This window comes from Pseudomonas sp. R11F (genome assembly GCF_050312575.1).
GTDB lineage: Bacteria > Pseudomonadota > Gammaproteobacteria > Pseudomonadales > Pseudomonadaceae > Aquipseudomonas > Aquipseudomonas palleroniana.
Window position 1 is genome coordinate 1 of record NZ_JBNPJU010000009.1, and the last position, 54,345, is coordinate 54,345.

General features: G+C 60.5%; 60 protein-coding genes, 2 tRNA genes and 2 pseudogenes (1 of these 64 only partly in view). 33 read left to right on the forward strand and 31 right to left on the reverse strand.

What is annotated here, in order from left to right:
* Nucleotides 1-91 precede the first annotated feature (91 nt).
* On the reverse strand, nt 92-970 hold the full coding sequence (locus ACQRBV_RS01755; protein WP_411984486.1) for a LysR substrate-binding domain-containing protein: 879 nt from the start codon (nt 968-970) through the stop codon (nt 92-94).
* A 110-nt stretch (nt 971-1,080) separates the two neighbouring features.
* Between ACQRBV_RS01755 and ACQRBV_RS01760 the strand changes: the two genes are divergently transcribed.
* Both ACQRBV_RS01760 and ACQRBV_RS01765 read left to right on the forward strand, forming a co-directional pair.
* Entirely contained in the window at nt 1,081-2,718 is a 1,638-nt protein-coding gene (locus tag ACQRBV_RS01760) for a 5-guanidino-2-oxopentanoate decarboxylase (RefSeq protein ID WP_411984485.1), read from the forward strand.
* A 174-nt stretch (nt 2,719-2,892) separates the two neighbouring features.
* A pseudogene (locus tag ACQRBV_RS01765) lies at nt 2,893-3,198 on the forward strand (LysR family transcriptional regulator); the annotation flags it as partial.
* Between the two features lie 27 nt (nt 3,199-3,225).
* On the opposite strand, the gene ACQRBV_RS01770 reads toward ACQRBV_RS01765, so the two are convergent.
* Nucleotides 3,226-3,588, reverse strand: coding sequence for a 5-carboxymethyl-2-hydroxymuconate Delta-isomerase (locus tag ACQRBV_RS01770; RefSeq protein WP_090366203.1), 363 nt, complete (start codon nt 3,586-3,588; stop codon nt 3,226-3,228).
* Nucleotides 3,589-3,681: 93 nt separating this feature from the next.
* Nucleotides 3,682-4,617, reverse strand: coding sequence for a LysR substrate-binding domain-containing protein (locus tag ACQRBV_RS01775; RefSeq protein WP_060753693.1), 936 nt, complete (start codon nt 4,615-4,617; stop codon nt 3,682-3,684).
* A 129-nt stretch (nt 4,618-4,746) separates the two neighbouring features.
* Between ACQRBV_RS01775 and ACQRBV_RS01780 the strand changes: the two genes are divergently transcribed.
* The gene (locus tag ACQRBV_RS01780) at nt 4,747-4,923 is read left to right on the forward strand and encodes a hypothetical protein (RefSeq protein WP_162843513.1); all 177 of its coding nucleotides are present in this window, start codon (nt 4,747-4,749) and stop codon (nt 4,921-4,923) included.
* A 43-nt stretch (nt 4,924-4,966) separates the two neighbouring features.
* Nucleotides 4,967-5,356, forward strand: a complete 390-nt coding sequence (locus tag ACQRBV_RS01785; protein ID WP_244384050.1) for a VOC family protein — start codon at nt 4,967-4,969, stop codon at nt 5,354-5,356.
* Between the two features lie 15 nt (nt 5,357-5,371).
* Here the strand turns inward: ACQRBV_RS01785 and ACQRBV_RS01790 are convergent, their stop codons facing one another.
* Nucleotides 5,372-5,521 carry a hypothetical protein gene (locus ACQRBV_RS01790; RefSeq protein WP_178126898.1) on the reverse strand — a complete coding sequence of 50 codons (150 nt, stop codon included), beginning with the start codon at nt 5,519-5,521 and terminating at the stop codon, nt 5,372-5,374.
* Between the two features lie 191 nt (nt 5,522-5,712).
* Between ACQRBV_RS01790 and ACQRBV_RS01795 the strand changes: the two genes are divergently transcribed.
* Both ACQRBV_RS01795 and ACQRBV_RS01800 read left to right on the forward strand, forming a co-directional pair.
* Entirely contained in the window at nt 5,713-7,017 is a 1,305-nt protein-coding gene (locus tag ACQRBV_RS01795; protein ID WP_060753695.1) for an MFS transporter, read from the forward strand.
* A complete protein-coding gene (locus tag ACQRBV_RS01800; RefSeq protein WP_060753696.1) occupies nt 7,017-7,775 on the forward strand; it encodes a substrate-binding domain-containing protein in 759 nt (252 codons plus the stop codon). The genes ACQRBV_RS01795 and ACQRBV_RS01800 overlap by 1 nt, the downstream gene beginning before the upstream one ends.
* On the opposite strand, the gene ACQRBV_RS01805 is transcribed toward ACQRBV_RS01800, so the two are convergent.
* Nucleotides 7,767-8,669, reverse strand: coding sequence for a LysR family transcriptional regulator (locus ACQRBV_RS01805; protein WP_060753829.1), 903 nt, complete (start codon nt 8,667-8,669; stop codon nt 7,767-7,769). The genes ACQRBV_RS01800 and ACQRBV_RS01805 overlap by 9 nt on opposite strands.
* A gap of 196 nt (nt 8,670-8,865) precedes the next feature.
* On the opposite strand from ACQRBV_RS01805, the gene ACQRBV_RS01810 reads away from it, so the two are divergent.
* On the forward strand, nt 8,866-9,744 hold the full coding sequence (locus ACQRBV_RS01810; protein ID WP_411984484.1) for a hypothetical protein: 879 nt from the start codon (nt 8,866-8,868) through the stop codon (nt 9,742-9,744).
* Between the two features lie 68 nt (nt 9,745-9,812).
* On the opposite strand, the gene ACQRBV_RS01815 is transcribed toward ACQRBV_RS01810, so the two are convergent.
* Nucleotides 9,813-10,352, reverse strand: a complete 540-nt coding sequence (locus ACQRBV_RS01815) for a tetratricopeptide repeat protein (protein WP_411984483.1) — start codon at nt 10,350-10,352, stop codon at nt 9,813-9,815.
* On the opposite strand from ACQRBV_RS01815, the gene ACQRBV_RS01820 reads away from it, so the two are divergent.
* From ACQRBV_RS01820 to ACQRBV_RS01830, 3 genes are all read left to right on the forward strand, one after another.
* Nucleotides 10,351-10,641 carry a hypothetical protein gene (locus ACQRBV_RS01820; RefSeq protein WP_411984482.1) on the forward strand — a complete coding sequence of 97 codons (291 nt, stop codon included), beginning with the start codon at nt 10,351-10,353 and terminating at the stop codon, nt 10,639-10,641. The genes ACQRBV_RS01815 and ACQRBV_RS01820 overlap by 2 nt on opposite strands.
* On the forward strand, nt 10,598-11,824 hold the full coding sequence (locus ACQRBV_RS01825; protein WP_060753699.1) for an MFS transporter: 1,227 nt from the start codon (nt 10,598-10,600) through the stop codon (nt 11,822-11,824). The genes ACQRBV_RS01820 and ACQRBV_RS01825 overlap by 44 nt, the downstream gene beginning before the upstream one ends.
* 424 nt (nt 11,825-12,248) lie before the next feature.
* Nucleotides 12,249-12,488 (forward strand): type II toxin-antitoxin system RelB/DinJ family antitoxin, encoded by a 240-nt coding sequence (locus tag ACQRBV_RS01830; protein WP_060753830.1) that lies wholly within the window; start codon nt 12,249-12,251, stop codon nt 12,486-12,488.
* A gap of 114 nt (nt 12,489-12,602) precedes the next feature.
* Here the strand turns inward: ACQRBV_RS01830 and ACQRBV_RS01835 are convergent.
* The 5 genes from ACQRBV_RS01835 to dapA all read right to left on the reverse strand — a co-directional run bounded on the left by ACQRBV_RS01835 (nt 12,603) and on the right by dapA (nt 16,291).
* Nucleotides 12,603-12,692 (reverse strand) — tRNA-Ser (locus tag ACQRBV_RS01835).
* An 83-nt stretch (nt 12,693-12,775) separates the two neighbouring features.
* Nucleotides 12,776-13,489, reverse strand: coding sequence for a phosphoribosylaminoimidazolesuccinocarboxamide synthase (gene purC / locus ACQRBV_RS01840; RefSeq protein ID WP_010212191.1), 714 nt, complete (start codon nt 13,487-13,489; stop codon nt 12,776-12,778).
* Between the two features lie 27 nt (nt 13,490-13,516).
* Nucleotides 13,517-14,275: an MBL fold metallo-hydrolase gene (locus tag ACQRBV_RS01845; RefSeq protein ID WP_104995791.1), complete on the reverse strand. Its 759-nt coding sequence runs from the start codon at nt 14,273-14,275 to the stop codon at nt 13,517-13,519.
* 4 nt (nt 14,276-14,279) lie between these two features.
* Nucleotides 14,280-15,395: an outer membrane protein assembly factor BamC gene (gene bamC, locus ACQRBV_RS01850; RefSeq protein WP_060753703.1), complete on the reverse strand. Its 1,116-nt coding sequence runs from the start codon at nt 15,393-15,395 to the stop codon at nt 14,280-14,282.
* 17 nt (nt 15,396-15,412) lie between these two features.
* Complete coding sequence (gene dapA, locus ACQRBV_RS01855; protein ID WP_090366213.1) at nt 15,413-16,291, reverse strand: 4-hydroxy-tetrahydrodipicolinate synthase; 879 nt, start codon at nt 16,289-16,291, stop codon at nt 15,413-15,415.
* Nucleotides 16,292-16,564: 273 nt separating this feature from the next.
* Here dapA and ACQRBV_RS01860 point away from each other — a divergent pair, with 273 nt between their 5' ends.
* Together ACQRBV_RS01860 and ACQRBV_RS01865 are read left to right on the forward strand one after the other, a co-directional pair.
* The gene (locus tag ACQRBV_RS01860; protein WP_003172487.1) at nt 16,565-17,125 is read left to right on the forward strand and encodes a glycine cleavage system protein R; all 561 of its coding nucleotides are present in this window, start codon (nt 16,565-16,567) and stop codon (nt 17,123-17,125) included.
* A gap of 10 nt (nt 17,126-17,135) precedes the next feature.
* On the forward strand, nt 17,136-17,609 hold the full coding sequence (locus ACQRBV_RS01865; protein ID WP_104995789.1) for a peroxiredoxin: 474 nt from the start codon (nt 17,136-17,138) through the stop codon (nt 17,607-17,609).
* Between the two features lie 130 nt (nt 17,610-17,739).
* Here the strand turns inward: ACQRBV_RS01865 and ACQRBV_RS01870 are convergent, their stop codons facing one another.
* Together ACQRBV_RS01870 and ACQRBV_RS01875 are read right to left on the reverse strand one after the other, a co-directional pair.
* On the reverse strand, nt 17,740-18,810 hold the full coding sequence (locus ACQRBV_RS01870) for an AI-2E family transporter (protein WP_060753706.1): 1,071 nt from the start codon (nt 18,808-18,810) through the stop codon (nt 17,740-17,742).
* A gap of 30 nt (nt 18,811-18,840) precedes the next feature.
* A complete protein-coding gene (locus tag ACQRBV_RS01875; protein WP_010212198.1) occupies nt 18,841-19,080 on the reverse strand; it encodes a sulfurtransferase TusA family protein in 240 nt (79 codons plus the stop codon).
* A 94-nt stretch (nt 19,081-19,174) separates the two neighbouring features.
* Between ACQRBV_RS01875 and ACQRBV_RS01880 the strand changes: the two genes are divergently transcribed.
* Nucleotides 19,175-20,608, forward strand: coding sequence for a M48 family metalloprotease (locus ACQRBV_RS01880; protein WP_060753708.1), 1,434 nt, complete (start codon nt 19,175-19,177; stop codon nt 20,606-20,608).
* A gap of 67 nt (nt 20,609-20,675) precedes the next feature.
* Here the strand turns inward: ACQRBV_RS01880 and ACQRBV_RS01885 are convergent, their stop codons facing one another.
* From ACQRBV_RS01885 to rpoE, 4 genes are all read right to left on the reverse strand, one after another.
* The gene (locus ACQRBV_RS01885) at nt 20,676-22,115 is read right to left on the reverse strand and encodes a DegQ family serine endoprotease (RefSeq protein ID WP_244384056.1); all 1,440 of its coding nucleotides are present in this window, start codon (nt 22,113-22,115) and stop codon (nt 20,676-20,678) included.
* A gap of 234 nt (nt 22,116-22,349) precedes the next feature.
* The gene (locus tag ACQRBV_RS01890) at nt 22,350-23,312 is read right to left on the reverse strand and encodes a MucB/RseB C-terminal domain-containing protein (protein WP_060753710.1); all 963 of its coding nucleotides are present in this window, start codon (nt 23,310-23,312) and stop codon (nt 22,350-22,352) included.
* Nucleotides 23,313-23,328: 16 nt separating this feature from the next.
* Entirely contained in the window at nt 23,329-23,916 is a 588-nt protein-coding gene (locus ACQRBV_RS01895; protein WP_060753711.1) for a sigma-E factor negative regulatory protein, read from the reverse strand.
* A 32-nt stretch (nt 23,917-23,948) separates the two neighbouring features.
* Nucleotides 23,949-24,530 (reverse strand): RNA polymerase sigma factor RpoE, encoded by a 582-nt coding sequence (gene rpoE / locus ACQRBV_RS01900; protein ID WP_060753712.1) that lies wholly within the window; start codon nt 24,528-24,530, stop codon nt 23,949-23,951.
* Between the two features lie 464 nt (nt 24,531-24,994).
* Between rpoE and nadB the strand changes: the two genes are divergently transcribed.
* Entirely contained in the window at nt 24,995-26,611 is a 1,617-nt protein-coding gene (gene nadB, locus ACQRBV_RS01905) for an L-aspartate oxidase (protein ID WP_411984481.1), read from the forward strand.
* Here the strand turns inward: nadB and ACQRBV_RS01910 are convergent.
* Together ACQRBV_RS01910 and ACQRBV_RS01915 are read right to left on the reverse strand one after the other, a co-directional pair.
* Nucleotides 26,580-27,026: a protein YgfX gene (locus ACQRBV_RS01910; protein WP_411984480.1), complete on the reverse strand. Its 447-nt coding sequence runs from the start codon at nt 27,024-27,026 to the stop codon at nt 26,580-26,582. The two genes, nadB and ACQRBV_RS01910, sit on opposite strands and share 32 nt — an antisense overlap.
* Entirely contained in the window at nt 27,010-27,264 is a 255-nt protein-coding gene (locus tag ACQRBV_RS01915) for a succinate dehydrogenase assembly factor 2 (protein WP_017255216.1), read from the reverse strand. The genes ACQRBV_RS01910 and ACQRBV_RS01915 overlap by 17 nt, the downstream gene beginning before the upstream one ends.
* 140 nt (nt 27,265-27,404) lie before the next feature.
* Here ACQRBV_RS01915 and ACQRBV_RS01920 point away from each other — a divergent pair, with 140 nt between their 5' ends.
* Together ACQRBV_RS01920 and ACQRBV_RS01925 are read left to right on the forward strand one after the other, a co-directional pair.
* Entirely contained in the window at nt 27,405-28,346 is a 942-nt protein-coding gene (locus ACQRBV_RS01920) for a YgfZ/GcvT domain-containing protein (RefSeq protein ID WP_411984479.1), read from the forward strand.
* A 36-nt stretch (nt 28,347-28,382) separates the two neighbouring features.
* Nucleotides 28,383-29,204 carry an HDOD domain-containing protein gene (locus ACQRBV_RS01925; RefSeq protein ID WP_090366225.1) on the forward strand — a complete coding sequence of 274 codons (822 nt, stop codon included), beginning with the start codon at nt 28,383-28,385 and terminating at the stop codon, nt 29,202-29,204.
* On the opposite strand, the gene ACQRBV_RS01930 is transcribed toward ACQRBV_RS01925, so the two are convergent.
* Nucleotides 29,205-30,590, reverse strand: a complete 1,386-nt coding sequence (locus tag ACQRBV_RS01930) for a sensor histidine kinase (protein WP_411984478.1) — start codon at nt 30,588-30,590, stop codon at nt 29,205-29,207.
* A complete protein-coding gene (locus ACQRBV_RS01935; RefSeq protein WP_104995785.1) occupies nt 30,583-31,254 on the reverse strand; it encodes a response regulator in 672 nt (223 codons plus the stop codon). The genes ACQRBV_RS01930 and ACQRBV_RS01935 overlap by 8 nt, the downstream gene beginning before the upstream one ends.
* Nucleotides 31,255-31,488: 234 nt before the next feature.
* On the opposite strand from ACQRBV_RS01935, the gene ACQRBV_RS01940 reads away from it, so the two are divergent.
* The 6 genes from ACQRBV_RS01940 to ACQRBV_RS01965 all read left to right on the forward strand — a co-directional run bounded on the left by ACQRBV_RS01940 (nt 31,489) and on the right by ACQRBV_RS01965 (nt 37,979).
* Complete coding sequence (locus ACQRBV_RS01940) at nt 31,489-32,778, forward strand: OprD family porin (protein WP_244384060.1); 1,290 nt, start codon at nt 31,489-31,491, stop codon at nt 32,776-32,778.
* Between the two features lie 36 nt (nt 32,779-32,814).
* Entirely contained in the window at nt 32,815-33,795 is a 981-nt protein-coding gene (locus tag ACQRBV_RS01945; protein ID WP_104995783.1) for a Bug family tripartite tricarboxylate transporter substrate binding protein, read from the forward strand.
* A gap of 146 nt (nt 33,796-33,941) precedes the next feature.
* Entirely contained in the window at nt 33,942-34,400 is a 459-nt protein-coding gene (locus ACQRBV_RS01950; protein WP_060753721.1) for a tripartite tricarboxylate transporter TctB family protein, read from the forward strand.
* Between the two features lies 1 nt (nt 34,401).
* Nucleotides 34,402-35,916: a tripartite tricarboxylate transporter permease gene (locus ACQRBV_RS01955; RefSeq protein WP_060753722.1), complete on the forward strand. Its 1,515-nt coding sequence runs from the start codon at nt 34,402-34,404 to the stop codon at nt 35,914-35,916.
* The gene (locus ACQRBV_RS01960) at nt 35,909-36,937 is read left to right on the forward strand and encodes an AbrB family transcriptional regulator (protein WP_411984477.1); all 1,029 of its coding nucleotides are present in this window, start codon (nt 35,909-35,911) and stop codon (nt 36,935-36,937) included. The genes ACQRBV_RS01955 and ACQRBV_RS01960 overlap by 8 nt, the downstream gene beginning before the upstream one ends.
* A 103-nt stretch (nt 36,938-37,040) precedes the next feature.
* Nucleotides 37,041-37,979, forward strand: coding sequence for a YncE family protein (locus ACQRBV_RS01965; RefSeq protein WP_244697843.1), 939 nt, complete (start codon nt 37,041-37,043; stop codon nt 37,977-37,979).
* An 18-nt stretch (nt 37,980-37,997) separates the two neighbouring features.
* On the opposite strand, the gene ung is transcribed toward ACQRBV_RS01965, so the two are convergent.
* The gene (ung, locus tag ACQRBV_RS01970; RefSeq protein ID WP_060753725.1) at nt 37,998-38,690 is read right to left on the reverse strand and encodes a uracil-DNA glycosylase; all 693 of its coding nucleotides are present in this window, start codon (nt 38,688-38,690) and stop codon (nt 37,998-38,000) included.
* 135 nt (nt 38,691-38,825) lie between these two features.
* On the opposite strand from ung, the gene ACQRBV_RS01975 reads away from it, so the two are divergent.
* On the forward strand, nt 38,826-39,938 hold the full coding sequence (locus tag ACQRBV_RS01975; RefSeq protein WP_411984476.1) for an enoyl-CoA hydratase/isomerase family protein: 1,113 nt from the start codon (nt 38,826-38,828) through the stop codon (nt 39,936-39,938).
* 10 nt (nt 39,939-39,948) lie between these two features.
* Here the strand turns inward: ACQRBV_RS01975 and ACQRBV_RS01980 are convergent, their stop codons facing one another.
* A complete protein-coding gene (locus ACQRBV_RS01980) occupies nt 39,949-40,389 on the reverse strand; it encodes a DUF3757 domain-containing protein (protein WP_060753727.1) in 441 nt (146 codons plus the stop codon).
* 145 nt (nt 40,390-40,534) lie between these two features.
* Complete coding sequence (locus ACQRBV_RS01985) at nt 40,535-40,888, reverse strand: hypothetical protein (protein ID WP_411984475.1); 354 nt, start codon at nt 40,886-40,888, stop codon at nt 40,535-40,537.
* A 261-nt stretch (nt 40,889-41,149) separates the two neighbouring features.
* Here ACQRBV_RS01985 and ACQRBV_RS01990 point away from each other — a divergent pair, with 261 nt between their 5' ends.
* From ACQRBV_RS01990 to ACQRBV_RS02015, 6 genes and pseudogenes are all read left to right on the forward strand, one after another.
* A complete protein-coding gene (locus ACQRBV_RS01990; protein WP_205344815.1) occupies nt 41,150-42,772 on the forward strand; it encodes a methyl-accepting chemotaxis protein in 1,623 nt (540 codons plus the stop codon).
* 85 nt (nt 42,773-42,857) lie between these two features.
* The gene (locus ACQRBV_RS01995; protein ID WP_090366243.1) at nt 42,858-43,070 is read left to right on the forward strand and encodes a cysteine-rich CWC family protein; all 213 of its coding nucleotides are present in this window, start codon (nt 42,858-42,860) and stop codon (nt 43,068-43,070) included.
* Entirely contained in the window at nt 43,070-43,762 is a 693-nt protein-coding gene (locus ACQRBV_RS02000; protein WP_411984474.1) for a pseudouridine synthase, read from the forward strand. Before ACQRBV_RS01995 ends, ACQRBV_RS02000 begins: the two co-directional genes overlap by 1 nt.
* 303 nt (nt 43,763-44,065) lie before the next feature.
* The gene (locus ACQRBV_RS02005; protein ID WP_411984473.1) at nt 44,066-44,950 is read left to right on the forward strand and encodes an alpha/beta fold hydrolase; all 885 of its coding nucleotides are present in this window, start codon (nt 44,066-44,068) and stop codon (nt 44,948-44,950) included.
* 221 nt (nt 44,951-45,171) lie between these two features.
* A tRNA-Gly gene (locus ACQRBV_RS02010) sits at nt 45,172-45,245 on the forward strand.
* An 87-nt stretch (nt 45,246-45,332) separates the two neighbouring features.
* Nucleotides 45,333-45,556 (forward strand): annotated as a pseudogene (locus ACQRBV_RS02015) (DNA-binding protein); the annotation flags it as partial.
* Here ACQRBV_RS02015 and ACQRBV_RS02020 read toward each other — a convergent pair.
* Together ACQRBV_RS02020 and ACQRBV_RS02025 are read right to left on the reverse strand one after the other, a co-directional pair.
* Entirely contained in the window at nt 45,541-46,737 is a 1,197-nt protein-coding gene (locus tag ACQRBV_RS02020; protein WP_411984472.1) for an MFS transporter, read from the reverse strand. The pseudogene ACQRBV_RS02015 and the gene ACQRBV_RS02020 sit on opposite strands and share 16 nt — an antisense overlap.
* Nucleotides 46,734-47,897 (reverse strand): MFS transporter, encoded by a 1,164-nt coding sequence (locus tag ACQRBV_RS02025; RefSeq protein ID WP_411984471.1) that lies wholly within the window; start codon nt 47,895-47,897, stop codon nt 46,734-46,736. The genes ACQRBV_RS02020 and ACQRBV_RS02025 overlap by 4 nt, the downstream gene beginning before the upstream one ends.
* Nucleotides 47,898-47,992: 95 nt before the next feature.
* On the opposite strand from ACQRBV_RS02025, the gene ACQRBV_RS02030 reads away from it, so the two are divergent.
* The 4 genes from ACQRBV_RS02030 to ACQRBV_RS02045 all read left to right on the forward strand — a co-directional run bounded on the left by ACQRBV_RS02030 (nt 47,993) and on the right by ACQRBV_RS02045 (nt 50,485).
* Entirely contained in the window at nt 47,993-48,904 is a 912-nt protein-coding gene (locus ACQRBV_RS02030; protein WP_161549715.1) for a LysR family transcriptional regulator, read from the forward strand.
* Nucleotides 48,905-49,021: 117 nt separating this feature from the next.
* Nucleotides 49,022-49,354 (forward strand): hypothetical protein, encoded by a 333-nt coding sequence (locus ACQRBV_RS02035; RefSeq protein ID WP_411984470.1) that lies wholly within the window; start codon nt 49,022-49,024, stop codon nt 49,352-49,354.
* 93 nt (nt 49,355-49,447) lie between these two features.
* On the forward strand, nt 49,448-49,948 hold the full coding sequence (locus ACQRBV_RS02040; protein WP_161549716.1) for a methylated-DNA--[protein]-cysteine S-methyltransferase: 501 nt from the start codon (nt 49,448-49,450) through the stop codon (nt 49,946-49,948).
* A 111-nt stretch (nt 49,949-50,059) separates the two neighbouring features.
* Entirely contained in the window at nt 50,060-50,485 is a 426-nt protein-coding gene (locus ACQRBV_RS02045; protein ID WP_060753737.1) for a low affinity iron permease family protein, read from the forward strand.
* A 56-nt stretch (nt 50,486-50,541) separates the two neighbouring features.
* Here ACQRBV_RS02045 and ACQRBV_RS02050 read toward each other — a convergent pair whose 3' ends face one another.
* The 5 genes from ACQRBV_RS02050 to ACQRBV_RS02070 form a co-directional block, all read right to left on the reverse strand.
* Nucleotides 50,542-51,069 carry a DUF4142 domain-containing protein gene (locus tag ACQRBV_RS02050; RefSeq protein WP_090366255.1) on the reverse strand — a complete coding sequence of 176 codons (528 nt, stop codon included), beginning with the start codon at nt 51,067-51,069 and terminating at the stop codon, nt 50,542-50,544.
* A 120-nt stretch (nt 51,070-51,189) separates the two neighbouring features.
* Nucleotides 51,190-51,831 (reverse strand): LysE family translocator, encoded by a 642-nt coding sequence (locus tag ACQRBV_RS02055; protein ID WP_090366257.1) that lies wholly within the window; start codon nt 51,829-51,831, stop codon nt 51,190-51,192.
* Nucleotides 51,832-51,883: 52 nt separating this feature from the next.
* Entirely contained in the window at nt 51,884-52,294 is a 411-nt protein-coding gene (gene fos / locus ACQRBV_RS02060; protein WP_411984469.1) for a fosfomycin resistance glutathione transferase, read from the reverse strand.
* A gap of 70 nt (nt 52,295-52,364) precedes the next feature.
* Nucleotides 52,365-53,693, reverse strand: coding sequence for an MFS transporter (locus tag ACQRBV_RS02065; RefSeq protein WP_411984468.1), 1,329 nt, complete (start codon nt 53,691-53,693; stop codon nt 52,365-52,367).
* A gap of 59 nt (nt 53,694-53,752) precedes the next feature.
* A protein-coding gene (locus ACQRBV_RS02070) for a hydroxymethylglutaryl-CoA lyase (protein ID WP_411984467.1) crosses the window boundary here: on the reverse strand, nt 53,753-54,345 show its 3' portion. The gene runs 349 nt beyond the window's last position; only the last 593 of its 942 coding nucleotides appear in the window; its start codon lies beyond the right edge, outside the window; it ends in the stop codon at nt 53,753-53,755.

Genomic DNA, 54,345 nt, shown 5'->3' on the forward strand with positions numbered 1-54,345 from the left:
TCCAGGCACCGCGTTCTTCCAGGTAGATCTCGAGCGCCTGGTTTGGGGCGGCTGCGCCCCCCCAGCGCGGGGCAAGCCCGCTCACTACACGTCAGGTCGCGGTGGGTTTTGCTTGATTTGCCAGCCATTCCATTAGTGCTTCAAGGCCTGCCGACAGCTCGGCGCCCGGTGGGCGCACCAGGTAATACGCCATCCCCGTCGGCACCCGCAGTTCAAACGGCATCGCCAGCCTGCCGGCCGTGACATCCTCGCCAATCAACGCGCTATCACCGATCGCCACGCCTGAACCTTGTGACGCCACCGTCATGGCCAGATCCAAGGTCTCGAAATGATGCCCCTGGGCCAGGTTGCTCAGCCGCGTATCCGCTGCTTTCAACCACAACGCCCAATCCCGCCCATCCCGGGTAGGATGCAGCAGCACCTGTTGCTGCAAGTCGGCCGGTGCCCGCAAACCACCGAGCAAGGCGGGAGCGCAGACCGGCGTGAGTTGCTCATCAAACAAATGCCGCGCTTCGGCAGGTGGCTCGGCGATGGGCGCGTAGATCACCGCCGCGTCGAATGACTCGCGGCGAAAATCCACGGTGTAGGCCACGGTGGTGGTGAGCTCCACCGGCACATCCGGACGTTCACGTTGCCATTGCATCAGGCGTGGCAGCAACCAACGCATGACACAGGTGGGCGCCTTGAGTTGCAGGGTTTCGCGACGATCGCCGATCTGCTCCAGCGCATCCACGATCAAGCCAAATACTTGCTGTACGCGCAGCGACCATTCACGGCCCTCTTCGGTCAGGCTCAAGCCCCGGGCCTGGCGCTGGAACAAGGCGTAGCCGAGGTGGCTTTCCAACCCGGCAATCTGCCGGCTCACCGCGCCCTGGGTGATATGCAATTGCTCGGCGGCGCGGGTGAAGTTGCAACACTGGGCGGTGACCCAGAACGTGTGCAGGGCGGGCAGCGGAGGAAGACGTTTCATCGCAATTGAGCCATGACGTGAGGACATGGCTAGTATGACTTTTTATCGATTGTTGCCGCTACCGCCCAGCCGCTCCAATACCGCCTCGAACCCTCACAAGAGCGATATGTATGGCGACCTGCGGCGAAGTACTGGTCAATCTCCTGGAACGCTACGACGTGGACCAGGTGTTCGGCATTCCCGGCGTGCACACCGTGGAGCTGTACCGCGGCCTGGCACGCTCCGGCATCCGTCACGTCACCCCGCGCCATGAACAGGGTGCCGGGTTTATGGCTGATGGTTACGCGCGTACCCGCGGCAAGCCAGGCGTGTGCTTCATCATCACCGGCCCCGGCATGACCAATATCACCACCGCCATGGGCCAAGCCTACGCGGACTCGATCCCGATGCTGGTGATTTCCAGCGTGCAATCGCGCAGCCAATTGGGCGGCGGGCGCGGCAAGTTGCACGAACTGCCCAACCAGAGCGCGATGATTGCGGGCGTGGCGGCGTTCTCCCATACCTTGATGTCGGCCGCAGAATTGCCGGGCGTCCTGGCGCGGGCCTTTGCCGTCTTCCAGGCCGGTCGACCGCGCCCCGTGCATATCGAAATTCCGCTGGACGTACTGGTGGAAAACGCCGATGCATTGCTCGACTGTACGCCCGTCAGCGTGGCGCGAGCCGGCGCGGCACCCGCGTCGGTCAAGCAGATGGGCCAGTTGCTTGGCGCAGCAAAACGCCCGCTGATCCTGGCGGGCGGCGGTGCCATCGAGGCCGCGCCTGAGTTGACGCGCCTGGCCGAAATCCTCGGCGCACCGGTAGCCCTGACCATCAATGCCAAGGGCATGCTGCCCTCCTCCCATCCGCTGCTGATCGGCTCGACCCAGACCCTGCCCGCCACGCGCGCGCTGGTGGCCGAGGCCGATGTGGTGCTGGCGATCGGCACGGAGCTGGCGGAAACCGACTATGACGTGACCTTCGCCGGTGGCTTCGAGATCCCGGGCGCGCTGCTGCGTATCGACATCGACGCCGACCAGACCGTGCGCAACTACCCGCCCCAGGTGGCGCTGGTGGCCGACGCGCAAATCGCCGCCGCAGCCTTGCTCGACGACTTGCACAAACAGGTATTGCCGACCCGCGATTCGACCTGGGGCGGCCAACGAGTCGCCCGCCTGTGGGCGGAACTGACGCCGGCCTGGGATGCCGCCACTCGCGCACAGACGTTGTTGCTCGACACGGTTCTGGATGAACTGCCGGGTGCAGTGCTGGTAGGTGATTCCACCCAGCCGGTGTACAGCGGCAACCTGACCCTGAACCTCGACCACCCACGTCGCTGGTTCAACTCTTCCACTGGCTACGGCACCTTGGGCTATGCCTTGCCGGCCGCCATCGGCGCCTGGTTGGGACGTGGCGACGGGCAGCCGGTGGTGTGCCTGATCGGCGACGGCGGGTTGCAGTTCAGCCTGCCGGAGCTGGCCAGTGCCGTGGAAGCCCGCACGCCGGTCATCGTGCTGCTGTGGAATAACCAGGGTTACGAAGAGATCAAGAAATACATGGTCAACCGCGCCATTGAGCCCGTGGGTGTAGATATCTATACGCCGGACTTTATCGGTGTGGCCAAAGCCTTGGGCTGCGCGGCCGAAAGTGTGCGGGGCATCGAACCGTTGCGGGCGGCCTTGCGCGCCGCCACGGATCGCCAGGGGCCGACGCTGATTGAAGTCGACCAGGCACTGTGGATGCAGGAGGTTGCAGCTGCCGTAGGGTATTGAACGGTGTGTCTATCGATGGCGTGCAGGCGGGGACTGACGTCGTGTTACCAACATTATTTGTCCCACACCAAACATAGAAACGACCTACAGAGCTTTCTATTGGTACGGCCGTTCCGTTAAGCTTTTGTGCAGTCTTGTACTGAGTTCGGTACAACGGGTTTACGGACGAAACCGATGCTAAACAGTAACTTGCTCAGAAAGCTCGATATGCAGGACTTGATGGTGTTTATCGCCGTCTATGACCAGAGCAGCGTTACCGAGGTCTCCGAAACGCTGTTCGTCAGTCAGTCCACCGTGAGCTACAGCCTGAAGAAGCTGCGCACCAGCTTTGAAGACGAGCTGTTTATAAACACGCGGGCCGGCATGCGCCCGACTTACAAGGCCACCACCATGTATGGCCATGTGCTGAAGATCCTGGAGAGCATCAACCTGTGCCACGCCGGCGGCCAGGCCTTCGACCCGAAACAGAAGGCCGCCTCGACTTGGTGACGGCGTCGGCTTCAAGCCTTAGCCGATTGCGACTTTGCTGTAGGACTCACGATCCATGTCGTCCAGTTGCACGCTGAGCTGAACCTGCACATCCGCCGGCCATTCGCCCAAGTCCTGCAAGGCCGCCAACAGGCTTTGCGACAACTGTTGCTTGATCTGCGGCGACCGCCCGCTAAGCAGCGACAGCTTGACCGCGATAAAACCGCGTGGGCTGAGCGAGGTGCCCACCTGGAAATTCTCCACCTTCACTGCGCGGCTCTTGATATCGAACTCGGAAGCGAACTGCCCGGACGCCATCAGCACGTTGTTGAGCCGCAACAGGGTTTTCTCGACAGGCAAGTCCGTAAGGTTGGCGGTGTATTCCAGATGCAGGTGCGGCATTAAAAGCTCCCGATGGTTGTAGGAAAAGAGTCATACATATAACACGCAGGCGCACTGATTCAGAGCGCTTTCAGTTCTCCCTCAAGGGGTGTCTCAAGATTTTGCCGGCGGCGCCGCCAGTGAGTCGCGGTCACTCATGAACGCCTCCAGCCGCGAGCGCATCCAGCGTTCCGCCGGGTCGGTATCGACGTGGCTGAGCCAGACCATGGACAGGTCGAGGGTCGGGGTTTCAAACGGAAATGGCTCGCAGAACAGCTGCCCGCTGGCGGCCATGGCCTGGGCGGTGTAGTCCGGCAAGCTGGCGATCATGTCGGTTCCGGCGAGCAACGCCGGCAGCGCGCTGTATTGCGGCACCGACAGCACCACCTGGCGCTTGCGGCCGATCTCGGCCAGCCATTCATCGGCAAACCCGGACACGTTGGCGGTGTGCGACACCAGCACATGAGGGCGTGCGCAATATTCGTCGAGGGTCAGCGGTGTGTCCGAGGCATCGGCGCGTAGCAGGCACGGGCGGATATGCCGCAACAGCTTGCGCTTGGCATTGGCCGGCAGACCGCGGGTCTGGGTGATGCCGACGGTGATATCACCGGATGCCAACAAGTCAGGGATGCGCCAGTAATCCACATGCTGCACCACAAACACCACCAAGGGCGCTTCCTGGCGCAAAGCCCGCAACAGCGGCGGTAGCAGACCAAACTCGACGTCGTCGGACAGGCCGATACGGAAGGTCATGGTGCTGCGGGACGGGTCGAAATCGTGAGTCAGGCTCAGGGCCGACGACAGCGAATCCAACGCCGGCGACAGGTGCTGGATGATTTCCTCGGCCCGCGCCGTCGGTTCCATGCGGTGACCCACGCGAATGAACAGCGGGTCATTGAACAAGGTGCGTAAACGGTTGAGGGCCGAACTGATGGTCGGCTGGCCGAGAAACAGCTTCTCCGCCACCCGCGTCACGTTGCGTTCGAGCATCAGTGCCTCGAAGACCACCATCAGGTTGATGTCGGCCTTGCGTAGTTCATTACGATTCATCGGCGCCTGCCCCTCTCCCCAAAACAACGCGCAGTTTAGAAAGGCCGCCGGGCTGCGTCTATGTGAACACTGTTCATCGAGCGGCTTTGCGACTATAAATCAGCTCTTGAAGGTCACAGGAACACCATCGTGCTGTTCATAATCGCCTTGGCCATTGTCGTGGCCGGGTTTTGTCTATGGGTTGTCCGATTCATCGCCAACCCCACCGTAAGGACACTGCTGCGCGTATTTATCGGCTTGTGCCTGGCGACGGTGGTCGCCTACATGGTGCTGGCGGCGGGGTTTCCGACGTCGCTGCTGGTTTGATCTGGAATAGCCTCTACCCACTTGTGAGCAAGGACTGCCAAGCATGAAATTCGCCTACACCATCATCTATGTGCCGGACGTTGCCGCCTCCCTGGCATTCTTTGAAATAGCCTTCGGTTTCACTCGCCGTTTCCTGCATGAATCGGGTACCTATGGCGAGCTGGAAACCGGCGAAACCACCCTCTCGTTTGCCGCCCACGAATTGGCGGGCATGAATTTCGACGGCGGCCACGTGCAGGCCCATGCCTCCAGCAAACCGCTAGGAATGGAAGTGGGTTTCGTCACCGAGGACGTGTTCGCCGCCCACGCCAAAGCGCTCGTCCATGGCGCGACAGAACTGTCGCCACCGAGCACCAAGCCTTGGGGGCAAGTGGTGTCTTATGTGCGTTGCCCGGATGGCACGCTGGTGGAATTGTGTACCCCGATCCATTGATCGGGGCACACCCTTTCAACGCTTGAGCGGAATCTCCTCATCAAGCGGTGACAGTTCCGTAGAGTCATCATGCTTCCAGGTCTGGGGCTTCTCCTCCTCATGCTGACGCTGGGGTTGTACACGCTCCGGCTCATCCCGTTCCTTCTGCTCATTATTCATAGCCACCTCCCTTCCTTAAGAATGGTTCACCCATCCAGCATAGAACAGAGCAAGCATTTTGGGCGGATGCCCCAATTGATAACAGTTACGCATCAATTCATCCAAATAACTCACTTATCATTTCTAAATGTGTCAGCCACTATCCCGGGTCTTAAGCGAAACAAGCTCTTAAAAAGAACGCTGGAGACACAAAAACCATGACTAGCCCTTCCCGGCCCGACGCTGCCCCTTCGAAAGTGGGTGCAGTCCTACGCGTTACCTCGGGCAACTTCCTCGAACAGTTCGACTTCTTTCTGTTCGGCTTCTACGCCACCTATATCGCTGCCGCGTTCTTCCCCGCCGCCAATGAGTTTGCGTCATTAATGATGACCTTCGCCGTGTTCGGCGCGGGTTTCCTGATGCGTCCACTGGGCGCGATCGTTCTGGGTGCCTATATCGATGACGTCGGTCGCCGCAAAGGGTTGATCATGACTCTGTCGATCATGGCCAGCGGCACGCTGCTGATCGTGCTGGTACCGGGTTATCAGACCATTGGCCTGTGGGCACCGCTGCTGGTGCTGCTGGGTCGCTTGCTGCAAGGTTTTTCGGCCGGTGCGGAACTGGGCGGCGTGTCGGTGTACTTGTCTGAAATGGCCACACCGGGCCGCAAAGGCTTCTACACCAGTTGGCAGTCCGGCAGCCAACAGATCTCCATCGTGGTTGCGGCCGCCTTGGGTTATGGCCTGAACCAATGGATGGAACCGGCTGTAGTTGCCGATTGGGGCTGGCGCATTCCCTTCGGCCTGGGTTGCGTGATCATCCCGTTCATTTTTGTACTGCGACGCAACCTGCAGGAAACCGAAGAGTTCGCCAACCGCAAACATCGCCCAAGCATGCGCGAAGTGCTGGCGACCCTGGCGAAGAACTGGACCATGGTGATCGGCGGCATGCTGATGGTTGCCATGACCACCACGGCGTTCTACCTGATCACGGTCTACGCGCCGACCTTCGGCAAGACCGTGCTGCAACTGAGCACTTCCGACGCCTTGCTGGTGACGTTGCTGGTGGCGGTGTCGAACTTTGTCTGGCTGCCGATCGGCGGCACCCTGAGCGACCGCTTCGGGCGCAAGCCGGTGCTGGTGGCCATGACCGCCCTCACCGTGATCACCGCCTACCCGGCGCTGTCGTTCGTGGTGAATGCGCCAAGCTTCGCGCATATGCTCGAAACCCTGCTGTGGTTCTCCTTCCTGTACGGCATGTACAACGGCGCAATGATCCCGGCCCTGACCGAAATCATGCCGGTGGAAGTACGTGTGGCCGGTTTCTCCCTGGCTTATAGCCTGGCGACCGCCATTTTCGGTGGTTTCACCCCGGCGATCTCCACCTGGTTTATCCATGTCACCGAAGACAAGGCTTCGCCGGCCTACTGGATGATGTTTGCCGCGCTGTGCGCCCTGTGCTCGACCTTGGCCCTGTACCGTCGCGCCAATACCCGCGGGCAGATGCTGCAGGAGGCCGTATGATGCGCACCCTACTCAACAGCCTTACGGCCCTTGCACTCGGCGCCCTGGCACTGACGGCGCAGGCCGAAGAACTCAACGTGATGACCTCCGGTGGTTTTACTGCTGCCTATAAATTGCTCGGCCCGCAATATGCCAAACAAAGTGGCGACACCCTGAATACCATCCTGGGTCCGTCCATGGGCAAGGCGCCGGAAGCGATTCCCAACCGTCTGGCGCGTGGCGAACCCGCCGATGTGGTGATCATGGTCGGCTATGCGCTGGATGACTTGATCAAGCAAGGCAAGGTCGACCCTGCGTCCCGCGTGGAACTGGCGGACTCGCGTATTGGCCTGGTGGTGAAAGCCGGCGCGGCCAAACCGGCGATCGGCACTGACGCCGAATTGAAGGCCACGCTGACCCAGGCCAAATCCGTGGCTTATTCGGACAGCGCCAGCGGCGTGTATGTCGAGAAGGAACTGTTCAAGAAGCTCGGCATGCCCGCCAAAGGCACGATGATCGAGCGCCTGCCGGTGGCCGAACAGGTCGCCAAGGGTGACTACGAGGTCGGCTTGCAGCAGGTGGCGGAACTGTTGCCGATACCAGGGGTGACGTTTGTGGGCAAGATCCCGGAAGACGTGCAGTCGGTGACACGCTTTGCGGCGGGGATTCCGGTCAACGCCAAACACCCGGCCCAGGCCAAGGCACTGCTGAAGTTCCTGGCTTCACCCGAGGCGCAACCGGTGGTGCAATCCACCGGCCTGGACTCGGTGTCACGCTGACCGAAACGGCATCTCCCGTACCAACCGCTCCAACTCCAGCGCCGCCGGCGGCAACGTCCGCCCGCGGCGCTTGATCAAGCCCACATTGCGCATCACCTGCGGTTCCACCAGCGGCACACTCACCAGGATCGGGTGTTCGCCCGCGGGCATCGCAATCGATGGCACCATCGCCACGCCCAACCCCGCCTCCACCAGCCCGATCATCGTGGTCACGTGGTGGGTCTCGCAGACACTCGGTTTCTTCACCCGCACGCCGCGCAGGGCCTGGTCCAGCAGAAAGCGGTTGCCCGAGGACTTGTCCACGGTGATGTAGTCGTATTCGTAAGCTTCAGCCCAACTCACACTCTGGCGCCCGGCCAGCGGATGGTCATGCCGGCAGGCCAGGACGTAGCGCTCCTGCAACAGCAATTCGAATTCCACTTCATCGGCCAGGCTGCCGCTGAAACTCACACCGAAATCCGCCTCGCCGCTCTCCACGGCATTGCAGACCTCACCGGCGCTGGCATCCAGCACCTGCAGGCGAATCTTCGGATAGAGCTTGTGAAACTCGGAGATCACATGGGGCATGAAGTAATAAGCGGTGGACGGCACGCAGGCGATGGTGACGTTGCCCATCCGCGTGGACGCCACATTGCTGATGCCCATCAAGGCGATGTCGAGGTCGTCAAGAATACGCTCCACCTGGGGCAGGAACGCACGGCCGACCATGGTCAGGTTGACCCGTCGGGTGGTGCGCTCGAACAGCTTCACATCGAGGGCGGATTCGAGCTTTTCGATACGTCGGCTAAGAGCCGGTTGCGAGATTCGGATGGCCTCGGCGGCACCGCGAAAACTGCCTTTGTCTACCACAGCGCGGAAGGCTTGAAGGTCGTTGAGGTCGAAGTTGATGATCACGAGAGGGTGGCCAGTGGCTGTCAGGATGGGGGCATTATCGTACGGGAGCGGATGGGACGTCATGTACCCGGGGCTGGACGTCGCCTGCAAGCACGGTTTTCGGGGACAGGCGATTTTCCCGGGGTGAAGTTCAATGGCAGCCTTTGGTAGGGTGTCCGACTCGATTATTTTTTCCCATTCCTACCGGCGTACCTCCATGAGTCGAATAATAAAAAAACACCAGGCGCTGCGCTGCGGCGCATGGATCCTTGGCCCGCTATGCCTCGCTACCCTGGGCTTTTTTGCCTGGCAGAGTTTCTATCCGGTGCAGGCGAGCGACGGCTGGAGCTATAGCGTCATTCATCGAGACGTGGCCAAGGCGGCATCGCTGATGCCCCTGCACGATGGCTCGCTGATGGTCAGCCAGGAACTAAAGGACGGGCTGGGCAGCATTGTGCGGATCCACGCGGACGGGCAACGCGAAGTCGTAGTGGCCAACCTGTCCAAACCCGACGGCATGGTCGCCACCCGTGGCGGCTGGGTGTTCAGCCAGGAATCAGGTGGCGCGCCGGTCAGCTTTCTCAAGGACGGCGCCGTCACGGAGTTATTCCGCGGTGAAAACGTACAGGGCCTATGGGTCGAGGGCGACGACCTGTACGCCATTGAAGACCGCAAGCCCACCGGCCGCCTGATGCGCTACCACTGGAGCGACCAGTCCCTGAGCGTGCTGCGCGATCAGGTCGAGGAAGGCGAATCCATCGTGCGTTGCACGGATGGGCGCATGCTCTATACCGAAAAGAAAAAAGGCGTGGTCCGCGAACTGACCGATGATGGCAGCGACCCAGTGGTGCTGGCGGGCTTGAACAAGCCGACGTTCCTGATGTGTGATGAGCGCGGGTTGTGGGTCAACGAAGACTCGACGCACCGGGCACGCCTGTTGTTGATTGACTCTTTGGGCAAGCAGCAGACCATTCTGTCGTTCTTGAAGGCGCCGCAATCGATTGTGCCGACAGGACGGGGCACCTATCTGCTGGCGGAAGGGGGTAGGAACCGGGTGTTGGAGCTGGTGCCGCAGACGCTCGCCGTCTCACCGTAAGACTCGTCGCAGACCAGCAGTCCTGGCGAGCCTTCCAGCGCGGCACCCGCATACCGAAGTGTTCGGCGTCACGCCTGCGGCGCGGACGCAATGGCTTCGGCCAGGTCCTGATACTCTTCGCAGCGGGTGCTGCACAGGGATTTGATTTTCGCCAATTGTTCCTGCGCCAAATCCAGACGTCCCTTGATCACATACGCCTCACCCAGGTACTCGCGGACCTGGGCATAGTTGGGGTCGAGCGCAACGGACTTCAGGTAATAACCGATGCCTTCATCGGTGCGTCCCAGTTTGCGCGTGGCATAACCGCGGTAGTTGAGGGCCTTGGCGGTGTTGGGGTTCTGCAGGGTGTCGAGCAAAGCCAGCGCCTCATCGTACTGCCCATCCTTGGCCAAGCGGTACGCGTAATCGGTACGGTCGGCGTCCGAGATGGCCTTGCTGGTTTGCAGCACGCATTTTCCGCTCTTGGTATCCCAGACCTGGCCTTTGGGGCAGTTCGGCTTGGGCGGCGCCGGTTCGTCCCCGGATGCGAGAACCTGGCCTGCAAATAAAGCCGCGGCCAGGAGAAATGCGCTGCGGTAGCCAACGGCCTGTTCACGGTAAGTCTTCATGATTGTCATGCTCCGTCACAATGAGGAAGAACAGCAACAAGAGATATCTGCCACCATGCGCCATTTTTACTGGCAGGTTAAGCGTGGTCTGACTGTCGGCCTAAAGAGCGTCGAATCGATTGTACTGATGGTTATTATCGAAACGAGCGCCTCGGTGGTTGCTAAAAACGATTTATATAATCGCCTCCAGTTTCTCCTCCCCTGCGCCTGGCTTCAGGCGACACATCTTTCTGGAACCCGATACCATGCCAAGTGCCAGCCAGGCCCCAAGCGGCCGCCCGGAACATGATCAACAAAGTGTCAAACAGCAGTGGCTGGCGATTCTCTCGGTCGCGGTGGGTGCCTTCGCCCTGGTGACCAGTGAGTTCCTGCCGGTGGGCGTACTCAATGATGTCGCCAGCGACCTCGGCATCAGTGCCGGCCATGCCGGCCTGATGGTCACCCTGCCCGGTATCATGGCCGCCCTCGCCGCCCCGTTGCTGTCTGTGATGATTGGCGCCATGGACCGCCGCTATTTATTGATCGGCCTGACGCTGATCATGATCATCGCCAACACCGTCGTGGCATTCGCCAGTGACTTCAGCCTGCTGCTGTTCGGTCGCGTCCTGCTGGGCATCAGCATCGGCGGGTTCTGGGCCACCGCCATCGCCCTCAGCGGCCGTCTCGCTCCCAGAGGCGTGGGCGTGGCGAAGGCCACCTCGATCATCATGATGGGAGTGACCCTGGCCACCGTCCTCGGCGTGCCCGTCGGCACCTGGCTCAGCGGCCTGATGGGCTGGCGCATGACCTTCCTGGTCACCGCGCTGGTAGGCGTACCCGTGCTGCTGGCGCAGGTCTTTTTGCTGCCGCGGCTCGACCCGGAAAAGGCCATCCTCATCAGTGACCTGCCGGCCTTGTTTATCAACCCACGCGCTCGGGTCGGTTTGATCGCCGTGTTGCTGATCGGCCTGGCACACTTTGCCGCCTACACCTACGTCGCGCCGTTCTTCAAGAACAGCTCCGGCTTCGACGGCCAGACCATTGGCTCACTGCTGCTGATGTTTGGCATAGCCGGTGTCGCCGGTAACATTTTTGCCGGCTTCGCCGCCAACCGCAGCGTGCGCTATACCCTGCTGCTGGTCGCACTGATGATCGGCACCAGCACCGCCCTGTTCCCCTACTTCGCCACCGGCCTGATCGGCGCGACGATGTTGATCGCACTCTGGGGCTTCGCCTTTGGTGCCTTCCCGGCCTGCGCCAGTATCTGGATGTTTGTCGTGGCGCCCAAGGATGTTGAACGCGGTATGCCGCTGTTCGTCGCCTTGTTTCAGGTGATCATTGCCTTGGGTTCATTCTTCGGCGGGCGGATTGTGGACCAGATGGGTAGCTCGGTGCTGTTGAGCCTGGCGACGGCGTTGGTCGGCGTAGGTTTTGTCACGGTGCTGGTGCTGGGGCGAAATGTGAGTAACAGCTTGGTAGCGCAATCTGCCTGAGCAGCAAGAGCCGTTGAAAAGCCTGCTGAGCATTGAGCTTGGCAGGCTTTTTTATTTTTCAGCGGACGCGCATCGCAAGTCCCGATTTGGAAAAGCTTCGTAATGAAAACTCGCACAGTGAAGCTTGTGTACCCACGCCCCTGAACTAGCCTCGAAAGGGTCGCCATGTGGCGACGTACTGCCAAGGAGCTTACATGCCAACCAGATATCGTGATGCCGTCACCGGAGAGTACGTGACAGAGGCTGAGGCAAAGAAAAGACCAAGGGAAACGGTGAAGGAGAAGGATAAAAAGTCGCCGTCAAAGCCACAGGGTAAGAAGTGATGTCGAGGTTGGAAGACAACGCCATACGTCGAGACAGCCTTGCCAACACGGCATACCTGAGCCAATGTAACGACAAACGTCATTACATGAGTAACGCTTCCATGGCATCTATAAACATCCGCATCGATGACGACCTGAAAGCTCGCGCCTACCTGGAACTGGAAAGGCTTGGCGTCACGCCTTCTGAACTGATGCGCCAAACCCTGCAATATGTAGTAGAGCGCGGTCAATTGCCTTTCAAGCCTGTGCTGATGACTGAGGATGATGAAGCCTTGCTGGCCAAAGTGCGGGAACGATTGGCGTCCCCTCAACGCGTAAGGGTTTCTATAGATGATCTATAGCCATGTGGTCATGGTTTTATCAAAGAACATCTGAGCGTTTGAGCTGTAGTAAATGCTCTGCCAAAAACGAAAAAGCCCCGTAGCTTACTCAGCTACGGGGCTTTTTCTATGTAATGGCGGAGAGATAGGGATTCGAACCCTAGGTACCGGTGAAGGTACAACGGATTTCGAATCCGTCCCATTCGGCCACTCTGGCATCTCTCCAACGGCGCGCATCATAACAGTGTGTTTCACGGAAGCAAACCCCAAAAGAGATTTTTTTCCGTGCTATCAGATGCTTGCGTCGATTAAAGCGGTACGCCGAGACGGTTGGCGACTTCTTCGTAGGCTTCGATAACGTCACCGAGGCCCTGGCGGAAGCGGTCTTTGTCCATCTTTTTCTTGGTGTCTTTGTCCCACAAGCGGCAGCCGTCCGGGCTGAATTCGTCGCCCAGGACGATGGAGCCGTCGTGGAATACACCGAATTCCAGCTTGAAGTCGACCAGCAGCAGGCCGGCGTCGTCGAACAGCTTGCTCAGCACGTCGTTGACCTTGAGGGACAACTCCTTCATGCGCGCCAGTTGCTCGGCGGTGCCCCAGCCGAACGCCACAACGTGGGATTCGTTGATGAACGGGTCGCCCTTGGCGTCGTCCTTCAGGAACAACTCGAAGGTGTAGGGGTTGAGCTTGAGGCCCTCTTCCACGCCCAGACGCTTGACCAGGCTGCCGGCGGCGTAGTTACGCACGACGCATTCGACCGGGATCATGTCCAGCTTCTTCACCAGGCACTCGTTGTCGCCCAGCAGTTTGTCGAATTGGGTCGGAATGCCGGCCGCTTCGAGTTTCTGCATGATGAAGGCGTTGAACTTGTTGTTCACCATGCCTTTGCGATCAAGCTGTTCGATGCGCTTGCCGTCGAACGCCGAAGTGTCGTTGCGAAACAGCAGGATCAGGCGGTTGGCGTCGTCGGTCTTGTAAACCGACTTGGCCTTGCCGCGGTAGAGTTCTTCACGTTTTTCCATGATGGGCTCCGCTTTGAGTGAGGTGGGCTAGGCGATATGTCGCCAGTCGAGCCCTGAATCTTGATCGGCCAGTTGCAGCCAGTCCGGGTCGCACCCGAGGGTGTCGACAAAACATTGCCGGGCAAGCGTCGGCAGGTTGTTCTTGCTGCTCAGATGGGCCAGGACCAGGTGTTGCAGGTCTTGCCAGCCCAACTCATACACCAGGTACGCCGCCTGGTGGTTGTTCAAATGTCCCAGTTCGCCGCCCACCCGCTGCTTGAGAAAGTACGGGTAATGACCACGAGCCAGCAGGTCACGGCAGTGGTTGGACTCGATCATCAAGGCATCGAGGTTGCGGTACCCGTCCAGCACCTTCGCACAGTAGGAACCCAGGTCGGTGAGCACACCGAAACGCCGCTCGCCATCACTGAATACGTATTGCGTCGGCTCCTGGGCGTCGTGTGCCACGGCAATCACGTTGACGCTCAATGCGCCGATCTGCAGTTGCTCACCACCGGCCAGGAAACCCGCAGGTTCAATGGGTTTGCGCATCCCGCGCAAGGTGCCGCGACTCAGGTACACCGGCAGATTGTAGCGCCGAGACAGCAAACCCACGCCATGCACATGGTCGGCATGTTCGTGGGTCACCAGAATCGCGCTCAACTGCGCGGGGTGAACCCCCAGGCGCAGCAGGCGCCGCTCGGTTTCTCTTAACGAGAAACCACAATCGACCAGCACGTACGTGTCGTCATGAGCGACCAGCGTGCCGTTCCCTTGGCTACCGCTGCCGAGAACGGCAAAACGCATCGGATCAGCCCAGGTTGTCCTGAATCACGCCCAACACCTTGCGTGCGGTTTCAGCCGGCGCAACCGTGTTGATGTTCTTCTCGACGGTGACCTGCACGCTGTCGCCCACCTTGCTCAAACGAACCTGGTAACGCTCGGCGCGGGTTTCGATCTCTTCCTTGGTCGGCTGGCTGCCAAACAACTTGCCGAAGAAACCTGGCTCGTCGTCTTTCTTCTCGGCCTTTTCCGCCACGTTGATGTAGTACAGGCCCAGGCTGCGGTTGATATCCTCAACACGCCAAGGGCCCTTCTCCAACGCACGGCCTACACTGGCCCAGGCACGATCCAGGTCTTCACCCAAGTTCAGCACCACGTTGCCGCTGCCGTCTTCGGAGAGGCTGACACGGTTAGGCGTATCGTAGTCGCGTGCGGCGAGCAGGGAAACCGAACCGCCCTTCTCGGAGATACGGCTCATGTTGGCCAGCATCTCATCGACCAACGCGGCGTCAACGCCGGTGTTGACCGAGCGATTGGTGAATTCGACGTTGGCCGTGCTGCCGGCAGGACGCTCGGCGCTGACCACATAGACTTCACTGGTATTACGCTGCACGCCAGGCTCGATGCGCACACGCACACGGGCTTCGCTGTCGGCAGCTACACCACCGGCTTGCAGACGCTGGGCCATGTTGGCGGACAGTTCACTGCCGTGCTGCCAGGCCGTGGTGAATTCACCGGTCTGCGGGCGCTGCTGGTCAATGCGGAAACCGTTGTCCTGGAAGAACTGCACCGCCACCGGCCAGACTTCGGCAGGTGGGCGCTGCGCCACGATCCAACGGTTGTCGCCGCTTTTCTGCAGGCTGTAGTCGCTGGCATCCGCTACGGCCGTGATCGGCTGTGGACGCGGTACCACGAACTCGCCCTTGATGGTTTCATCGGCAACGTTGCGTGGAATCGGCAGCAGTGGGTCAAGGCGCTTGGCGACATTGACATCAGGCGGCAGTTGCATCGGCTTGGTCGCTTGCGCGTCCAGGTAGTCGCTGCCGCGGTCACGGAAGTAGCCTTCCGGGCCCCAAATCCAACCGCAGCCACTGGTGCTGGAGATAATCAAGGCAAGTGCGGAAAGTCCGGCCAATCGCTTCATGCGTAATGCTTCCTCAATTAAACCAGGACGCCGGACTGGCGCAGGGCCTGTCGCAGCGGTTCGTGACAGGCTTCGCTGAGACGGGTGAGCGGCAGACGGATACCGTCCGGCATCATGCCCATTTCAGTCAGTGCCCACTTCACGGGAATAGGGTTGGATTCAATAAACAGGGTCTTGTTGAGCGGCATCAGCTTCTCGTGGATCGCTCGGGCGGTCACGGCATCACCGGCAATGGCGGCGGCGCACATTTCGCTCATGGCACGCGGGGCCACGTTGGCGGTCACGGAGATGTTGCCCTTGCCACCCAGCAGGATCAGTTCGACAGCCGTGGCGTCGTCACCGGAATACACCAGGAAATCGCTGCTCACGCCGGCCAGGATGTCCTTGGCGCGCTGCAGGTCGCCGGTGGCTTCCTTGATACCGATGATGTTCGGCACGGTGGACAGGCGGATCACGGTCTCAGCCTTCATGTCGCAGGCGGTACGGCCCGGGACGTTGTAGAGGATCTGCGGGATCTCGACCGCTTCGGCGATGGCGCGAAAGTGCTGGTACAGGCCTTCCTGGGTCGGCTTGTTGTAGTACGGGGTCACCAGCAGGCAAGCGTCGGCGCCGGCCTTCTTGGCGTTTTTGGTCAGCTCGATCGCTTCACGCGTCGAGTTGGCGCCCGTACCGGCGATGACGGCAATGCGGCCCGCGACACGCTTGACCACGAATTCGATCACCTGGATGTGTTCTTCCACATCGAGGGTCGCCGATTCACCCGTGGTGCCGACCGCAACAATGGCATTGGTGCCTTCTTGCAGGTGGAAGTCCACCAGCTTGCCCAGGCTGTCCCAGTCGAGATGACCTTGTGCATCCATGGGTGTGACCAGTGCCACCATACTGCCCGCAATCATGCAACCGCTCCTGCCGGAAAAAGAGAGCCGTAATGGTACTGGCGCCAAGATGCTTGCACAAGCGAAGTACCGTCTGAGGATGCGTTCTGGATCAACTAAACGACGGGCAATGCCATCATTGGGCCAAAGCATGGCCTGAAGCACGATGAAACCAGACCGGTCGCGCAATGAAAACGCCGCCTCCTAGCCCTTGGCGACGCTTTTCGCTACCCTTGATCCTTTGATCGATACAGCCCACACGGTATCGACCGCTCATCGCTTTAGGAAGGCTGCATGTCCACCCCCACAGTTCGCGAACAATTCCTTGTTATCAGTGCCCTCGGCGCCAACCCCATGGAGCTGACCAACGTCCTGTGCCGCGCCAGCCATGAGAACCGCTGCGCCGTCGTGACCTCCCGCCTGACCCGCCACGGCGAGTGCAGTGCGCTGGTCCTGCAGATTTCCGGCACCTGGGATGCCTTGGCGCGCCTGGAGACCGGCTTGCCGGGCCTGGCCAAGAAGCACGACTTCACCGTCAACGTGGTACGCAGTGCCGCGCTGGAGAATCGCCCTCAGGCGCTGCCTTATGTGGCGTATGTCAGCTCGGCTTATCGCTCGGACATCGTCAATGAGCTGTGCCAGTTCTTCATCGATCATAACGTCGAGCTGGAGAACCTGACCTGTGATACCTATCAGGCGCCCCAAACCGGCGGCACCATGCTCAACGCGACGTTCACCGTGACCCTGCCGGCCGGCGTGCAGATCAGTTGGCTGCGCGACCAGTTCCTGGATTTCGCCGACGCCCTGAACCTTGACGCCCTGATCGAACCATGGCGCCCTCAGAATCCAATGTAAGGAAGTCCTCATGCCGGTAGCCATCGACACACCCGTGACCGATTTCGAAGCCCAGGCCACCAGCGGCCAGACCTTCAGCCTCGCGGCCCTCAAGGGCAAGCAAGTGGTGATCTACTTCTACCCCAAGGACAGCACCCCGGGCTGCACCACTGAAGGCCAGGGTTTCCGTGACCAGTACGCAGCCTTCCAGGCCGCCAACACCGAAGTCTTTGGCGTGTCGCGTGACAGCGTGAAGTCCCACGAGAACTTCAAGGGCAAGCAGGCGTTCCCGTTCGAGCTGATCAGTGACAAGGACGAAGCAGTTTGCCAGCTGTTTGACGTGATCAAGTTGAAGAAGCTGTACGGCAAGGAATACCTGGGCGTGGATCGCAGCACCTTCCTGATCGACAGCGCAGGGGTGCTGCGCCAGGAATGGCGTGGTGTAAAAGTGCCAGGTCACGTGGATACCGTCCTGGCTGCGGCACAAGCCTTGAACAAGCACTGATTGTAGTGAGCGGGCTTGCCCCGCGCTGGGCGGCAAAGCCGCACCAACACGGACGCCGCGGTGTTTCAGACAGACCGAGGCGCCTGGGTTTGGGGCGGCTTCGCCACCCAGCGCGGGGCAAGCCCGCTCACTACAATAGCGGTGCAACTATAGGTTCCTGTCGCGGCCACGCGTCGAGCACCGCCTTGAACAGCGTCGCCAGGGGAATCGCGAAGAACACGCCCCAGAATCCCCACAACCCACCGAACAACAACACCGCGCAGATGATCGCCACCGGGTGCAGGTTGACGGCTTCCGAGAACAGCAGCGGCACCAGCACATTGCCATCCAGGGTCTGGATGATGCCGTACACCGCCATCAGGTAGATGAACTGGTCGCTCCACCCCCACTGGAACAAGGCGATCAACGTCACCGGCACCGTCACCACCACTGCGCCGACATATGGCACTACTACAGACACGCCCACCAGCAGTGCCAGTAACGCCGCATAGTTGAGCCCGAGGACCACAAAGGCGATGTAGGTGACGCCCCCACAGATAACGATCTCAATCACCTTGCCGCGAATGTAGTTGGCAATCTGACGGTTCATCTCTTCGGCCACTCGGGTAATCAGCGCCCTTTCACGCGGCAGGTAACCGCGGACCCAGCGGCCGATCATCTCGCGGTCCTTGAGGAAGAAAAACACCAGGATCGGCACCAGCACCAGATAGATCATGATGTTGACCAACAACGGCAGGCTGGACAGAGAAAAGGTCAGCGCCCACTGCCCGAATTTTCCGATCTCGCCGCGCGCCAGTTCAATGGCCTGCACCACCTGCTCATCCGACACCAGATGCGGATAGCGTTCAGGCAACATCAGCAACAACGACTGCCACTTGGCCAACATCCCCGGCAACTCGTTGAACAGGGTGATCAACTGATGCCACAGCAGCGGCAGCACCACCACGATGAATACCACCAGCAAGCCCATGAACAGGGCAAACACCAACCCCACCGCCACACCACCCGGTAAGCGCAAACGTTCCAGGGTGTTGACCAACCCTTGCATCAGGTACGCCAGCACCATCCCTGCCAGTACCGGCGCCAGCATGCCGCCCAAAGTGAGCACCGCCGTAAAAGCCAGGAACAGCAGGACCGCCAGCACCACGGCCTCTTCATCGGAAAAGTAGCGCTGGATCCAGTCTCGTAACACTTTGAACATCAATCAACCTCGGATGATGGGGCGAACGATTCAGGCCTTTCGTAGCCAGTAACGGTACACCCCGGCGGCGTCTTCTTCGTGCAGCAGGGTGTGACCGGCCAACTTGGCAAAGGTCCGGAAATCGCGCTGGGAGCCGGCATCCGTGGCGATCACCTTGAGTACTGCGCCACTGGCCAATCGATTGAGTTCCAACTTGGCCTTGAGCAGGGGCAACGGGCAATTCAGGCCGCTGGCATCAAGCTCCGCATCAAAGGCTACAGCGTCGGTCATGGTTTTACTCCGGACAAGCGTTGGGCTGCTTAGAATATCTGGTCCGAAGCTCAGTGTCCGGCTACAGTAGACTCTTTGTCGAAAGGCTTTGTGCATGACTTTTTTGCGCCCTACCCTGCTGACGCTGGCTTGCCTGCTGGCCTCTCCAGGCTTCGCTGACGACCTGCCGTCACTTGGCGACGCCAGTTCTGCCATTGTCTCGCCACAACAGGAATACCAACTGGGCCGCGCCTGGCTTGCCTACTTACGCGGCCAGGTGTCGCAGCTCAATGACCCGCAGCTCAAAGACTACGTCGAAACCAGCGTGTACAAACTGGTGGAGACCAGCCAGGTCAATGATCGGCGCCTGGAATTCATCCTGATCAACAGTCCGCAACTCAACGCCTTTGCCGCGCCCGGCGGGATTGTCGGGGTCAACGGCGGCCTGTTCCTCAATGCCCAGACCGAAGGTGAATACGCCTCGGTATTGGCACACGAACTGGCTCACTTGTCCCAACGTCACTTTGCACGGGGCGTGGAAGCACAGTCGCGCATGCAGCTCCCGATGATGGCCGCCCTGCTCGGCGGCATCATCGCCGCGGCGGCAGGCGCAGGTGACGCCGGCATTGCCGCCATTGCCGGCAGCCAGGCGGCGGCTATCCAGGAGCAGCGCCGGTTCTCGCGCCAGAATGAACAGGAGGCTGACCGGATCGGCATCCTCAACCTGGAAAAAGCCGGGTACGACCCGCGCTCCATGCCCACCATGTTCGAACGGCTGATGCGCCAATACCGCTTCGACGCCAAGCCACCGGAGTTCCTGCTGACTCACCCGGTTACCGAATCACGGATTGCCGACACCCGCAACCGCGCCGAACAAGCCAAACCCGGCGGCAAGGAAGACAGCCTGCGCTATCAACTGATCCGCGCGCGCGTACAACTGCAATATGAAGACACCCCAGGCCTGGCCGCCAAGCGGTTCCAGGCACAACTGGACGAAAACCCGAAAAACGACGTGGCACGCTATGGCCTGGCCATTGCCCAGATCAAGGGTACCCAGCTCAAGGCGGCCCGAGAAAACCTGGCACCGCTGCTGGCCAAAGCCCCCAATGACATCACCTACAACCTGGCGCAGATCGAGTTGGACATCACCAACAATCGCCTGCCGGATGCCCAGCAACGCACGGACCGGATGCTCACCCAATACCCCGGCAACTATCCGCTGAATCAGGTGCGCGTGGACTTGCTGCTCAAGCAGAACCGTACCGCAGATGCGGAGAAAGCCCTGGACGGTTTGCTCAAATCCCGACCCGATGACCCGGATGTCTGGTACCAGGTCGCCGAGACCCGCGGTTTGTCCGGCAACATCATCGGTTTGCATCAGGCCCGCGCCGAGTACTTTGCCTTGGTGGGTGACTTCCAGCAGGCCATTCAACAGCTGGACTTTGCCAAGCGCCGGGCAGGCAACAACTTCCCGCTGTCCTCGCGTATCGATGCACGCCAACGTGAATTGATTGAACAGGAACGTCTGGTGAAAGGGATGATGGGCTAAATCCATCGCCCACAAAAAAGCCCCGCCTTCGTTAAACGAAGGCGGGGCTTTTTAATAGGCTAGAGCCTTACTCAGCCAGCTTGAACGTGATGAAACTCGCACGCCCCTGACGCAGCACACGCATCGACACCGAGCGATTCTTCGGCAACGCCTTGGCGATGTCGGCGAACTCCTTGGTGGAGTTGATCGCCTGATTGTTCAGGTGGGTGATCACATCCCCCGGCTGCAGGCCGATCAAGGCGGCTGGGCCGTCCTGGACTTCCTTGATCACCACGCCACCCTTCAGGTCGAAGCTCTTCTTCTGCTCAGCGGTCAGCTCAACCACCGCAATACCCAGGCGGTTGCTGCTGCGCTCAACGCCTGGCTTGGCGTTGCCCAGCGCATCGAGGGCGGCGCCTTCTTCAGGGATAGCCCCTACGGTCAGCTCGACGTTTTGACGCTTGCCATCACGGATCACTTCCAACTTGGCCTTGCTGCCGGCTTTCAGAGCACCGACCAGGTGCGGCAAATCGGCGGACATGATGATCGGCTGGCCGTTCATGCTCAGGATCACGTCGCCAACTTGCAGGCCGCCTTTGGCAGCCGGGCCGTCGTCCTGAATCTGTGCGACCAGGGCACCGGCCGGCTTCTCGAGGCCGAAGGATTCAGCCAGGTCTTTGTTCACCTCCTGGATCACGACACCCAACCAGCCGCGGCTGACTTTGCCACCGCTCTTGAGCTGGTTGGAAACGTCCATGGCAACATCGATCGGGATCGCGAAGGATACGCCCATGAAGCCACCGGAGCGGGTATAGATCTGCGAGTTGATACCCACCACCTCGCCCGCCAGATTGAACAACGGACCACCGGAGTTACCTGGGTTGATCGGCACATCGGTCTGGATGAACGGCACGTAGTTTTCGTTCGGCAGGCTGCGGCCAATGGCACTGACGATGCCTTGGGTGACGGTATGGTCAAAGCCGAATGGCGAACCGATTGCCACGACCCACTGCCCGGCTTTCAAGTCCTGGGATTTACCCAGTTTCAGTACCGGTAAATCCTTGCCATCGATTTTCAGCAAGGCCACATCGGAGCGCGGGTCCGTACCGACCAGCTTGGCTTTCAACTCACTGCGGTCGGCCAGGCGCACGAGGATCTCGTCAGCATCGGCAATCACATGATTGTTGGTGAGGATGTAGCCATCGGAAGAAATGATGAAACCCGACCCCAGGGACTGCGCTTCGCGCTGGCCACCGCCGCCGCCACGTGGGGAGCGCTGTTGCGGCATACCCCGCTCGAAGAACTCGCGCAGCATCGGCGGCAGCCCTTCGAGGTCCGGCATCTGCTGGTTCGAGACTTTGCGCTCGGGCAGTTTCTGCGTAGTACTGATGTTCACCACGGCAGGCGAGGCCTGCTCCACCAACTGGGTGAAGTCAGGCAGTTCGGCCGCTTGCGCGGACACAGCCTGACCCAGCACCAGCACCGTGGCGACTATGGATAAGTAAGACTTCAAACGTGGTATCGACATACAGCTCCCGTTACGACGAGCAGGGTTGAGCGACAGGGTTCAAGAAACACCGAAAACTACGATCGGCATCTTTGTTCCGCGAACAAAACAAGGCCGGAGCCGACAAGCCCTGACCTATAAAAAACATGGGGATTTTTTGCAAGTGAAAATAACGAACCAGACATTTCATGCTCTCAATACCCAACCAAGCAGAGGCTCACATTGGAAGGTCAGGATGAACATAGGATTAACAACTCATGGCTGGGTGGCAACCTTTTCACCGCGCACCGACAGCGCGATGCGTTCGGCGGTGCCGATGGGGATTTCGCCGACAACCGTCACCATCATCTCGCCGTCCACCGTGTTCAGGCGCCGCGACACCGCAACCGTAGGCCCCAGTTGAGTGCGGGTTTCCGTCACGCTCGCTCCGTCTGTCGACTCGAGAAACACCGAGAAGCGTGCAAGGCCGTCGCTATACATCCAACTGTCGACAGTAGATTGGGTTTGGCTATCTCGGCGTGCGTTACTGCTGATGGGCTCAAAACCAGGCGGCAGCCAGTTCAGGTGCCATGCCTGATCGGCAGGTACTTCTGGCGCGTTGTTGTTGGAAACGGCGACGGCTTTACATTCGCCGCTGGGCTGCAGATCGCGATCAGAAAGCGCGACCGACGTATTCAGGCGGGTGAATTGAAAACGTTCCAACAACTGCCCCTGATCGTTGAGTAACAACGATTTGAGTGGCAATGCCGTTTCGCGATCCAGATGCAACTCGAAGCCATATCGGTATTGGTCTCGAGGGGTGATCGAGACAATCACCGCGTTACGACCGGCCACACGGGATTTCCCGATAACGGACAGTTCATAAAAGGGAGTGAGCTTTTGGGGATCAAGAACACGCGCGGCCGAGGCATCACGCGAATTTCCAAGGCCTGCGACGAGTGTGCCGCTGACGCATTGAGTACGACCATCTATCCGTACGACTTCCTGGGCAGAACCGTCGAGCTGGAGTAATCGCTCACGAACCTGACCATTCTGGACACGATGCCAGATGTCATGGGTAGAAAAACTGCCATTACGTTCGTAGACGAACGTACCTTCGAAGCTTTGTTGCTGCTCTGCACGCCCAAGTCGAGTCAGCCAGTCTTGGGCTTCGTCGGCATGGGCGGATAGTGCAAACCAGCTACTGAGCAAAAGCGTGAGGAGCGGTATGGCGCGCATAGTGCTCCTCAGCGATTCAACGGTTTTCCAGGCTTGCAGCACGTGCGTAAGGCAGAGCGCTTTCAGTACCTTTCAAGGCCGACTCCTGTGCGTGTTGACGCAGGTAGCCTGGAAGGCGCTGATCCTGCCAGCCGGATTGCCCTTGCAGTACGCCATTGGCCATTGGGCCGGTGGTGTCAGAGCTTTCCTTGTAGCCGGCCAGTACAGCCGGGCCCTTGACTTGCGGACCAGCCATGACCGGCTGCTGAACCTGTTGGGCCAGCTCGTTACCGGCAATTTCGTCCTGGTTGTACAGGCGAACACCCGCCAATACGGCAACAGTCACCGAAGCAGCAACCGCCAGGCGACCCAGGCTACGCCATGGACCACGAGCAGCTTTTGCCGGAACGGCTTCATCGGCCAGCGCAGCAGAAACGGCCGCAGCAATATCCAAACGAGGGATTAGTAGATCCTTGTGCATCACCGCCCGAGCGACTTGGTAACGAGACCAGGTATCACGGGTTTCGGCATCATCAAATGCGTTGAGCACTCGACGAAGTTCCAGTTCATCCGCTTCGTTATCCATCACTGCGGACAGCGATTCCTGCAGGGCATCACGACTCATGGCGGTTCCTCTCTTGGCTGTCGCCGCTGTCTTTAGTTTTCCTGCAACAACGGTTGCAAGGCTTTGTCGATGGCTTCCCGGGCCCGGAAAATCCGTGACCTTACAGTCCCCACCGGACATTGCATGACGCTCGCAATGTCTTCGTAACTCAGACCATCGAATTCACGTAAAGTTAACGCGGTACGCAAATCTTCCGGCAGTTGCTGAATTGTGCGATGAACGGTGCCTTCGATTTCGTCGCGCAGCAATGAACGCTCCGGCGACTCGAGATCCTTGAGGCCATGATCACCATCGTAAAATTCAGCATCTTCTGAACTTACATCACTATCGGGTGGGCGGCGGCCGCGAGACACCAAATAGTTCTTCGCCGTGTTAATGGCGATGCGATATAGCCACGTGTAAAACGCACTATCACCGCGGAAATTGCCTAGTGCACGGTATGCCTTGATAAAGGCTTCCTGTGCTACATCCTGCGCTTCATGGGTGTCGTGCACGAATCGCACGATCAACCCGAGAATTTTGTGCTGGTATTTCAGCACTAGCAGATCAAATGCACGCTTGTCACCGCGCTGAACGCGCTCGACCAGCTGCTGATCCTCTTCCTGGGTTAGCATGAACACTCCTCGTTGTACTTGAAGGAGGCTTGCATAACTAAATGACCAGGCTTGCAAACATAGACTCGGGCTTTTCGCAAAAGTTCTCCCCTTTCAAGCAAGTTTCCGGCGCGCACTGTTTTGGCACACACGAAAAACGCAGCTCGGGCAACGCCGGCTGCGCGAATAATCTTGTCGTCGGCTTCCTGACGCGTCCAATGCTCCCGACGGGCCAATAAACTCAACGTTTTCCCAGCTTTCGGGCAACCTGCTATTGAGTCGGGACTGCTGCAAAAAGTTCCCCCCTCCAATAACCGGCTCATTTCACCCGACTGATGCACGGCAATCTCATATTGCCACGAATGCCCGACTATTGTGCCGCTCCCCCCCTCTATATACTAGTGGCCCGTGTGACCCTTTGATTCGCCGATCCAGGCGTCCTGTTTGCGCCAGCCTTTCGGATCGCTTTTTGCGGAATCCTTCCAATGAGCCAACAGTTTCAACACGATGTCCTGGTGATCGGTAGCGGCGCGGCCGGCTTGAGCCTTGCGCTGACCCTTCCCAGCCATTTGCGCATTGCCGTACTGAGCAAGGGCGACCTGGCCAACGGCTCGACCTTCTGGGCCCAGGGCGGGGTCGCCGCCGTGCTGGACGACACCGACACGGTGCAATCCCACGTTGAGGACACCCTGAATGCCGGCGGTGGCCTGTGCAATGAAGACGCGGTGCGCTTTACCGTCGAACATAGCCGCGAAGCCATTCAATGGTTGATCGACCAAGGGGTGCCGTTCACGCGTGACGAGCAGGCGGGCAACGATGATGGCGGATTCGAGTTCCACCTGACCCGTGAAGGCGGCCACAGCCATCGCCGCATCATCCACGCCGCCGATGCCACCGGTGCCGCGATCTTCAAGACCTTGCTCGAACAAGCCCGACAACGCCCCAACATCGAACTGCTGGAACAACGCGTCGCCGTCGACCTGATCACCGAAAAACGCCTGGGCCTGGACGGCGAACGTTGCCTCGGCGCCTACGTGCTCAACCGCACCAGCGGCGAAGTCGATACCTACGGCGCACGCTTCACCATCCTCGCATCCGGCGGTGCAGCCAAGGTCTACCTTTACACCAGCAACCCCGACGGAGCCTGCGGCGATGGCATCGCCATGGCCTGGCGTTCCGGCTGCCGCGTGGCCAACCTGGAATTCAACCAATTCCACCCCACGTGCCTGTACCACCCGCAGGCCAAGAGTTTCCTGGTCACCGAAGCCCTGCGCGGTGAAGGTGCACACCTGAAGCTGCCCAATGGTGAGCGCTTCATGCAGCGCTTCGACCCACGCGCCGAACTGGCGCCACGGGATATCGTCGCCCGCGCCATCGACCATGAAATGAAGCGCCTGGGCATCGACTGCGTTTACCTGGACATCAGCCACAAACCCGAAGCCTTCATCAAGAGCCACTTCCCGACGGTCTACGAACGCTGCCTGACCTTCAATATCGACATCACCAAAGGCCCGATCCCGGTGGTGCCGGCGGCGCACTACACCTGTGGTGGCGTAATGGTCGACCAGCACGGGCGCACCGATGTACCGGGCCTGTATGCAATTGGCGAAACCAGCTTCACCGGCCTGCATGGCGCCAACCGCATGGCCAGTAACTCGCTGCTTGAGTGCTTTGTCTACGCGCGCTCGGCGGCGGCCGACATTCTTGAACAACTGCCATACATTCCAGTGCCCGCCGCCCTGCCCCGCTGGGACGCCAGCCAGGTCACCGATTCGGATGAAGACGTGATCATCGCCCACAACTGGGACGAATTGCGGCGCTTCATGTGGGACTACGTAGGGATCGTGCGCACCAATAAGCGCCTGCAACGGGCGCAACACCGGGTGCGATTGTTGCTCGATGAGATCGACGAGTTCTACAGCAACTATAAGGTGAGCCGCGACCTGATCGAATTACGCAACCTGGCCCAGGTGGCGGAATTGATGATCCGCTCGGCCATGGCGCGCAAGGAAAGCCGGGGGTTGCACTACACCCTCGACTACCCCCAAATGCTGCCCGAGGCCCGCGACACTATCCTGGTGCCAACCACCTACGGCGGCTGAACTTGAGGCGCACCCGCAGGCGCCGATGCACATCGGCAGCCTGCGAGTCCTTCGGCACACAGAGCGAACGCACGCGCCACTCACCCTGCACCCGATAACGCAGCACCACGATCCATGGCAATGCCAGGCTGTCGGGGCGCAGTTGCACGCTGTGCCAGCCGCGCTCATCACTGAACAGCTGCCAGCCATCTTCATCCCGGCGCAGACCGCGAACCGACGAACGGTGAGTCAGCCGGATGTGGCGCGGTAGTGCCCAGGCGGCATGCGCCAGGCACAACAGCGCGCCAAGGCTTGAATAAGGAAGGTCGAGAACCAGCAGGCTCCCCAGCGCGAGCAACTGGGCAAGCAGATACGCCGCCAGCAGCAGCCCAGAGGCCTGCCAGCGGCATTCGAAGCGATTACTTGGGCTGCACACGGTCCAGGATCATCCGGACCATGCGTTGCAGCTCCGGGTCTTCGGATTCGCTGCGCTCCATGAACCAGCCGAACATGTCCTGGTCTTCGCACGTCAACAGCCTGACGTAGAGGTCACGATCCACCTGATCGAGCGTCGCATAAACCTCTTTGGTGAACGGCACCAGCAACACATCCAACTCCAGCATGCCGCGGCGGCTGTGCCAGTAGAGGCGATTGATTTCTACATCTTCGACCATGGAGCGCTCCTCAAATAGAGCGCAAGTATACAGGCCCGACGGCGGTGGAACAGTCGGCTTTGGTCGCCCCTTACGGAAACTATCCATTTGCCGGGCGCCCCTCTATGATGCACCCATGACTTTTTGACCTGCGATGACCCATGGCTGACTCTGCTTTTTTCTGCCCCTTGTCCCACGAAGGCGTTCTCGCCGTCCGCGGCGCCGACGCTGCCAAATTCCTGCAAGGGCAACTGACCTGCAACCTCAATTACCTGAGTGACACTCAAGCCAGCCTCGGCGCGCGCTGCACCCAGAAAGGGCGTATGCAGTCGAGCTTTCGCATCCTGCTGCAAGGCGACGGCGTGCTGCTGGCAATGGCCACCGAATTGCTCGAACCGCAACTGGCGGACCTGAAAAAGTACGCGGTGTTCTCCAAGTCCAAACTCACTGACGAAAGCGCCGCCTGGGCACGCTTTGGTCTGGCGGATGCGGATCAGGCCCTGGCCAGCCTCGGCCTTCAATTGCCTGACGCGACCGACAGCGTCGTACGTACCGACTCGCTGATCGCCATCCGTGTGTCCCCCGGCCGCGCCGAACTCTGGGCCCCTGCCGAACAAGCCGAAGCCCTGCACGCGCAACTCAATGCACAGTTGAAGGAAGCCGGCTTGAATGACTGGCTGCTCGGCCAGATCCGCGCCGGCATCGGCCAGGTCATGCCGCAAACGCGCGAACTGTTCATTCCACAGATGCTCAACCTGCAGGCCGTAGGCGGCGTCAGCTTCAAGAAAGGTTGCTACACCGGCCAGGAAATCGTCGCCCGCATGCAATACCTGGGCAAGCTCAAGCGACGCCTGTATCGCCTGAGTCTCAACGCGGTCGAACTGCCCGAGCCCGGCACCCCGCTGTTCTCTCCCAGCCACAACAGCTCGATCGGCGAAGTGGTGATCGCGGCAAAAGCTGACTCATCCGTTGAACTTCTGGCGGTGTTGCAAGCCGAAGCTGCCGACAGCGGCGATGTGCACTTGGGCACCCTGGAAGGCCCTGGCCTGCAACTGCTCGACCTGCCTTACCCACTGGATCGCGATAAAGAGATCCAGCGTTAATCGCCGTACCTTTTTGCAGCACCCTAGAGAGCATGAATGAACAAGCTGGCGGAAAAAGTTCAACAGGCTTTGGTGAAGGCCATCGACAACGATGACCTGGTTCTGCCGACATTACCGGAAGTGGCCCTGAAGATTCGCCAAGCCGCGGAAGACCCGGATATCAGCATCAGCCACTTGAGCAAGGTGATCGGTCGCGATACCGCTTTGTCGGCGCGACTGATCAAAGTGGTCAACAGCCCACTGTTGCGCGCAACCCAGGAAGTCACCGACCTGCATACCGCCATCACCCGGCTGGGCACCAACTACAGCAGCAACCTGGCCATCGGCCTGGTGATGGAGCAAATCTTCCACGCCCGCTCCGAAGTGGTCGAGTTGAAAATGCGTGAAGTCTGGCGGCGCAGCCTGGAAGTGGCAGGCGTCAGCTATGCCCTGTGCCGCCGCTTCAGCCAGTTGAAGCCGGACCAGGCAGCCCTTGGCGGGCTGGTCCACCAGATCGGCGTGCTGCCGATCCTCACCTATGCCGAAGACCACTACGAACTGCTCTCGGACCCGGTCAGCCTGAATCACGTCATCGACAGCATTCACCCGGTGCTCGGGAACAAACTGCTGCGCGTCTGGGATTTCCCGGAGATGCTGGCCAACCTGCCGGTGCAATACCTGGACCTGGAGCGTGACTCGGCGAAGCTGGACTACATTGACCTGGTACAGATCGCCAACCTGTATTGCCACCGAGGCACCGGCCACCCGTTGGCGAACGTACCGGTATCGACATTGCCGTCCGCCAGGAAACTGCGCACAGATCTCTACAGCGATGCCCTTCTGACAGAGCTGGATGAAGCACGCTCGATGTTTTACTGATCACCCCGCGATAAAACTCACCCGCACTTTCAACCCCGCCGATTCACCGTCGTGCAAACTGATCTGCGCCAGATGCGCCCGGCAGATCTCCCCGACAATCGCCAACCCCAGTCCCGAACCCACGCCCTGCTGGCTACGGCGGTAGAAACGTTCGAAAACCCGGTCCCGCTCATCCAGCGGGATACCTGGCCCATCATCCTCGACCTCCAGCACGGCCGGGGCCATGACCCGCAGGATCACATTGCCGCCAGGCGGGGTGTGGGCGAGTGCGTTATCCACCAGGTTGCTCAGCAGTTCATTCAACAACGTCGGCTCGCCGCGCAGCCACACCGGTTCATCGGCTTCCAGGGCCAGGGCGACACCCCGCGCATGGGCCAGCGGCGCCATGGCCATGCCCAGTTCCCGCGCCAGTTGGCTGAGGTCGAGTAGCTGCGCGCCACCCTCGGCAATCGCCCGGGCGCCGTTTTCGATGCGCGCCAGGGACAACAATTGATTGGCCAAGTGCGTCAGGCGGTCGGTGCCCTGGGCCGCCGTCTCCAGGGTGCTGCGCCAGGTGCCGGGGTCTTCGGCACGCAGGCCCAGTTCCAGCCGAGCCTTCAATGCGGCCAACGGGGTACGTAACTCGTGGGAGGCGTCGGCAATGAACTGCGCCTGGCGCTCGAACTGGCCGCGCAGACGTTCGGTGAAGTGGTTGATGGAACGCACCAGAGGGCCAAACTCATGCTGCACTTCCACCAACGGCAGCGGCCGCAAGTCGTCGGGCTGACGCTCCTCCACCGCCGTACGCAGGCGCTCCAGCGGGCGCAGCGCCGCGCTCACGGCAAACCACACCAACAGCAACGCGCCGATGGCCAGCATGCCCAAGCGCAGCAAGGTGTCGGCCATCAGGCTACGCGCCATGGCGACGCGCGCCTCCTGCGTCTCGGCGACGCGAATTTCCGCCATGCCGTTCATATTCGGTTCGGAGACCGCCTTGAGCAGGCTCACCACCCGCACGGACTGGCCCTGATACTTGGCGTCATAGAAGCGCGCCAGGGCCGGGTAATCATCGGTGCGCGGTGTGCCGGGCGGCGGGCCGGGAAGGTGTTCGTAGCCCGAGATCAGCTTCTGATCGATGTCATTGACCTGGTAATAAATGCGCCCGGCACTGTCATAGGCGAAGGTATCCAGGGCCACATACGGCACATTGGCACTTAGGGTGCCATCGACCTGGGTCAAACCGGCGGCGATCGTCCGCGCCGAGGCCAGCAGCGTGCGGTCATAGGCGGTATCGGCGGCTTCGCGTCCATTCCAGTAAGCGCTCATGCCGCTGGCGAGCATCAACACCACCAGCAGCAGCGCCAGGTTCCACAGCAGCCGCCAACGCAGGCTGCTGGGCTTATGCATCACGCGCTTCCAGCAAGTACCCCAGGCCGCGGAATGTCACGATGGCGATGGGTTGCCCATCGAGCTTCTTGCGCAGGCGATGCACGTAGATTTCGATCGCATCGGGGCTGGCTTCCTCGTCCAGGCCGAACACCTGGGAAGCCAGTTGCTCCTTGCTCATCACACGGCCCGGGCGCGCAATCAAAGCCTCCAGGACCGCTTGCTCGCGAGAGGTCAACGTCATCAACTCGCCCCCCACCGTGAACCGTCGGGTATCCAGGTCGTAGACCAGCACACCGCAGGTCTGCTGACGCTCGCCGCCGAGTACGCTGCGGCGCAACAGTGCCTTGACCCGCGCTTCCAGTTCCGTCAGTTCAAACGGCTTGGCGAGGTAGTCGTCGGCGCCCAGGTTCAGGCCATGCACGCGGTCCTTCACATCACTGCGCGCCGTCAGCATCAGCACCGGCAGGTTCTTGCCGCGTGCCCGCAAGCGTGCAAGCACCTCGAAACCATCCATGCGCGGCAGCCCGACATCGAGGACCACCACCGCATACTCCTCGCTGCCCAAGGCCAGATCCGCAGCCACCCCATCGTGCAGCACATCGACGGTCAAGCCCGTGCTCTTGAGCGCCTGGGCGACACTTTCGGCGAGCTGCAGATGGTCTTCAACCAAGAGGACACGCATGGATTTTCACCTCATTCGGGCATGGTCGACGCCACGCTTTGCGAGGCAGTTTACAGACGCCGCCTGGCCTGTGAAGCCCGAAAACATTGAAAGACAACTGAAAGGTTAGTGAAAGGTTCGCCCTTTAGCATCCCGTTACGGTGGTCTATGCCCACCCCGTTGCCTGAGCGCAACGCTCGAAAAACGCCTCGAAGCGTTTTCGCCAAAATAAGAACAATAACGGAGTACACCCCCATGCTGTCGACACAGCCCCAGGCTCGCCCGCCTGTCCGGTTTTCCCGCCTGACCCACACCGCCCTCGCCAGTGCCGCTGCGCTTGCCGGCTTTGCGCCGCTTAGCCAGGCCGCCTTCTTCGAAGACAGCAGCGCGACCCTGGAAACCCGCAACATGTACTTCAACCGCGACTTTCGTGACGGCACCAGCGCGCAGCAATCCAAGCGTGACGAATGGGCCCAGGGCTTCATGCTCAACCTGCAATCGGGCTACACCGACGGCACTGTCGGGTTTGGCGTGGATGCGCTGGGCATGCTCGGGGTCAAGCTCGACTCCAGCCCCGACCGCACCGGCACCGGCCTGCTGCCCACCGACGACGGTCGTGCGGTCGACGAGTACAGCAAACTCGGCCTGACCGGCAAAGTGAAGATCTCCGCCACCGAACTGAAAATCGGCGCACTGATCCCCGAACTGCCGATCCTCAAGCCCAACGACGGCCGCATCCTGCCGCAGACGTTCAACGGCGGCCTGCTCACCTCGAAAGAATTCAAGAACCTGGTATTCACCGGTGGCCGCCTGGACAAAGCCAAGGACCGCGATTCTACCGACTACGAAGACATCGCCCTCAACAACAAGAACAGCCGTTTCGTCGGCGGCGCCACCGGCAAGCACTTCAACTTCGGCGGCGTCGACTACAAGTTCGCCGACAAAATCACCGGCAGTTACCACTTCGCCCAGCTCGATGACGTCTACCGCCAGCACTTCCTCGGCCTGGTGGCCTCGCGCCCGATGGGCCCGGGCACCTTTGGCGCCGACCTGCGCCTGGCCATCAGCGATGACACCGGTGCGGCCCGCGGCGGCAACATCGACAACACCTCCCTCAACGGCCTCTTCAGCTATGCCCTCAATGGCCATAAGCTCAGCGCCGGTTACCAGCACATGTCCGGCGACAGCGCCTTTCCTTATGTGGATGGCAGCGACCCGTACCTGGTCAACTTCGTACAGATCAACGACTTTGCCGGCGCCGAAGAACGCTCCTGGCAAGCGCGCTATGACTACGACTTCGCCAAACTGGGGATTCCCGGCCTGAGCTTCATGAGCCGCTACATCTCGGGCGACCACATCAGGCTCAAGAACGGCGAGACCGGCAAAGAGTGGGAACGCAACAGCGAGATCCGCTACGTGGTGCAAAGCGGCACGTTCAAGGACGTCGCCGTGCGCCTGCGCAATGCCACGTACCGTTCCAACTATTCGGCCCGTGATGCGGATGAAGTACGCCTGTTGGTCAGTTACAGCCTGGCGCTTTGGTAGTCAAACAAGCTCATAACAACAAAGACGGAGAGACCCATGACCTTTTCACTGCGTAAATTGGCCCTTGCCGCCGGCTGCATGCTGTTCGCCGGCCAGCTGCTGGCCGACGAACCCAAGCGCCCGGAATGCATCGCCCCGGCCTCCCCCGGCGGTGGGTTTGACCTGACCTGCAAACTGGCGCAAAGCGCGCTGGTCAACGAAAAACTGCTGAGCAAGCCGATGCGCGTGACCTACATGCCCGGCGGCGTAGGCGCGGTGGCCTACAACGCGGTGGTAGCACAGCGCCCTGCAGATGCCGGCACGCTGGTCGCATGGTCCAGCGGTTCGCTGCTGAACCTCGCGCAAGGCAAGTTCGGTCGCTTCGATGAAAGCGCCGTGCGTTGGTTGGCGGCGGTCGGCACCAGCTACGGGGCTATCGCGGTGAAAGCCGATTCGCCCTACAAGAACCTCGACGATCTGGTCAAAGCCCTGAAGAAAGATCCGGGCAGCGTGGTCATCGGCTCCGGCGGCACCGTCGGCAGCCAGGACTGGATGCAAACTGCGCTCATCGCCAAGGCCGCTGGGATCAACCCGCGTGAGCTGCGCTATGTGGCGCTTGAAGGCGGCGGTGAAATCGCCACCGCCTTGCTCGGTGGCCACATTCAGGTGGGCAGTACCGACATTTCCGACTCCATGCCGCACATCCTGAGCGGCGACATGCGCCTGCTGGCGGTGTTCTCCGAGCAGCGCCTGGACGAGCCGGAAATGAAGAACATTCCCACCGCCAAAGAGCAAGGCTACGACATCGTCTGGCCCGTGGTACGTGGCTTCTACCTCGGGCCAAAAGTCAGCGATGCCGACTACGCTTGGTGGAAGGATGCGTTCGACAAACTGCTGGCTTCCGAGGAGTTCGCCAAGTTGCGTGACCAGCGCGAGTTGTTCCCGTTCGCCATGACCGGCCCGGAGCTGGACACCTACGTGAAGAAACAGGTGGCTGACTACAAAGTGCTGGCCAAAGAGTTCGGCCTGATCCAGTAATCGCCCCCAGCCATGTAATGCCGCTGTAGGAGCGAGCTTGCTCGCGAAGAACTCAAGGGCGCCCCGTGTATTCAGACGGCACGCGTCATCGTTGGCGTTTTTCGCGAGCAAGCTTGCTCCTACAAAAGTCGGCTTTGGAGTCTCCTATGCTCTTACAACGCATTTTCGCCTCGGTGATGCTGCTGGTCTGCGCGGGCCTCGCGCTGATGGCCTGGCCGTATCAGGCGTCGTTTTCCTACGAGCCGGTCGGGCCTCGCGCCTACCCGCTGTTGATGCTCGGGCTGATGAGCCTGGGCCTGCTCTACATGCTGTTTCGCCCACAGCCGACCAAGCACACGGAAGAAGAACCGGCGCTGGACCGTGAAACCCTGATCAAGATCGGCATCTGCGTGGTCTTGCTGCTGATCTTTGCCGGCACCTTCGAATCCCTGGGTTTCATCCTCAGCAGCATGTTGATCGGTATTCCGATGGCACGGCTGTATGGCGGCCGCTGGTTGCCCGGTGCGGTGATCATCACCTTGATGAGCGTCGGCCTTTATCTGCTGTTCGATAAGGCCATGGACGTACCGCTGCCCCTCGGCCTGCTCGACGTTCTGGAGAACTGATATGGATACTTTCGGCTATTTGGGCCAGGGCTTCGGCGTTGCACTGAGCCCCTACAACCTGGTGACCGCGCTGTGCGGCACCTTGATCGGCACCGTGGTCGGCCTGTTGCCGGGCCTGGGGCCCATCAACGGCGTGGCGCTGTTGATCCCCATCGCCTTCGCCCTGGGCCTGCCGCCGGAGTCGGCGTTGATCCTGCTGGCCGCCGTGTACCTGGGTTGCGAGTACGGCGGGCGTATCAGCTCGATCCTGCTGAACATCCCCGGCGAAGCCTCCACCGTGATGACCACCCTCGACGGTTACCCGATGGCCCGCAAAGGCCTGGCCGGTGTGGCGCTGTCGTTGTCCGCCTGGAGTTCGTTCATCGGTGCGTTCATCGCCACCTGCGGCATGGTGTTGTTCGCGCCGCTGCTGGCCAAATGGGCGATTGCCTTCGGCCCGGCGGAATATTTCGTCCTGATGGTGTTCGCGATTGTCTGCCTCGGCGGCATGGCCGGTGACAAGCCGTTGAAAACCTTTGTCGCCGCGCTGATCGGCCTGTTCCTCTCGGCGGTCGGCATCGACGCCAACAGCGGCGTGTACCGCTTTACCGGCGACAATATCCACCTCACCGACGGCATCCAGTTCGTGGTGCTGGTGCTGGGCCTGTTCTCCATCAGCGAGATCCTGTTGTTGCTGGAAAAAACCCACCGGGGCCAGGAAGCGGTCAAAGCCACCGGACGCATGATGTTCAACCTGAAGGAAGCGGGCGCGGTATTTGTGGTGAATATCCGTTGCGGCTTGCTCGGTTTCATCATGGGCGTGCTGCCTGGCGCCGGGGCCACCCTGGCCTCAGCCGTTGCCTACATGACCGAAAAACGCATGGCCGGCGCCGGCGGCAAATTCGGCCAAGGTGACATGCGCGGCCTCGCGGCCCCGGAAACCGCGATCGGCGCGTCCGCCTGCGGCGCCCTGGTCCCGATGCTGACCCTGGGCGTTCCCGGTTCGGGCACCACGGCGGTGATGATCGGCGCCCTCTCTCTGTACAACATCACCCCTGGCCCGCTGCTGTTCCAACAGCAACCCGACATCGTCTGGGGCCTGATCGCGTCGTTGTTTATCGCCAATATCATGCTGGTGATCCTCAACATCCCGATGATCCGCATCTTCACGCGCATCCTCGCCGTACCGAACTGGGCGCTGGTGCCGGTGATCGCCATCATCACCGCGATCGGGGTGTACGCCGTGCACGCCACCACCTTCGACCTGTTCCTGATGATCGGCATCGGTATCTTCGGCTACATCCTGCGCAAGCTCGACTTCCCGCTGTCGCCGGTGCTGCTGGGCTTTATCCTCGGCGGCCTGATGGAGCAGAACCTGCGCCGTGCGCTGTCGATTTCCAACGGCGCGCTGGACATCCTCTGGTCGAGCCCGATCACCTTCGGTGTGTGGGTGTTGACGGTGCTGATGCTGGCCTTCCCGCTGGTGCGTATCTACCGCAAACGTGCCCTGCAGCGTCGTGCCGTGGCCGATGTCTGAGGCCACCTTTAAACATTGGTGGGGCACACCGCTGGTCGGCCTGGCCGGCGGTTACCTGGCCAGCCTCGTCGGCTGGCCTTTGCCGTATATGGTCGGCTCGTTGCTGGCGATCATCCTGGTGCGCTGCCTGACTCCCTGGCAATTGGCCGAGATCCCCGGCGGGCGCAAATGCGGCCAATGGGTGGTCGGCATCGGTATCGGCCTGCACTTCACCCCCGTGGTGATCGAACAGGTGATGAGCCACTTCGGGCTGATCTTCTTCGGTGCGCTGGTCACCAGCCTGTCGAGCGTGGTCGGTGTGTGGTTGATGCGCCGTAGCGGCGAAGACCGCGCCACCGCGTTTTTCTCGAGCATGCCGGGCGGTTCCGGCGAGATGGTCAACCTCGGTTCACGCAATGGTGCGGTGCTCAGCCGGGTCGCGGCGGGGCAAAGTTTGCGGGTGCTGGTGGTGGTGCTGTGTGTACCGGCGATCTTCAAGTACGTGCTGGAAGGCGGCACGCCACAGTTTCATCCGGCGCCGGTGAGTTGGCCTTGGCTGCTGGCGTTGTTTCCTATCGGCGCGCTGATGGCCTGGGGCTGGCAGCGTTTGCGCCAACCGAACCCTTGGCTGTTCGGGCCATTGCTGGTGAGTGCCACCGCCAGCGTTGTGTGGGACTTGCATATCGGCCTGCCCGACGGCGGCAGCCAGATCGGCCAATGGCTGATCGGCAGCGGCCTGGGCTGCCACTTCAACCGGCAGTTCTTCCGCCGCGCGCCCTCGTTCATCGGGCGCACCTTGATCGGCACGGCCTTGACCATGGCATTGGCGACTGTCGCCGCAGTGGGTTTGAGTGCATTGACCGGCCTTGACCTGCGCTCACTGACCTTGGGCATGATGCCCGGCGGCATCGCCGAAATGAGCCTCACCGCCGAGACCCTGCAACTGTCGGTGCCCCTGGTGACAGCGATGCAGGTGATGCGGTTGTTGTTTGTGTTGTTTCTGGCGGAGCCGTTGTTCAGGCGGTGGGATCGCCATCCCTGACCGACCACAGCCATTCGTCGGAACTGTCAATTCTCACAGCTAGCCATACTGATGTGCCGTCGTTTCAATCAACCCAACCACCTAATCCATCAAAGGAAAGGTTATGAAACGCACCGTGCACCTCACTCAGCAGCAAAGCGACGACGTGGAGCCTGAAGGCATTGTCGACGTAATACACCTTACAGACACACCAAGCCGCCTATTGGTCAACCAGGACGGAACACGCCTATATGTTGCCAGCACTAACGGTGAGTCCGTAACGATCATCGATACTGCGAGCAATGCCATCATCCACACGGTTGAAGGTCACGGAGCTCCACTCTGGCTGGTCCTTCACCCGACACGCCCGTGGCTCTATATCAGCTATGCGAACCGCCCCGGCAACCCTGTCATCGTGGTGATCAGTATCACTACCTTTGATGTACTCGACACGTTGAGCGGCTTTATCTCCATCAACGGCATTGCAATTAACTCGAGTGGGTTGCGGCTTTATGCACCAGACAGAGCCGGCGAGCTGGATATCATTGAAATCAGCAATCCTCAGCAACGCATCAAACTGAGATTCGACGCTGCGCCCGACATCGTCACAATCGCACCTGGGAATGCACGAGCCCACTTGGCCAACGGGTTCGCGAGTTGGTTCACGGTCCATCTGGGGACCAATCGTTTGGTGAGTACGGTCAATACCCAAGTTCCCGGCCAGCCTTCCACTATCGCTCATGCTACTCACATCGCCCGCATCTACATCCTTTACCCGACCGCCAACCAGATTTACATAGGCGACACCACCACTAGCAGACACAGCCGAATCCTGAGCAACCTGCTGCAACCATGGGATATCACGTTCAATAGCATGCGTGGGCTGGCCTACGTCACGGAAACCCAAGGCCACCGGGTCAGTATCCTCAATACCACCAGCGAAAGCGTCATCGGCACCTTTGAGGGGTTCAACAGGCCCATGGGGATTTGCAGCACCAGTGATGGCCGTATGGCCTATGTCGCCAACAGCGGCGACAACACTATTGCTCGAGTAAGACTTTAAGTCTGGGCCGCTCCGGGTTCAGATTGGAGGCAAGCGCCAATCAATCGGCGTCTCGCCATTCTGCTCAAGAAACTTGTTGGCACGGCTGAAGTGCCCACACCCCAGGAACCCGCGATACGCCGACAACGGCGAGGGATGCACCGAGGTCAGCACCAGGTGCTTGGTGGCATCGATCAGCTTCTGCTTGCTCTGGGCATGCGCGCCCCAAAGCAGGAACACCAGGTGCGGTTGGTGCTGGCTGACCACTTCGATAATCCGATCGGTAAAGAACTGCCAGCCCTTGCCCGCGTGGGCGTTGGCATTGGCGCGCTCGACGGTCATGGTGGTGTTGAGCAGCAGCACGCCCTGGTCGGCCCAGCTTTGCAGGCAGCCGTGGTTGGGGATATCGATATTCAGGTCGCGCTTGAGCTCTTTATAGATATTGACCAGCGACGGCGGCGTCGGCACGCCCGGTTGTACCGAGAAGCACAAGCCATGGGCCTGGCCGGGGCCGTGGTACGGGTCTTGGCCCAGGATCACCACCTTGACCTGGTCCAGCGGCGTGGAATTGAGCGCATTGAAAATCAGCGGGCCGGGCGGGTAGATCTCTTTGCCGGCCGCATGTTCCTGGCGCAGGAACTCGCGCAACTGGGCCATGTAGGGCTGTTCGAATTCGTCGCGCAGGGCGTGTTTCCAGCTGGGTTCGAGTTTGATACGGTCGCCGTCGGTCATCGTGTACTTGTCTTGTCAAAAGAATGAAGCGAACCCTAGGAAAGCCCACTCCGCTTGTCAATTGATCTGACACACCACCGGCACTTTCCTACCCAGCGATCATACTTATCTTTCAACCTATCGATTGAGGTCACGATGAACCTGCACTTCGAAGAGCTGACCTGCAGCGACGGTGCCCGCCTCGGCATCGCCAGCCTGGACGCGGAAAAATCTCTCAACGCCCTGTCCTTGCCCATGATCCTGGGCCTGAGCGAACGCCTGGAGGCGTGGGCCAAAGACCCGCATATCGTCTGCGTGCTGCTGCGCGGCAACGGCGCCAAAGCCTTTTGCGCCGGTGGCGAAGTACGCAGCCTGGCCCAGGCCTGTCGTGAACAGCCCGGCGCGGTGCCCGGCCTGGCCGCGCAGTTTTTTGCCGCCGAATATCGTCTCGACTATCGCCTGCACACCTATCCCAAGCCACTGATCTGTTGGGGCCACGGTTACGTGCTCGGCGGCGGCATGGGGTTGCTGCAAAGCGCAGCGGTGCGCATCGTGACGCCCAGCAGCCGCCTGGGTATGCCCGAAATCAGCATCGGCCTGTATCCGGACGTGGGCGCCGGCTGGTTTCTCTCGCGCCTGCCCGGCAAGTTGGGTGTGTTCCTCGGCCTTACCGGCGCGTCGATCAACGCTCGAGATGCCCTGGACCTGGGCCTGGCCGACCGTTTCCTGCGTGATGACCAACAAGAGACGCTGATCGAGGGCCTGCTGCGCCTGAACTGGCAGGAGCAGACCGCGAAACAGCTCAACAGCTTGCTCAAGGCCCTGAGCCAGGAAGCGCTTGGCCAGCAACCAGCAGCACAATGGCTACCGCGTCGTGCGCAGATCGACGAGTGGCTGGACGTGGGTGACGTACGTTGTGCCTGGCGCGCCCTGAGCCAGCTGCGCGAGCACACCGACCCGCTGTTGAGCCGCGCCGGCAAAACCCTCAGCGACGGTTGCCCGCTGACCGCGCATCTGCTGTGGGAGCATCTGCGGCGCGCCCGTCATCTGTCGTTGGCCCAGGTGTTCCAGGTGGAGTACACCTTGAGCCTCAATTGCTGCCGTCACCCCGAGTTTGCCGAAGGCGTACGCGCACGTTTGATCGACAAGGACCAGGCGCCCCACTGGCACTGGCCGGATATCGATACGATCCCGGACGCGGTAGTCCAGGCGCATTTCAACAAAGCCTGGGAAGGTCGCCACCCGCTGGCGGATTTGTCCGACTACTGACAGCTCATGCCTACCGACCGTTGACCCTGAACGCGCAGTTGTCGGGCTGGCTGTCGCGGCACAGAAAAACCTGTTGTTCGAAAGGAGCTTCGCCAGGCTCCCAATGCGAAGTACTGGTCAACGACATGTTGGTGACAAGGTCTCCCAGGGCCGGTCTCATGGCAACCAGGTTACCGCTGCCGCTGCGGTAGAGACATTTGTCCATGTAGCCGTCTTCCCGCTCTTGCCCGCTGCCCGGCATGAAGATTGCGCCGATAAACAGGTCGATAAAGTCACGGCTGTCGACCTTCGGGCTCTGCCACAGCAGTTGCTTGTCCACGGTTCTGAAATGCCCGTCGATGTACCGGATCGCGGAGGGATAGGGGCAGCCTTGCTCAGCCTGCACTTGGGCGATAGCGCTGAGCATCAAGATGCACAGGGCCACCTGCTGTTTGAATAGAGGGAGGTTCATTCGACGAGTCGCTCCACTGGACAAGCACAACGGCTTTCGTGCAGTGAAATATAGTTTGGCCCCAAAATATAGCTGTTAATTCTGACAGTACTTATAAACGCCAGGTATAAAAAAACGGCGCCTCATGCGCCGTTTCTTCCGCTCGTCAGCGATGCCCGCCGCGCCCGCCCCCATGATCGGAGCCGCGCCCGTGACCGCCGCCGTTACCCCAACGGCTGCCCCAGTCCTGATTTTGATAGGGTCGGTAGCCGGGCCGTGGGTAATAGCGCGGTGACAGCTGATAATACCGGGGTGCCGAGTAGTACCGCGGCGCTGAGTAATAGCGCGGTGCCGGCGCGTAGTAGCCGCGCCCGTAATAGGCAGGGCCGCCGTAGTAATAGGCCGGAGCCGGTGCGGTGTAGACTTCGGAGCGGTAGTAGGTGCCGCCTCCCTCGTAGTAAGGCACGCAAGCTGACAAGGTCAGGCCGAGTAAAGCAGTGAGCAGCAGTCGTCGATACATGGCGGCCTCCTGGACCGCGAGAGAGCACCTCCAGCGACGCTGGAGCGCGGCATTCAGCTTTCACTGAATGACGAAACATCTGACATCAAAAACAGAATCTGGTGCGTTTTCGCAACAACTTGATACATCCCTTCTGGCTTTATCGATTCAGTAAATTTATCTGGCATGCAACTTTGCCTGTTGCGATGATGTCACTATGACACCACCAAGGGCCAGGGAGGCTCTAGCGTGCCCTCTTCGCTACCCTTTCCGGAATCGCCCATGAAAATCTCAACCAAATTGCTGCTGTCATTTCTATTGTGTGCGCTAATCACTTTTGGGGTGGGCCTTCTAGGCATCAAAGGCGTGGTTCGTCTCTCCACGGCATTGGAACTGACGTTCTCCAACAACCTGGTCTCTGTGAGTAATACAGCCGCTACCCTCAACGGCCTTATGGCCCATAACCGCGGCATGTACCGCTTGATGGACGCCAGCAAAGGCGATGTTGCCCCACAGGATCGCGAACGCGTGCGCCAGGATATCGCCCAGGAGCTCAAGCGCAGCCAGGCTGCCTACGCCACCTATCGCGCAACGCCGCTGGAAGATGACGAACGGGTAGCAGGAGACAAGCTCGATCAGATGTGGCCCACCTACATCAGCAACTCCGAGCGCATCATTTCTCTGCTCGACGCCGGCCAGATCGATCAAGCCCGCACTCAGCTCAATACCACCAACAATGAACTGTTCCGTCAGGCACGCGAGCTGATCCGCATAATGGTCGAATCCAATAACCGCCAGATCAAGGAAGGCGCGATCGCTGCCGAGGAGCTGCGCAGTAGCGCCTTGACGTGGATGATCGGCGGCATTTTGCTGGCTTTCATCATCGCGATCATTGTTGGCGTGCTGATCACGCGCCTGATCACCCGCCCTATCGCCCAGGCCGTGGAAAGCGCCCAACGTATTGCTCAGGGTGATTTGACCCAGGCCATCATCACCGAACGTACCGACGAAGCGGGGCAACTGCTGATGGCGTTGTCGGGTATGCAGGGCGGCCTGAAAAGCACTCTCATGGAAATCGCCAACGCATCCGACCAGTTGGCCTCGGCGGCCGAAGAAATGAGTGCGGTCACCGATGAAAGCAGCCGTGGCCTGACGCGTCAGAATGATGAGATTCAACAAGCCGCCACCGCCGTCAACCAGATGACCGCCGCAGTGGAAGAAGTGGCCAGCAACGCAGTCTCCACCTCTGAAGTGTCGCGCCAGGCCACCACCGAGGCCGAAGATGGTCGCCAACAAGTGGAGCAGGCGGTGTCCGGCATGAACTCCATGGTGGTCGAGATCAACGGCTCCACGCAATCGGTTGCAGAGCTCGCCGGCCAGGTACGGGAAATCGGCAAGGTGATCGATGTGATCCGTGGCATTGCCGAACAGACCAACCTGCTGGCCCTTAACGCCGCCATTGAAGCCGCTCGTGCGGGTGAGCAGGGGCGTGGATTCGCGGTGGTCGCCGATGAAGTGCGGGCGCTGGCCCACCGTACCCAGACGTCCACAGTCGACATTGAAAAGATGATTGGTGAAGTGCAGATCGGCGCCGACAATGCCGTCGCGGCGATGAACAAGAGCCTGACCTGGGCCAACAACACTCAGGCCCTGGCGCAGAACGCCGGCGAGGCCCTGCAACGGATCACCACCAGTGTGGCGAAGATCAATGAACGCAACCTGGTGATCGCTTCGGCATCCGAGGAGCAGGCCCAGGTAGCGCGCGAGGTGGACCGCAACCTGCTGAACATCCAGGATCTGTCCACCCAGACGGCCGCCGGTGCGCATCAGACCAACGCCTCCAGCCAGGACCTGTCGCGCCTGGCCACCTCGTTCAACGTACTGGTCAGCAAGTTCCAGCTCTGAGTAGCCTGGGCAGGGACGGCCCTGTATCGTACAAGGCACACCGGGAACTCTCCGGAAACTTGCCCGACCCAGCCCGAACCTGCCCATGACCACGCCCACCCTCTGCCCTGCCTGCGGCGCCCGCAACGACTGCTCCCTGGCTGACCCGCGCACGGTCGACCAGGCGTGCTGGTGTTACAGCGTCACCATCGACCCGGCAGTCCTCCAGGCCCTGCCTGACGAATTGCGCAACCAGGCCTGCCTGTGCCCGCGCTGTGCTCAGGTCGATGAGCAGTTGCGTGGCAACGGGCCGACGTAATGCGGGTTGATCGTTTCCTCAGTAACCTGCCGCGGTTCAATCGCAAGCAAGTCCGCCTGCTGCTGGTTGAACGGCGGGTGTCGGTCGATGGTGTAGCGGTCAGCGACCCGCATCACGACGTGCGGGCCTTCAGCCGCGTGTGCGTTGACGACGATGTGCTGCAGGCCGGCAAACCGGCGCGCTACTTCATGCTGCACAAACCTCAGGGTTGCGTAAGCGCCACGGCCGACCCGCAACACCGCACCGTGCTGGATCTACTGGATGAGCCGGACAAAGAGGAGCTGCACATTGCCGGCCGACTGGATTTCAACACCACCGGCCTGATGCTGATCACCAACGACGGCCAATGGTCGCGCCGCCTCACGCAACCGCAGACCAAACTGCCCAAGGTCTACCGGGTGCAGACCGAGCAGGACATTGGCCCGGAATACGCGGCGACCTTCGCTGCGGGCCTGTATTTTGCGTTTGAAGACCTCACCACCCAACCGGCCGAATTGGCACTGCTGGGCCCCAGAACCGCACGCTTGAGCATCATTGAAGGCCGTTACCATCAGGTCAAGCGCATGTTCGGGCACTTCAATAACAAGGTGATCGGCCTGCATCGCGAGCGAATGGGCCCGCTGGCGCTGGATGCAGCCCTTGAGCCGGGCCAGTATCGCGCGCTGACTGCGGATGAAATCCGACAGATATGACGACCGTTCGGCCGGTAGTGGCAAAAACCCATTTCTGTGGCTTGCGACTTCCGGGGTCAGGTGCTTGAATCACACCGTCAGCCAAAATATGACTGACGAGTCGCCTATAACCTCCAAGAAACACTTTGCCCCGCCCGCGCCTGATCCATGGGCCTTCCCGGCAAACAGCCCGCCATAACAACACCCGTCGGCCAGCCGTTATCGGACCGACATGGGCCTCTCATTCCAGGCGTATGCCTACCTGTCATAAAGCTCGTGCAGAGTGTTCTGCGCGCCCTACCCGCTTGCCAGGAGTCTTATGACATGAGGCCAGAAATCGCTGTGTTGGATATACAGGGTCAGTATCGGGTTTACACGGAGTTCTATCGCGCGGAAGCTGCTGACAAGACCATCATCCTGGTCAACGGCTCCATGGCCACCACGGCATCTTTCGCCCAAACCGTGAAAAGCCTGTACCCGCAATTCAATGTGGTTTTGTACGACCAGCCCTACGCTGGCCGCTCGAAAATCCATAACCGCCATGAGCGCATGCTGACGAAAGAAGTCGAAGGCCAGATCCTGCTGGAGCTGATCGACCACTTCGCCGCTGAGCACGTACTGTCGTTCTCCTGGGGCGGTGCCGCCACGCTGGTCGCCCTTGCCCACCGCCCACGCCGTGTGGAAAAAGCGGTGATCAGCTCGTTTTCCCCAGTGATCAACGCGCCCATGCGCGATTACCTTGAACGCGGCGTCGACTACCTCGGCAACCTCGACCGTCACAACGTCGGCAACCTGGTCAACAGCACCATCGGCAAACACCTGCCATCGCTGTTCAAACGCTTCAACTACAAGCACGTGAGCAGCCTGGCCGAGCACGAATATGGGCAGATGCACTTTCACATCAGCCAAGTGTTGAACAGCGACCGGTTGTGCTACCTCAAGGCGGCCAAACAGATCGACATTCCGGTGCTGTTTGTGAATGGCGAATGGGACGAATACACCAGCGCCCAGGACGCCACGTTGTTCGGTCAACACGTGGCGAACAGCAGCTTCAGCACCATCCAGGCGACCGGGCACTTCCTGGACATGGAGCACAAGGCTGCATGCCGGGACACTCGGGATGCAGTGGTGGGTTTCCTCAAGCCAGAGCGTCAGGCCAGTCGATTGCGCTACCAACGGGGCCAGACGCAGCATGCCTTGGCAATTTGAAATATCGCTTACTGTGGCGAGCAAGCTTGCTTGCGCTGGGGTGCGAAGCAGCCCGACTGTTTTTATTTTAGGAGCGCGTCGCCCCCAGCGGGAGCAAGCTCCCTCGCCACAGGCACGCGTGCTCCTACAGTGGATCCAGTCGTCGACTAACGTAACCCACACATTTTTGAAGAAAAACTTCAAATCCCGGCGAACATCTGGTACAAAGTCAGCCGCTCTGAGCGGGTATAGTTTAATGGTAGAACAGTAGCTTCCCAAGCTTCCGACGAGGGTTCGATTCCCTCTACCCGCTCCACTCAAATTCGCGCTCCACGTCAGGTTGTTTTTTGACGCAGGATGCCTAAAAAAACCGGCCCTTTGAGGCCGGTTTTTTTTGCCCTACGCTAGGGCCGACGGTGACAATGAAGCGTTTCTTCGCGCCATCAGCTATGTGGCTAAAGAATGACAAAGGTTAACGCTGAAGCGGGCATGGGCCGTGAGAGCCTCTACAAAGCCCTTACTCCCGGCGCAAAACCTCGCGTTGAAAGCGTACTCAAAGCACTCCACTCCCTGGGTATCGATCTGTTTGCCCGAGCGGGACACACTGCCCATCACTCAATCATTTGAGCCGCCCCCCGCTGCACCACCCAAGCCAACGGCAACGTCACTAACAACACCCCTGCCAACACCATCACCGCAACCGGCACGCCCAGCGCATCCCCCACGCCACCCAACACCACCGGTGCCAGTGCTCCGCCCCCAATGGTGCCGGTATAGAACAGCGCGAACGCCTGTTCCCGCTTGCCCGCGCTCGCCAGGTCCGGCACGGCGCCGTACAACACCGAAGAGGTGCCATTGAGCACCAGACCGAGCACCGGCAGCATCACCATCAACCCGGCCAGTGGCAGGTAGACCGCCGCGACGATCAGCAGCGCGGTGCTGGTTTCCGTCAGCCATACAGTTTTCATCATGCCGATACGGGCGCCGAGGTAGCCACAAAAGAGCTTGCCGAACGCGCCGCCGATAAACAGCAGCGTCAGTGCCAAGCCAATGCCCGCCGTACCGGCGCCTTTGGCTTGCAGCAGGAACGGCAGGAACGTGAGAAACCCCATGCGCACGGCGCTGTCGAGGGTGCCGGTGAGGATCAGTGCGCGCAGGCCCGTGGCGGACCCTTTGCCGGTGAGGGGCTTTGCCTTTTTACTCGCCGTGGGTAGAGAAGACTGGCCAGGGATCAACCACCACAACAGCCCCGCCGCCAGCAGACCCAGCAAGCCCAGCAGTGTGGCACTGGCACGCCAACTGACCACGGTCAGCAGTAGGCCGACCAGCCCAGGAATCAGGGTTTTGCCGATGTCGCCGGAGAAGTTGTACTGGGACAGCGCTTGCTTGACGCCACCGCCATCCTCGTAGGCGTCGGTGATCATCGAGGACGCCAGCGGGTGTTGGGCGCTGGCGCCCAGGCCGCCGAGCAGCAGCGCCAGCAGCAACAGGCCGAGGCCGGTGGCTTGCCCGACCAACAAATAAGCGGCACCTGCCAGCGCCGTACCGCCCACCAGCATCGGCATGCGCCCCCAGCGCTTGGCCGCACGGCTGGCCATGAGTTGGAACACCGCCATCGTCCCGGAATAGGCGCCGCGCAACAGGCCGATCTGGGCGTAGGACAACGCGAACTGGGTTTGCCAGATCGGCAGCAGTACATAGATGACATCAGTGAGGCCATCGTGTACCGCATGGGCGCCGCAACCGGCGATGAGCGAGCGACGGCGCGAGGATCGTTCGGTTGCAGGCAAGGCGACCATATCGTTCATGGTGTCGGGACCCGTTCAGGCGTAAGGGGCTTCCAGCCGGTCTGGGCGATCAGCAGGGTGAGGAGTTGCACACCGATAATCAGGCTCACGCAACCGGGCCAGCCCCATTGCTCCCAGAGCAATGCAGGGATGATGGCGCCACAACTGCCGCCCAGGTAATAAAACGTGAGGTAGGCCCCCACCGCGCCAGCCTTGTTGTCACGGGCACTGGCAGCCGTGAAGGCATTGGCGGCGGTCTGCGCGAGAAATACCCCGGTGGAACTGAGGGCCAGCCCCACCACAATGCACCACAAGGGCGGCAACAGGGTCAGTGCCGAACCCGTGGCGCCGAGCACGACAGCAACACTCAGCAGCTCGGCATGGGGCCGGGCCTTGCCAAGACGGCCGGCAAGGGGAATCACCACCAGGGCCAGCAGGAAGACCATGTAGAGTGCGCCTAAGGCGGCAGGCCCGAGATGGTAAGGCGCCAAGCCCAGGTAGAGACCCGCGTAGGTAAACGCCGCAACCTGTGAAAACAGCACGCAAAAACCTACGGCGTAGGCCGCCAACAACGGTAGGCGAAAGACGCCCGCTGCGGTGGCTTTCAACTGCACCGCCCGTGGCCGATTGGCGGGCAATAGAAACTGGACAAACCCGCCCACCATCAAGCTCAGCACCGCCAGCCACTCAAAGGCCTCGCGCCAGCCCACATATTCTGTGATCACCCCCGTGACGAAGCGCCCGGCAAACCCGCCCAACACGGTGCCCGCCACATAGAGGCTGGTGACTTCAGTCACCGTACCGCCGCTCCAGCGATCGCCGATATACGCCACGCTGGTGGCAAACACCACCGGGATCAACATGCCTTCGACGAATCGCCACGCCAGCACTTCGGCGAAGCTGTCGGCATACGCCGTCATCAGCGCCGGCACTGCCAGCAACAACGCGGCCACAGCGATCACCGTGCGTTGTTCGAAACGCCCGGTCAGGCGGCTGACGAAAGGCGCGGTGATGGCCACAGCCAGGGTCGTCACCGTGATGCTCCACCCCGCCGCCTTGGCGCTGATCTGAAACTGCACGGCAAAGGTCTGGAGAATACTCTGGGTTGCATAGAGGTTGAGAAACGCCGCGCACCCACACAAAAACAGGGCAAGGCGGGCACAATGCAGGCGCGGTTTCATGAAACATCTCGTTTTATTTTGTCCTGCCTTTATAGAATGGGCGGCAGGATCGAGACCAATACCGATTTCCGACCGATCAATACCCAAGGACCAGGATGCTTGACCTACGCAAGCTGCGTTACTTTCTGACGGTCGCCGAAGAATTGCACTTCGGCCGCGCCGCCCTGCGCCTGCATCTGGCCCAGCCACCGCTGACCCGGCAGATCTCGGCGCTGGAAGCGGAGTTGGGTTTCAAGCTGTTCGACCGCACCAGCCGCAGGGTGACCCTCACCGCCCCGGGCCGTGCGTTTCTGCCCTATGCCCGTGGTGTGCTGGAACAGGTTGAGCTGGCCCAAGTGATCGCCGGCAAATTGGCCGCCGGCACCGCCGGGCAGTTGGCATTGGGCTATGTCAGCTCAATCGCTTTGTCGGATCTGTTCAGCCAGACGATCCAGGCGTTCGCCCAGCGTTTTCCCGACGTGCAACTGACCTTGGTGGAGTGCGCCTCCGGTAGTCTGGGCGCGCAGGTGGCGGATGGGCGGCTGGATATCGGGCTGAGTCGCCTGCAGCCACAGGCCCCAGACGTCCAAGCCCGGTCATTGGGCGAAGAACGATTGGTGGCGGCCGTCTCCAGCGACAGCTCCCTGGCGCTCCAGCCACAGGTCAGCCTGGCGCAATTGAGCGCTTACCCGTTGATCCTGTTTCCGCCGGATTATGGATCGGGGCTGAACCAGTCCATCGAGCAGCTTTACCGGCACCACGGCGTCCCCTTGCGCGCCGGCCCGACCGGACGGCAGATCACCTCGATCATTGCCCTGGTGGCAGCCGGTCAAGGCGTGGCACTGGTGCCGGAATGCACACAAAGCCTGATGAACAAAGGCGTGACGTACCGGCCGTTGGTGGAAGTGGATGCGTGTGCCCAATTGTTGGTACTGACTTCGAGTGAAACAAAAAGTGGCTTGGTTGAAGCCTTTCTCGCCGTCATCGAGGAGACCCTGCAGACCCGCGCTCGGCTTAGCTGCGACTAGGCGGCGCTGAAGGTGTGGCAACAGCAGCGCCAACGATCACTCGGAAATATCTGAATGCCACGGCGCACTGGCATGTTGATCATGTCTACTCGCCAGCCTGAAGGAAGGATCAGCGCCATGCTTGAACCCGGACAACGCACACCAACACCCATACTGCGCCAAATGGTGGGTTGGGTATTGGTATTGCCGCTATTGGTGGCCTGGGTGAAGCTGCCATTCCCGTTGGGGATGCTCCTGTCGCTCGGCTCGATTGCAGCCTCCGCCTATGGCGTTTGGCGAGCCCGGCGCTACGCCAGCCGACGTGTGACGCGACTCGCCTGGGTGGTCATTGTGCTCAATGTCATCTCATGGGTGTTGACGGCGAATGCATCGGTCCTCATGGCGCTTTATTGGGTGTCCTGGCTGTATGTTTACCCACACTATTCCCATTGGGTTTACTGGAACACCTAGACTGCCGCAGAATTCGAGCGCAAGAATCGTAGTTTTCAGTCGGGTCGAGGGACTTACAGTAGCGTCGTACCTTTTACCCTCAGGAGCCCGATCATGCCTTACGAATACAAGCTCATGCCCTCCCCCGTCGGCCAGCTCACCCTGGTGGCGCGCAATGGCAAACTCAGTGCCATTCTGTGGGAAACCGAGCGTGCCAACCGTGTACGCCTGGGTCAATTGCAGGAAGCCAATGACAGCCCGGTGCTGTTGGAGGCCGAACGCCAGTTGAAGGAATACTTCGCCGGCACCCGCAACCGTTTCGAGCTGCAACTGGACTTCACCGGCACGGATTTTCAGAAGCAGGTCTGGCAGGCGCTGCTGACCATTCCCTTTGGCGAAACCCGCAGCTACAGCCAGATTGCCCGGCAGATCGGCAACCCGAAAGCCGTGCGCGCGGTGGGTGCTGCCAACGGGCGTAATCCGATCTCGATCATCGCGCCCTGCCATCGGGTGATCGGCGCATCGGGCGGGCTGACCGGGTTCGCCGGGGGGCTTGAGGCCAAGCAATATCTGCTCGCGCTGGAAGGCGTCGGCCAGGCCGAACTGGCGTTTTGAGGCACTTGGCGAAGGTGCTGTAACCGCTGGGTCATCGCATCAATTGTTAAAAGAAATTTCAGCGAAACGCCGTGGTCCATCTTTCATCACCACGATTCAAGGAACACGGCCATGAAATTTTCTGCAGTCTCCCAAACCCTGTCCCGCTGGGCAGGCAGTGCCCGGACATTTTACGCGGCGGTCGCGTTGATTTTCCTCTGGAGCCTCAGCGGCCCGTACTTTCACTACAACGACACCTGGCAACTGATCATCAACACCTCGACCACCATCATCACCTTCCTGATGGTGTTCCTGATCCAGAACACGCAAAACCGCGACAATGACATTCTGCATATCAAAATCGATGAGCTGCTGCGCGTGTCCAAAGATGCGCAAAATGCGGTGTTGAGCCTGGAGGGCCTGGACCGCAAAGAGCTGGAAAAACTGCGCAAGCAGTACCGCAGCATTGGCAACACCGGCACCGTCAACCTGAACGACAGTTGTGGTGAGAATGGCGACGATACGGCGCGCGCCCATACCGATTTGAATCAGGCCTGAAAAAAAACGGCGGTTGGAGAAACTCCAACCGCCGTTTTTCATTGCCGGCCAAGGCTTCAACCGTCGCCTTGATGGCCCTTGCCATAGGTCGACGCCAGCGCCCGGGCTTTCTGCAGACGCTCCTCCAACTTGGGCAGCGTCTCATCGACCAGGGCTTTTATTTCCGGTACGTCCGACGCCGCGCCTTCCTGTTTGAACAGCGCAATGGCGTCTTCATTTTCCTTGACCTGCTGCGCGGTATAAGCGGCGTCAAAGGAGTCACCGTCCTTGAGTTGCGGCATCAGGGTTTCGGCTTTATCGACGATTTTCTCCCGTGGCGCCACGGGCAGGTCGAGCTTCTTGGCGATCGCCGCCAAATGCTGGTTGGCCAGGGTCCGTTCGTTGATCACCTCAATGGTGTAATCCTTGATTTCCTGGGATGAGGTCTTGGCGTGGGCCATGCGGCTGGTTTCGATATCGGCCATCCCTTTGGCCGAAGCCTGCTCGATGAATTCAGCAGGCGACTGGGCGAAAGCATTGCTGGCGCCGAGGCCCAGCAGCATCGCGAAACTGGCGGTGCGTAACCGGATAGCCATGCGGCTCATGATAGGTTCCTCCAGGGCAAAAATAGGGGCGGGGCAACGCGGCCCCGCCCTCAATTCGAATTTTCCGGGCGGCAAAGGTTTAGAAAAACCTGCTCAGTGCGACGAACGGTCGTCGGTAGGTCACGCCGGCTTGCTGCCGAACAGCCCCGGCAACGCATGCGCCAGGGCATTGATGGCAAAGCCGATGAACATCACGCCGCAGAGCCGGGTGATCAGGATTTCATGGCGCTGATAGACGGTGCGCACGCGCTGGGCGCCGACCACGCCGATCAGGATCGCATAGGCCAGCAGGCCGCCCAGAAAGCTGAGGACAATCAGCCACGGCAGCATCGACCATGTGAGCAATTCGGCGCGGCTGGACAACAACGCGGTAAACGTTGCGACCGCCACCGGGTAAGCCTTGGGGTTGGTCAAACCGAACAGAATGCCGTGCCGGAACGGATGCCGAGCGGCGCCTTGCGGCGCATCGCTGCTGCGAACCTGGGTACGAATGGCGCGCCAACCGAGCCAGAACAGGTACAGGCCGCTGAGTACGCCCAATACATCAAAGGCACTGCTGCCCACTTCCTTTGCACCGACGATGGCGATCAGCGCGGTGCTGCACCACACCACATCCCCGAGCAGATGCCCGCCGAGAAACCCCGCTCCGGCGCGGCGGCCACGTGCGGCGCCAATCCCGAACACGGCCAGGACACCCGGCCCTGGCGTAATACCGTAGATAAAACCCGAAGCGAGGACGGCGAGCAGCAAGGACGGGGTCATGGGCACGACTCTGGCAGAGGGTTGAGGTGGATCGATTCTGCACGTTCTGCCGCTACGGGTAAAACTTCATTCCGGCATAAGGCTGGGTGCGGCAGGCTTGCAGACGCGACGCCAAGTCGCCGACATGCACTTCAAGCTTATGGCCGTCAGGGTCGAGAAAATAAAACGACGCGCCTTCACTGCGGTTGTCGCGCCACTCTTGCACACCGGCAGCACGCAGGCGCGCCACCACCTCGCTGAAGTCATCTGGATGTGCGGTAAAAGCGTAGTGGGTGTATTCAGCCATCGCGCCCACGGAGCGCGAAGGGTCGAGCGACAGGCACAGCCACAAACCGGAGAGTGAGAGGTAGGCGCCGTTATCCCAGGTGGCGTCGAGCCGAAGCTGCAACAACTCATGATAGAAACTGACGCTGCGGTGCAGGTCGGTAACGGCAAGCGTCAGGTGGTTGAGACCAGAAAGCATGGTGTTTTCCTGTTATCCAATTGAATGCAAAGCAGCGCCCGCCTGACCTCGGACGCTGCGTGAGCATTCGTCAGCGCTTGTCGGAGGTCCGCAGCTTTTGCGGCAACCCCCACAGCAGCAGCGCGGCAGCGATCAGTGCACAGACACCAATCACGTAGAGAGCCGGAGTGGTACTGCCCGTCATGTCCTTGATCCGACCGACCATCACCGGGCTGACAATACCCCCCAGTTGCCCCAGGGTATTGATCAAGGCAATCCCGCCGGCGGCCCCTGCCCCGGCACCTGCCAACAGCTTGGGCGGCAACGTCCAGAAGGTGGGGATCGAGGCGATGATACCCGCACCCAGCAGCCCCAGGGCAATGATCAGGAAGGTGGTGTGATCATCGAAGATCCCGGCGCAGAAGAACCCTACCGCGCCTAACGCGACCAGGCCACTGACAAACTTGCGCGGCTCCCCCGTCGCGTCCGACCAGCGCCCCACCACTACCATGGTGATGGCTCCGCAAATATAGGGAACAGCAGTCAGCAGGCCGATCACTACCGAACTTTCGATCCCCGTGCTGCGGATCAATTGCGGCGCCCAGAAATTCAGGCCATAGGACGCCACCTGGATCAGGAAGTAAATCAAGCCCAGCATCAGGAAACCGGGAATTCGCAAGGCCTGCAGCAGAGAGCCTTTTTGATGCACCTCATGCACCGCGATACGGCTTGAGAGCAATGCCTTTTCGTCGCTGTTCAACCAGGGCGCATCCTCGATGCGGTCCTTGAACTGCGTCAGTACCAGCCACGCCAGCACCACACAGGGCAGGCCGCCCAGCAGGAAGAGCCAGTGCCAGCCGCGCATCTCCAGCACGCCATCCATGTGGCCCAATACCAGCCCGGAGAACGGCGCGCCGATCAGCCCGGCAAAGGCCGAAGCCAAAAACAGCATCGAGGTGATACGCCCACGGAAATCCTGGGGGAACCAGAGGGTCAGGTAATACAGCACGCCTGGGGCAAAACCGGCCTCCATGGCGCCGATCAGAAAACGCAGGGCGTAGAACTGCCACTCGGCCGTGACGAACACCATGGCCGCCGTCGCCAGCCCCCAGGACAGCATGATGCGTGCGATCCAGCGCCTTGCGCCGACCTTGTAGAGCATCATGTTGCTCGGCACTTCAAACAGCACATAACCCACGACAAACAAGCCGGCCCCCAGGCCGTATGCGGTGTTGCTCAAGCCGAGGTCGGCCTGCAACTGGAACTTGGCGAAGCTGATGTTGATACGGTCGAAAAAAGCAAATAGATAGCAGACCATGATCAACGGCATCAGGCGCCAGGCGACCTTGTTGACCACCGCCTTGATCGGATCGATTGCTCCGGCCGCGCTCGCGCCGGCCTCCAACGTATTAGTGCTCATGGTTTCTCTCCAGCGGGCAGCTCATAGGCGCCCGATTGTTTTTGTTGTCTGGTACAGGGTTACAACGTGGCGATGTGATCCGGGGGTGAGTGCAGGTCACAGTTGCGCCCGGCCTTGGCCACTTGACCGGGCAATTCATGACCCAGCAACGCCGGCAGGCGACGGGATATGTTCAGCAGATGCGGCAGATCAATGCCGGTGTGAATGCCGACTTCCTCACACAGGTTGACCAGGTCTTCGGTGCAGATATTGCCCGACGCGCCCGGCGCAAACGGGCACCCGCCGAGCCCGCCCAGGGCCGCGTCAAAGCGCCGGGCACCGGCCTCGTAGGCGGCCAGCACATTGCACAAACCCAGGCCACGGGTGTTATGAAAGTGCAGGGTCAGATCGCTGGCGGGCACGCGCTGCAATACGCGCTTGACCAGACGTTCCACCTGGCGCGGGTTGGCCATGCCGGTGGTGTCGGCAAGGCTGATCCCGCGAATGCCGAGCGCCTGATAAGCGTCGACAATTTCCAGTACACGGTCTTCATCAATCCTGCCTTCGAACGGGCAGCCGAACGTGGTGGCGATACTGCCATTGAGGCGCACCGGGTAATCGGCGGCAAAGCGGGTGATATCGCCGAACGCCGCCAACGATGCCTCGCACCGCA

Coding starts and splice junctions, on each gene's coding strand:
- ACQRBV_RS01890 (WP_060753710.1), bottom strand. CDS start 23,312: ATGCGCGCCATACCGCTCCTCACGCTTTTGCTCAGTAGCTGGTTTGCA.
- ACQRBV_RS01865 (WP_104995789.1), top strand. CDS start 17,136: ATGCCGGTAGCCATCGACACACCCGTGACCGATTTCGAAGCCCAGGCC.
- ACQRBV_RS01925 (WP_090366225.1), top strand. CDS start 28,383: ATGAACAAGCTGGCGGAAAAAGTTCAACAGGCTTTGGTGAAGGCCATC.
- ACQRBV_RS01985 (WP_411984475.1), bottom strand. CDS start 40,888: ATGTATCGACGACTGCTGCTCACTGCTTTACTCGGCCTGACCTTGTCA.
- ACQRBV_RS01770 (WP_090366203.1), bottom strand. CDS start 3,588: ATGCCGCACCTGCATCTGGAATACACCGCCAACCTTACGGACTTGCCT.
- ACQRBV_RS01860 (WP_003172487.1), top strand. CDS start 16,565: ATGTCCACCCCCACAGTTCGCGAACAATTCCTTGTTATCAGTGCCCTC.
- ACQRBV_RS01930 (WP_411984478.1), bottom strand. CDS start 30,590: ATGCATAAGCCCAGCAGCCTGCGTTGGCGGCTGCTGTGGAACCTGGCG.
- ACQRBV_RS01775 (WP_060753693.1), bottom strand. CDS start 4,617: ATGAATCGTAATGAACTACGCAAGGCCGACATCAACCTGATGGTGGTC.
- ACQRBV_RS02040 (WP_161549716.1), top strand. CDS start 49,448: ATGCCTTACGAATACAAGCTCATGCCCTCCCCCGTCGGCCAGCTCACC.
- ACQRBV_RS01870 (WP_060753706.1), bottom strand. CDS start 18,810: ATGTTCAAAGTGTTACGAGACTGGATCCAGCGCTACTTTTCCGATGAA.
- ACQRBV_RS01815 (WP_411984483.1), bottom strand. CDS start 10,352: ATGAAGACTTACCGTGAACAGGCCGTTGGCTACCGCAGCGCATTTCTC.
- purC (WP_010212191.1), bottom strand. CDS start 13,489: ATGGAAAAACGTGAAGAACTCTACCGCGGCAAGGCCAAGTCGGTTTAC.
- ACQRBV_RS01825 (WP_060753699.1), top strand. CDS start 10,598: ATGCCAAGTGCCAGCCAGGCCCCAAGCGGCCGCCCGGAACATGATCAA.
- ACQRBV_RS01885 (WP_244384056.1), bottom strand. CDS start 22,115: ATGTCGATACCACGTTTGAAGTCTTACTTATCCATAGTCGCCACGGTG.
- ACQRBV_RS01935 (WP_104995785.1), bottom strand. CDS start 31,254: ATGCGTGTCCTCTTGGTTGAAGACCATCTGCAGCTCGCCGAAAGTGTC.
- ACQRBV_RS01755 (WP_411984486.1), bottom strand. CDS start 970: ATGAAACGTCTTCCTCCGCTGCCCGCCCTGCACACGTTCTGGGTCACC.
- ACQRBV_RS02005 (WP_411984473.1), top strand. CDS start 44,066: ATGAGGCCAGAAATCGCTGTGTTGGATATACAGGGTCAGTATCGGGTT.
- ACQRBV_RS01945 (WP_104995783.1), top strand. CDS start 32,815: ATGACCTTTTCACTGCGTAAATTGGCCCTTGCCGCCGGCTGCATGCTG.
- ACQRBV_RS01995 (WP_090366243.1), top strand. CDS start 42,858: ATGACCACGCCCACCCTCTGCCCTGCCTGCGGCGCCCGCAACGACTGC.
- ACQRBV_RS01940 (WP_244384060.1), top strand. CDS start 31,489: ATGCTGTCGACACAGCCCCAGGCTCGCCCGCCTGTCCGGTTTTCCCGC.
- ACQRBV_RS02045 (WP_060753737.1), top strand. CDS start 50,060: ATGAAATTTTCTGCAGTCTCCCAAACCCTGTCCCGCTGGGCAGGCAGT.
- ACQRBV_RS02030 (WP_161549715.1), top strand. CDS start 47,993: ATGCTTGACCTACGCAAGCTGCGTTACTTTCTGACGGTCGCCGAAGAA.
- ACQRBV_RS01800 (WP_060753696.1), top strand. CDS start 7,017: ATGCGCACCCTACTCAACAGCCTTACGGCCCTTGCACTCGGCGCCCTG.
- ACQRBV_RS02035 (WP_411984470.1), top strand. CDS start 49,022: ATGCTTGAACCCGGACAACGCACACCAACACCCATACTGCGCCAAATG.
- ACQRBV_RS02020 (WP_411984472.1), bottom strand. CDS start 46,737: ATGAACGATATGGTCGCCTTGCCTGCAACCGAACGATCCTCGCGCCGT.
- ACQRBV_RS01980 (WP_060753727.1), bottom strand. CDS start 40,389: ATGAACCTCCCTCTATTCAAACAGCAGGTGGCCCTGTGCATCTTGATG.
- rpoE (WP_060753712.1), bottom strand. CDS start 24,530: ATGCTAACCCAGGAAGAGGATCAGCAGCTGGTCGAGCGCGTTCAGCGC.
- ACQRBV_RS01760 (WP_411984485.1), top strand. CDS start 1,081: ATGGCGACCTGCGGCGAAGTACTGGTCAATCTCCTGGAACGCTACGAC.
- ACQRBV_RS01965 (WP_244697843.1), top strand. CDS start 37,041: ATGAAACGCACCGTGCACCTCACTCAGCAGCAAAGCGACGACGTGGAG.
- fos (WP_411984469.1), bottom strand. CDS start 52,294: ATGCTTTCTGGTCTCAACCACCTGACGCTTGCCGTTACCGACCTGCAC.
- bamC (WP_060753703.1), bottom strand. CDS start 15,395: ATGAAGCGATTGGCCGGACTTTCCGCACTTGCCTTGATTATCTCCAGC.
- ACQRBV_RS02000 (WP_411984474.1), top strand. CDS start 43,070: ATGCGGGTTGATCGTTTCCTCAGTAACCTGCCGCGGTTCAATCGCAAG.
- ACQRBV_RS01975 (WP_411984476.1), top strand. CDS start 38,826: ATGAACCTGCACTTCGAAGAGCTGACCTGCAGCGACGGTGCCCGCCTC.
- ACQRBV_RS01880 (WP_060753708.1), top strand. CDS start 19,175: ATGACTTTTTTGCGCCCTACCCTGCTGACGCTGGCTTGCCTGCTGGCC.
- ACQRBV_RS01875 (WP_010212198.1), bottom strand. CDS start 19,080: ATGACCGACGCTGTAGCCTTTGATGCGGAGCTTGATGCCAGCGGCCTG.
- ACQRBV_RS01895 (WP_060753711.1), bottom strand. CDS start 23,916: ATGAGTCGTGATGCCCTGCAGGAATCGCTGTCCGCAGTGATGGATAAC.
- ACQRBV_RS02025 (WP_411984471.1), bottom strand. CDS start 47,897: ATGAAACCGCGCCTGCATTGTGCCCGCCTTGCCCTGTTTTTGTGTGGG.
- dapA (WP_090366213.1), bottom strand. CDS start 16,291: ATGATTGCGGGCAGTATGGTGGCACTGGTCACACCCATGGATGCACAA.
- ACQRBV_RS01820 (WP_411984482.1), top strand. CDS start 10,351: ATGATTGTCATGCTCCGTCACAATGAGGAAGAACAGCAACAAGAGATA.
- ACQRBV_RS02050 (WP_090366255.1), bottom strand. CDS start 51,069: ATGAGCCGCATGGCTATCCGGTTACGCACCGCCAGTTTCGCGATGCTG.
- ACQRBV_RS01920 (WP_411984479.1), top strand. CDS start 27,405: ATGGCTGACTCTGCTTTTTTCTGCCCCTTGTCCCACGAAGGCGTTCTC.
- ACQRBV_RS01795 (WP_060753695.1), top strand. CDS start 5,713: ATGACTAGCCCTTCCCGGCCCGACGCTGCCCCTTCGAAAGTGGGTGCA.
- ACQRBV_RS01830 (WP_060753830.1), top strand. CDS start 12,249: ATGGCATCTATAAACATCCGCATCGATGACGACCTGAAAGCTCGCGCC.
- ACQRBV_RS01955 (WP_060753722.1), top strand. CDS start 34,402: ATGGATACTTTCGGCTATTTGGGCCAGGGCTTCGGCGTTGCACTGAGC.
- ACQRBV_RS01950 (WP_060753721.1), top strand. CDS start 33,942: ATGCTCTTACAACGCATTTTCGCCTCGGTGATGCTGCTGGTCTGCGCG.
- ACQRBV_RS01810 (WP_411984484.1), top strand. CDS start 8,866: ATGAGTCGAATAATAAAAAAACACCAGGCGCTGCGCTGCGGCGCATGG.
- ACQRBV_RS02065 (WP_411984468.1), bottom strand. CDS start 53,693: ATGAGCACTAATACGTTGGAGGCCGGCGCGAGCGCGGCCGGAGCAATC.
- nadB (WP_411984481.1), top strand. CDS start 24,995: ATGAGCCAACAGTTTCAACACGATGTCCTGGTGATCGGTAGCGGCGCG.
- ACQRBV_RS02055 (WP_090366257.1), bottom strand. CDS start 51,831: ATGACCCCGTCCTTGCTGCTCGCCGTCCTCGCTTCGGGTTTTATCTAC.
- ACQRBV_RS01960 (WP_411984477.1), top strand. CDS start 35,909: ATGTCTGAGGCCACCTTTAAACATTGGTGGGGCACACCGCTGGTCGGC.
- ACQRBV_RS01915 (WP_017255216.1), bottom strand. CDS start 27,264: ATGGTCGAAGATGTAGAAATCAATCGCCTCTACTGGCACAGCCGCCGC.
- ACQRBV_RS01785 (WP_244384050.1), top strand. CDS start 4,967: ATGAAATTCGCCTACACCATCATCTATGTGCCGGACGTTGCCGCCTCC.
- ACQRBV_RS01990 (WP_205344815.1), top strand. CDS start 41,150: ATGAAAATCTCAACCAAATTGCTGCTGTCATTTCTATTGTGTGCGCTA.
- ung (WP_060753725.1), bottom strand. CDS start 38,690: ATGACCGACGGCGACCGTATCAAACTCGAACCCAGCTGGAAACACGCC.
- ACQRBV_RS01845 (WP_104995791.1), bottom strand. CDS start 14,275: ATGCGTTTTGCCGTTCTCGGCAGCGGTAGCCAAGGGAACGGCACGCTG.